This is a genomic window from Oleispirillum naphthae, assembly GCA_027864655.1.
Classification (GTDB): Bacteria; Pseudomonadota; Alphaproteobacteria; order Rhodospirillales; family Rhodospirillaceae; genus Oleispirillum; species Oleispirillum naphthae.
In genome coordinates this window covers 110313-167526 of the sequence record JAQAZG010000002.1, presented here as the reverse complement: position 1 = coordinate 167526, position 57214 = coordinate 110313, and the positions used below count along the sequence as shown (strand labels likewise).

48 protein-coding genes (1 of these 48 running past the window's edge) are annotated in these 57214 nt (G+C 69.7%); 23 read left to right on the top strand and 25 right to left on the bottom strand.

The genetic code is table 11. The annotated features are described in order from the left end of the window. Position 1: 1 nt before the first annotated feature. Entirely contained in the window at positions 2-349 is a 348-nt protein-coding gene (locus O7R11_RS02965; protein ID WP_337995996.1) for a flagellar biosynthesis regulator FlaF, read from the top strand. A gap of 78 nt (positions 350-427) precedes the next feature. Here the strand turns inward: O7R11_RS02965 and dksA are convergent, their stop codons facing one another. Both dksA and O7R11_RS02955 read right to left on the bottom strand, forming a co-directional pair. Further along, a complete protein-coding gene (gene dksA, locus O7R11_RS02960) occupies positions 428-844 on the bottom strand; it encodes an RNA polymerase-binding protein DksA (protein WP_337995995.1) in 417 nt (138 codons plus the stop codon). 175 nt (positions 845-1019) lie between these two features. After that, positions 1020-1466: a flagellar assembly protein FliX gene (locus O7R11_RS02955; protein ID WP_337995994.1), complete on the bottom strand. Its 447-nt coding sequence runs from the start codon at positions 1464-1466 to the stop codon at positions 1020-1022. Between the two features lie 301 nt (positions 1467-1767). Here O7R11_RS02955 and O7R11_RS02950 point away from each other — a divergent pair, with 301 nt between their 5' ends. From O7R11_RS02950 to O7R11_RS02930, 5 genes are read left to right on the top strand one after another with little or no spacing between them, the layout of a single operon-like run. Beyond that, on the top strand, positions 1768-2916 hold the full coding sequence (locus O7R11_RS02950; RefSeq protein WP_337995993.1) for a flagellar basal body P-ring protein FlgI: 1149 nt from the start codon (positions 1768-1770) through the stop codon (positions 2914-2916). Continuing rightward, positions 2916-3251, top strand: a complete 336-nt coding sequence (locus tag O7R11_RS02945; RefSeq protein ID WP_337995992.1) for a rod-binding protein — start codon at positions 2916-2918, stop codon at positions 3249-3251. Before O7R11_RS02950 ends, O7R11_RS02945 begins: the two co-directional genes overlap by 1 nt. Next, the gene (locus tag O7R11_RS02940) at positions 3248-3724 is read left to right on the top strand and encodes a hypothetical protein (protein WP_337995991.1); all 477 of its coding nucleotides are present in this window, start codon (positions 3248-3250) and stop codon (positions 3722-3724) included. Before O7R11_RS02945 ends, O7R11_RS02940 begins: the two co-directional genes overlap by 4 nt. A 52-nt stretch (positions 3725-3776) precedes the next feature. Beyond that, positions 3777-5954, top strand: a complete 2178-nt coding sequence (gene flgK / locus O7R11_RS02935; protein WP_337995990.1) for a flagellar hook-associated protein FlgK — start codon at positions 3777-3779, stop codon at positions 5952-5954. A gap of 12 nt (positions 5955-5966) precedes the next feature. Next, the gene (locus tag O7R11_RS02930) at positions 5967-7499 is read left to right on the top strand and encodes a flagellin (protein ID WP_337995989.1); all 1533 of its coding nucleotides are present in this window, start codon (positions 5967-5969) and stop codon (positions 7497-7499) included. On the opposite strand, the gene O7R11_RS02925 is transcribed toward O7R11_RS02930, so the two are convergent. From O7R11_RS02925 to O7R11_RS02905, 5 genes are all read right to left on the bottom strand, one after another. Continuing rightward, on the bottom strand, positions 7487-8896 hold the full coding sequence (locus tag O7R11_RS02925) for a tetratricopeptide repeat protein (RefSeq protein WP_337995988.1): 1410 nt from the start codon (positions 8894-8896) through the stop codon (positions 7487-7489). The genes O7R11_RS02930 and O7R11_RS02925 overlap by 13 nt on opposite strands. Beyond that, the gene (locus tag O7R11_RS02920; protein WP_337995987.1) at positions 8881-11376 is read right to left on the bottom strand and encodes an O-linked N-acetylglucosamine transferase, SPINDLY family protein; all 2496 of its coding nucleotides are present in this window, start codon (positions 11374-11376) and stop codon (positions 8881-8883) included. Before O7R11_RS02920 ends, O7R11_RS02925 begins: the two co-directional genes overlap by 16 nt. Positions 11377-11391: 15 nt before the next feature. Beyond that, positions 11392-11775: a flagellar biosynthesis regulator FlaF gene (gene flaF / locus O7R11_RS02915; RefSeq protein ID WP_337995986.1), complete on the bottom strand. Its 384-nt coding sequence runs from the start codon at positions 11773-11775 to the stop codon at positions 11392-11394. After that, entirely contained in the window at positions 11765-12160 is a 396-nt protein-coding gene (locus O7R11_RS02910; RefSeq protein ID WP_337995985.1) for a flagellar biosynthesis repressor FlbT, read from the bottom strand. The genes flaF and O7R11_RS02910 overlap by 11 nt, the downstream gene beginning before the upstream one ends. A 126-nt stretch (positions 12161-12286) precedes the next feature. Next, positions 12287-13168, bottom strand: a complete 882-nt coding sequence (locus O7R11_RS02905; RefSeq protein WP_337995984.1) for a flagellin — start codon at positions 13166-13168, stop codon at positions 12287-12289. 286 nt (positions 13169-13454) lie between these two features. On the opposite strand from O7R11_RS02905, the gene O7R11_RS02900 reads away from it, so the two are divergent. Together O7R11_RS02900 and O7R11_RS02895 are read left to right on the top strand one after the other, a co-directional pair. Beyond that, complete coding sequence (locus O7R11_RS02900; RefSeq protein WP_337995983.1) at positions 13455-15347, top strand: O-linked N-acetylglucosamine transferase, SPINDLY family protein; 1893 nt, start codon at positions 13455-13457, stop codon at positions 15345-15347. Continuing rightward, entirely contained in the window at positions 15344-16792 is a 1449-nt protein-coding gene (locus O7R11_RS02895; RefSeq protein WP_337995982.1) for a tetratricopeptide repeat protein, read from the top strand. The genes O7R11_RS02900 and O7R11_RS02895 overlap by 4 nt, the downstream gene beginning before the upstream one ends. 21 nt (positions 16793-16813) lie before the next feature. Here the strand turns inward: O7R11_RS02895 and O7R11_RS02890 are convergent, their stop codons facing one another. Beyond that, positions 16814-17998, bottom strand: a complete 1185-nt coding sequence (locus O7R11_RS02890) for a glycosyltransferase family 4 protein (protein WP_337995981.1) — start codon at positions 17996-17998, stop codon at positions 16814-16816. Positions 17999-18102: 104 nt separating this feature from the next. Here O7R11_RS02890 and O7R11_RS02885 point away from each other — a divergent pair, with 104 nt between their 5' ends. The 14 genes from O7R11_RS02885 (at position 18103) to O7R11_RS02820 (ending at position 36208) form a co-directional block, all read left to right on the top strand. Next, a complete protein-coding gene (locus O7R11_RS02885; protein WP_337995980.1) occupies positions 18103-18393 on the top strand; it encodes a hypothetical protein in 291 nt (96 codons plus the stop codon). Positions 18394-18531: 138 nt separating this feature from the next. Continuing rightward, positions 18532-19821 carry a radical SAM protein gene (locus O7R11_RS02880; RefSeq protein ID WP_337995979.1) on the top strand — a complete coding sequence of 430 codons (1290 nt, stop codon included), beginning with the start codon at positions 18532-18534 and terminating at the stop codon, positions 19819-19821. Positions 19822-19866: 45 nt separating this feature from the next. Beyond that, positions 19867-21798 carry a glycosyltransferase 61 family protein gene (locus O7R11_RS02875; RefSeq protein ID WP_337995978.1) on the top strand — a complete coding sequence of 644 codons (1932 nt, stop codon included), beginning with the start codon at positions 19867-19869 and terminating at the stop codon, positions 21796-21798. Positions 21799-21824: 26 nt separating this feature from the next. Then, complete coding sequence (gene rfbF / locus O7R11_RS02870; RefSeq protein ID WP_337995977.1) at positions 21825-22604, top strand: glucose-1-phosphate cytidylyltransferase; 780 nt, start codon at positions 21825-21827, stop codon at positions 22602-22604. A 3-nt stretch (positions 22605-22607) separates the two neighbouring features. After that, positions 22608-23690: a CDP-glucose 4,6-dehydratase gene (gene rfbG / locus O7R11_RS02865; protein WP_337995976.1), complete on the top strand. Its 1083-nt coding sequence runs from the start codon at positions 22608-22610 to the stop codon at positions 23688-23690. Beyond that, a complete protein-coding gene (locus O7R11_RS02860; protein ID WP_337995975.1) occupies positions 23687-24121 on the top strand; it encodes a dTDP-4-dehydrorhamnose 3,5-epimerase in 435 nt (144 codons plus the stop codon). Before rfbG ends, O7R11_RS02860 begins: the two co-directional genes overlap by 4 nt. Positions 24122-24126: 5 nt before the next feature. Then, positions 24127-25080, top strand: a complete 954-nt coding sequence (locus tag O7R11_RS02855; protein WP_337995974.1) for an NAD-dependent epimerase/dehydratase family protein — start codon at positions 24127-24129, stop codon at positions 25078-25080. 32 nt (positions 25081-25112) lie between these two features. Then, positions 25113-26342, top strand: a complete 1230-nt coding sequence (locus tag O7R11_RS02850) for a class I SAM-dependent methyltransferase (RefSeq protein ID WP_337995973.1) — start codon at positions 25113-25115, stop codon at positions 26340-26342. 80 nt (positions 26343-26422) lie between these two features. Further along, positions 26423-27919: a glycosyltransferase 61 family protein gene (locus tag O7R11_RS02845; protein ID WP_337995972.1), complete on the top strand. Its 1497-nt coding sequence runs from the start codon at positions 26423-26425 to the stop codon at positions 27917-27919. Continuing rightward, a complete protein-coding gene (locus tag O7R11_RS02840; RefSeq protein WP_337995971.1) occupies positions 27916-29796 on the top strand; it encodes a glycosyltransferase family 2 protein in 1881 nt (626 codons plus the stop codon). The genes O7R11_RS02845 and O7R11_RS02840 overlap by 4 nt, the downstream gene beginning before the upstream one ends. A gap of 99 nt (positions 29797-29895) precedes the next feature. Next, positions 29896-30999 (top strand): hypothetical protein, encoded by a 1104-nt coding sequence (locus O7R11_RS02835; RefSeq protein ID WP_337995970.1) that lies wholly within the window; start codon positions 29896-29898, stop codon positions 30997-30999. Positions 31000-31275: 276 nt separating this feature from the next. After that, entirely contained in the window at positions 31276-33111 is a 1836-nt protein-coding gene (locus tag O7R11_RS02830) for a flagellar hook-length control protein FliK (protein ID WP_337995969.1), read from the top strand. Positions 33112-33129: 18 nt separating this feature from the next. After that, complete coding sequence (locus O7R11_RS02825) at positions 33130-33903, top strand: flagellar hook assembly protein FlgD (protein WP_337995968.1); 774 nt, start codon at positions 33130-33132, stop codon at positions 33901-33903. A 76-nt stretch (positions 33904-33979) separates the two neighbouring features. Further along, positions 33980-36208: a flagellar hook-basal body complex protein gene (locus O7R11_RS02820; protein WP_337995967.1), complete on the top strand. Its 2229-nt coding sequence runs from the start codon at positions 33980-33982 to the stop codon at positions 36206-36208. Between the two features lie 62 nt (positions 36209-36270). Here the strand turns inward: O7R11_RS02820 and O7R11_RS02815 are convergent, their stop codons facing one another. From O7R11_RS02815 to fliI, 13 genes are all read right to left on the bottom strand, one after another. Further along, a complete protein-coding gene (locus O7R11_RS02815; protein ID WP_337995966.1) occupies positions 36271-37380 on the bottom strand; it encodes a DnaJ domain-containing protein in 1110 nt (369 codons plus the stop codon). A gap of 1 nt (position 37381) precedes the next feature. Next, the gene (locus tag O7R11_RS02810; protein WP_337995965.1) at positions 37382-39253 is read right to left on the bottom strand and encodes a hypothetical protein; all 1872 of its coding nucleotides are present in this window, start codon (positions 39251-39253) and stop codon (positions 37382-37384) included. Positions 39254-39268: 15 nt separating this feature from the next. Beyond that, positions 39269-40072, bottom strand: a complete 804-nt coding sequence (locus tag O7R11_RS02805; RefSeq protein ID WP_337995964.1) for a MinD/ParA family protein — start codon at positions 40070-40072, stop codon at positions 39269-39271. Continuing rightward, the gene (locus tag O7R11_RS02800; RefSeq protein ID WP_337995963.1) at positions 40069-41076 is read right to left on the bottom strand and encodes a flagellar biosynthesis protein FlhF; all 1008 of its coding nucleotides are present in this window, start codon (positions 41074-41076) and stop codon (positions 40069-40071) included. Before O7R11_RS02800 ends, O7R11_RS02805 begins: the two co-directional genes overlap by 4 nt. A gap of 18 nt (positions 41077-41094) precedes the next feature. Further along, positions 41095-43257 (bottom strand): flagellar biosynthesis protein FlhA, encoded by a 2163-nt coding sequence (flhA, locus tag O7R11_RS02795; RefSeq protein WP_337995962.1) that lies wholly within the window; start codon positions 43255-43257, stop codon positions 41095-41097. A 5-nt stretch (positions 43258-43262) separates the two neighbouring features. Further along, on the bottom strand, positions 43263-44591 hold the full coding sequence (locus tag O7R11_RS02790) for a sigma-54-dependent transcriptional regulator (RefSeq protein WP_337995961.1): 1329 nt from the start codon (positions 44589-44591) through the stop codon (positions 43263-43265). Between the two features lie 16 nt (positions 44592-44607). Then, positions 44608-45420: a motility protein A gene (locus O7R11_RS02785; protein ID WP_337995960.1), complete on the bottom strand. Its 813-nt coding sequence runs from the start codon at positions 45418-45420 to the stop codon at positions 44608-44610. Positions 45421-45444: 24 nt separating this feature from the next. Beyond that, positions 45445-45807, bottom strand: coding sequence for a flagellar motor switch protein FliN (gene fliN / locus O7R11_RS02780; RefSeq protein WP_337995959.1), 363 nt, complete (start codon positions 45805-45807; stop codon positions 45445-45447). A 10-nt stretch (positions 45808-45817) separates the two neighbouring features. Further along, a complete protein-coding gene (locus O7R11_RS02775; RefSeq protein ID WP_337995958.1) occupies positions 45818-46609 on the bottom strand; it encodes a FliH/SctL family protein in 792 nt (263 codons plus the stop codon). Between the two features lie 40 nt (positions 46610-46649). Continuing rightward, positions 46650-47669: a flagellar motor switch protein FliG gene (gene fliG, locus O7R11_RS02770; RefSeq protein ID WP_337995957.1), complete on the bottom strand. Its 1020-nt coding sequence runs from the start codon at positions 47667-47669 to the stop codon at positions 46650-46652. A gap of 27 nt (positions 47670-47696) precedes the next feature. Continuing rightward, complete coding sequence (fliF, locus tag O7R11_RS02765) at positions 47697-49331, bottom strand: flagellar basal-body MS-ring/collar protein FliF (protein WP_337995956.1); 1635 nt, start codon at positions 49329-49331, stop codon at positions 47697-47699. Between the two features lie 164 nt (positions 49332-49495). Continuing rightward, positions 49496-49927 carry a hypothetical protein gene (locus O7R11_RS02760; RefSeq protein ID WP_337995955.1) on the bottom strand — a complete coding sequence of 144 codons (432 nt, stop codon included), beginning with the start codon at positions 49925-49927 and terminating at the stop codon, positions 49496-49498. Further along, the gene (gene fliI, locus O7R11_RS02755; protein ID WP_337995954.1) at positions 49927-51252 is read right to left on the bottom strand and encodes a flagellar protein export ATPase FliI; all 1326 of its coding nucleotides are present in this window, start codon (positions 51250-51252) and stop codon (positions 49927-49929) included. The genes O7R11_RS02760 and fliI overlap by 1 nt, the downstream gene beginning before the upstream one ends. A gap of 130 nt (positions 51253-51382) precedes the next feature. On the opposite strand from fliI, the gene ctrA reads away from it, so the two are divergent. Continuing rightward, positions 51383-52060 (top strand): response regulator transcription factor CtrA, encoded by a 678-nt coding sequence (gene ctrA, locus O7R11_RS02750; RefSeq protein ID WP_337995953.1) that lies wholly within the window; start codon positions 51383-51385, stop codon positions 52058-52060. Between the two features lie 204 nt (positions 52061-52264). On the opposite strand, the gene O7R11_RS02745 is transcribed toward ctrA, so the two are convergent. From O7R11_RS02745 to O7R11_RS02730, 4 genes are all read right to left on the bottom strand, one after another. After that, positions 52265-53098, bottom strand: coding sequence for a CheR family methyltransferase (locus tag O7R11_RS02745; RefSeq protein WP_337995952.1), 834 nt, complete (start codon positions 53096-53098; stop codon positions 52265-52267). 3 nt (positions 53099-53101) lie between these two features. Then, positions 53102-54226 (bottom strand): protein-glutamate methylesterase/protein-glutamine glutaminase, encoded by a 1125-nt coding sequence (locus tag O7R11_RS02740; RefSeq protein WP_337995951.1) that lies wholly within the window; start codon positions 54224-54226, stop codon positions 53102-53104. 121 nt (positions 54227-54347) lie between these two features. Then, the gene (locus O7R11_RS02735; protein WP_337995950.1) at positions 54348-54722 is read right to left on the bottom strand and encodes a response regulator; all 375 of its coding nucleotides are present in this window, start codon (positions 54720-54722) and stop codon (positions 54348-54350) included. A 171-nt stretch (positions 54723-54893) separates the two neighbouring features. Continuing rightward, positions 54894-57214, bottom strand: the 3' portion of a protein-coding gene (locus O7R11_RS02730) for a hybrid sensor histidine kinase/response regulator (protein WP_337995949.1). Its footprint extends 433 nt past the window's final position; 2321 of the gene's 2754 nt are visible here — the last part of the coding sequence; its start codon lies beyond the right edge, outside the window; it ends in the stop codon at positions 54894-54896.

Here is a 57214-nt window from a genome sequence, read left to right as displayed (position 1 = left end):
CATGACGACCGAAAAAGCACCGATGTCCACGTTCGAGGAAGACGCCTTCGCCTTGACGCAGGCTGCGGTGGCCCTGTCGCAGGCCCTGGAGAAGAACGACCAGACGGCGCTCGCCGCGGCTCTGGACGAGAACCTCAACCTGTGGACTGCGATCAAGACCCTGGTGGCGCGCGACGACTGCAAGCTGCCGGCGGACATCCGCACCAGCCTGACCCGGCTTTCCGACTACACCGCGAAGGTCACCTTCGATCTCTCCAAGGATCGCCTGTCGGAAAAGGTGGAGGCCCTGGTCAACACCAACCTGCAGATCGCCGAAGGCCTGCTCGAAGGCGGCGCCAAGAAGCAGTAACACCCCCTTGCGGGACCATGCAAACGCCCCCGCCCAAAAGATGGGCGGGGGCGTTTATGCTTGCGCCTGCGGAGAGGCTCACTCGTCGCGGTGGGTGCGCTCCAGGCGCTCGTGGCGCTCCTGCGCCTCCAGCGAAAGGGTGGCGATCGGCCGCGCCTCCAGCCGGCGGATGCCGATCGGCTCGTTGGTCTCCTGGCAGTAGCCGTAGGTGCCTTCCTCGACTCGCGCCAGGGCCTCGTCGATCTTGGCGATCAGCTTGCGGGCGCGGTCGCGGGTGCGGAGTTCGAGCGCGCGGTCGGTTTCCGACGAGGCGCGGTCGGCGATATCCGCCTCGTTGACCGGTCCTTCCCGCAGGTGGTCGAGGGTTTCCTCGGACTCCCGGAGAAGATCGGCCCGCCAGTCGAGCAACTTCCGGCGGAAGTACTCCGCCATCCGCTCGTTCATGAATTCCTCGTCCTCGGACGGCCGATAATCCGGCGGCAACATCACGGTCATACCTGCCTCATCCTCATCAGTCCGGCGTTCCCCAACATGCGGGGACCGGGCTCGCGTCAGGAGCCACGCGCGACGCAATATAGGGACGGTCGCCCGTCTGAGCAACACTTCTGTGCACGGCGATGCAACCACGGAAGGAAGGCGGGGGAAATCGTCGCGGCGGGCGTGCGCGCCGTCACACCGCACCGAGGCCGCGGCTGAGCTTGGCGAGCTCCACCTCGGCGCGCAGTTCGATTTCGTCGAGAATCGCGCCGAGGCGGGGGTCGATCCCCGCCTCGCGCTTGCCGCGCACCAGGCGGGCGAGATCGGCCAGGTCCTCCTTCGGCACCGCGCCGGAGAGCAGGCCGAGCCGCACCGCATCGAGGCGGCCGAGGATGTCTTCGCCGCGGCGGGCCATGCGGGCGCGGGCGCGGGCGCCGCCGTCCGGGTCCACCTCCTGGGTGGCGAGGATGGCCTCGACGCCGGAGAGAGAAACCGGCCCCTCCACCGCGCCGCCGTCCTCCACGCCGCCGACCGCCTGATCCAGAAGGTCGGCGAAGCCGGCGCCCTCGACCTTGCGGCGGGACTCGCTCTTGCGCGTTCCCGAGACGGAGGTGGTTGATCCGGCAGAACCGACCTTCATGACGCTTTCCCGCGGCAGCCCATCCACGCCGGACGGAATCCGACCGTGGTAGTTTACCGGGATCGGCGGGGCGCAAAAATGGGCAATATTTGCCCACCCCGCGGCGGCCGCGTCCGGGGCGGCAGTTCTTGCCCGGCGGGTGGCGGGAATTGCCGGAAACGCCCGCCCCCGCCCGCGCCTTTCCTAAAAAATATCGTTGTTTATCAAAGCCATTTACCGTGGCATGGGTTTCGCATGAAAGAGCCTGGATTCTTCCCTTCGCAGGGACCGTCCGGCGCGTGTGCAACAACGGGTTCGAGTCATGGGTGTGTGGACCAAGAGCATCAGCCTTCTTTCCGCAAGCCGGCGCTGCGCCGCCGCTTTGGCGTTCGCCGCCTGCCTCGCGGCGCCCGCGGACGGGCTCGCCTCCTCGCGCATCAAGGACATCGCGAGCGTCGAGGGCGTGCGCGACAACGTGCTGATCGGCTATGGCCTGGTGGTCGGGCTGAACGGCACCGGCGACGACCTCACCGACATCACCTTCACCAAGGAAAGCCTGATCGCGATGTTGGAACGCCTGGGCGTCAACACCCGCGACAACAAGGTGGACCCGGACAACATCGCCGCGGTGATGGTCACCGCCACCCTGCCGCCGTTCGCGCGCCAGGGCAGCCGCATCGACGTCACGGTTTCCGCCATGGGCACGGCGAAGAGCCTGCAGGGCGGCACCCTCCTGGTGACGCCCCTGATCGGCGCCGACGGCGAGGTCTACGCGGTGAGCCAGGGCCAGGTGGCGATCGGCGGGTTTGCCGCCTCGGGCGCGGGCCAGAGCGTGGTGAAGAACGTGCCGACCGCCGGGCGCATCGCCAACGGCGCCATCGTCGAACGCGAGATTCCCTTCTCCCTGAACGCGATGCAGGACGTCAAGCTCGCCCTGCGCAGCCCCGATTTCACCACCGCGCGGCGCGTCGCGCAGGCGATCAACGCCTTCACCGGCACGCACGCGGCGCGGGCGCTCGACCCCACCACGGTGCAGATGTCGGTGCCGCCCAACTATTCCGGCAACGTCGTCGAACTGATCACCGATGTCGAGCAGTTGCGCGTCGAGCCGGACCAGGTGGCGCGCGTGGTGATCGACGAGCGCTCGGGGATCATCGTCATCGGCGCCAACGTGCGCATCAACGAGGTGGCGATCGCCCAGGGCAACCTCACCATCCGCGTCACCGAGACGCCGCAGGTGTCGCAGCCCGCGCCGTTCTCCGCCACCGGCACCACCACCACGGTGCCGCGCACCGACATCCAGGTGCAGGAGGACAAGGACAAGCGCCTCGCCATCGTCAACGAGGGCGTCTCCCTGCAGGAACTGGTGGACGGGCTCAATGCGCTGGGGGTCGGCCCGCGCGACATGATCGGCATCCTGCAGGCGATCAAGGCCGCGGGCGCGCTCAACGCCGACATCGAGGTGATGTGATGATCGACGCCTTCGCCTCCGCCGCCCTGCCGCAAAGCGACGCCGCCGCCACCGCCGCCGCATCGGCGCGGGCGAAGGGCGCCAAGGGCGCGAGCCGCGAGCAGATCGCCCAGGCGTCTCAGGACTTCGAGGCGATGTTCCTCAGCCAGATGTTCCAGTTCATGTTCGAGGGCCTGTCCGCCGATCCGGAGTTCGGCGGCGGCAAGGCGGAGACGATGTACCGGTCGCTGATGATCGACGAATACGGCAAGCAGGTGGCCAAGACCGGCGGACTCGGCATCGCCGACGCGGTCTCCCGCACCCTGCTTGCGGCACAGGAGGGCCGCGCCGCATGAGCAAGGAAACCGCACCCCAGACCCGCGCCGTGCCGGACCGGCACCGCCGCAGCATCGAGGATCTGCGCATCGTGATGAGCAGCCTCACCGAGCTGATCGACGCAGAGAACGCGGCGCTTTCCGGCCACGACATCGAGACGGTGAAGGCGCTGTCGGTCAACAAGTGGACTCTCGCGCGCAACTACCGCAACCAGATGCAGGCGATCGTCGATGCGCCGGACATCCTGCAGATTCTCGAAGAGGACGAGCGCGCTTCCCTGCGCTCCCTCGGCGAGCGCCTGCAGACCGCGACGGAACGCAACGAGCGCCTGCTCACCGCCAACATCGAAGCGGCCAACCGCGTGATGCACGCGGTGGTCGAGGGCGTGAAGCAGGCGCAGGAACGCAACGCGATCTACGGCAGGAGCGGCGCGCTCAAGGGCAGCACCGCGGATGGCCGTCCGCTGGCGGTGAGCTTCAACAAGGAATTGTGAGCCGCCATCCCGCAGCCGTCAGAACGACGACACCGTAACGGGAGAGTACGCAATGTCGATTACACTGGCCTTGGGCGCCGCGATGTCCGGGTTGAGCACCGCCCAGCAAGGGCTGGACTCGATCTCGCGCAACATCGCGAACGTCAACACCGTCGGCTACACCCGCAAGGTTTTCGTGCAGGAAAGCCAGGTGCTGGCCGGAAGGGGTGTGGGCGTGCGGGCGCGGGGCCTGGAGCGCACGGTGGACGAGGCGCTGCTGCGCGACATCCGCCGCGAGGCCGCGGTGGCGGGCTCCTACTCGGTGCAGAACACCTACTACTCCCGCATCCAGGACCTGTTCGGCTCGCCCTCGGACAACAGCTCGATCGCGCATGCCATCCAAAGCCTGGCCAACCAGTTCGAGACCCTGGGCGTCGATGTGTCGAGCGTCACCCAGGCGCTCAACACCGTGCAGTCGGCGGCAGACGTCGCCGAGCAGCTCAACACCATGACCACGGCGCTGCAGAACCTGCGCCTCGAGGCCGACCGCGGCCTCGAAAGCGACGTGGACTCGGTCAACGGCCTGCTCTCGCACATCAGCACCCTGAACGCCGAGATCGTGCGCAACCAGAACACCTTCCAGGATACCGGCGACCTCGAGGATCAGCGCGACCAGGCGCTCACCGACCTCTCCGCGCTGATGAACTTCAGCTACTTCAAGCGGGATTCGGGCGAGGTGATCCTGCTCACCGCCCAGGGGCGCAGCCTGCTGGACAAGAACCCGGTCCCCCTCACCCACCAGGCGGTGACCCAGACCGCGGCGGGGCTGACCTACGAGGCGGGCAACTTCAACGGCATCTCCGCGGGCGGCGCCGACATCACCGCCGACATCTCCGGCGGCGAGATGGCGGGCTACATCCAGATGCGCGACACCACCCTGCCCGCCCTGCAATCGGAACTGGACGAACTCGCGACCCAGCTCAAGGATACGCTCAACGCGGTGCACAACCGCGGCACGCCGTACCCCGGCCTGGCGCAGAACTCCACCGGCACGCGCACCTTCATCGATTCCGCCGGCCAGTCGGTCGGCTTCGGCCCCGGCGACGTCAAGCTGGTGCTCTACAACGCCGACGGCACCCAGGCGGCGCAGTCCTCGATCAAGGACGAACTCACCGCGCTCAACGGCGGCACCCCCACCAGCAGCGGCAGCATCGACGACATCGTCGATGCGCTCAACGCCTTCTTCACCGACTACAAGGGCGGCACGCCGACCGCCTGGGCCTCGGTGGATACCGACGGACACCTGGCGATCGAAATTCCCGGGACCGAGAGCGTCGGCTTCGCGATGCGCGACGAGGACACCACCGGCGCGGCCGCCGACATCACCGTGAGCTTCGACGCCGCGGGCGGCGACGGCATCTACGAATCGGTGAGCAAGGGCTTCTCGGCGTTCTTCGGGCTCAACGACTTCTACGTCGATCCCACCGCCAACTGCCTCTACGACAGCAAGATCGTCTCCACGTCGTGGAAGGCGTCCACGGCCTCGGCGATGAGCTTCGGCATCGCGGGCGACACCGCGATCTCCACCGTCAACATCAGCCAGAACGACACGGTCTCCGACATCGCGGCGAAGATCAACGCGGACTCCGCGCTCGCCGCCGCCAACATCACCGCGAGCGTGGTCAAGGAAGGCTCGGGCGTACGCCTGCGCATCCTGCAGAACGACGGCGAGGAGATGGTGGTCAGCGAGACCACCGCCCAGGGCGTGCTCACCCGCCTCGGCATGGCGCCGTCGAAGTCCGGCGCGGCGGCGAGCCTCGAAGTGCGCGAAGACCTGACCTCCGACTCCTCGCTGCTGTCCTCCGGCATCCTGCAATACAACACGGACACCGGGCAGTACGGGCTGGCCTCCGCCGACAACTCCATCGCCAACGCCATGGCCGAGGCCTTCACCTCCGCGGCCTCCTTCGCCGAGGCGGGCAAGATCGCCGCCGGAACGCAGAGCTTCTCCGCCTATGCCACGTCGATCCTGTCGCAGACCTCGTCGGAGGCGAGCCGCGCCGCCAGCCGCAGCGAAACCCAGCAGACCCTGACCGAAAGCCTGGCGCTCAAGCAGGGCCAGATCAGCGGCGTCAACCTGGACGAAGAACTCACCCAGCTGATGATCTATCAGCAGGCCTACACCGCGGCCGCACGGGTGATCAGCACGACGCAGAGCCTGTTCGACGTCCTCAACAACATCGTAAAATAAGGGGGCATTCCGATGACCCGGGTTCCCACTCTCGCCGCCCACAGCCTGATGTCGGCCCGTCTGATGAGCACGCAGTCGCGGATCTACGACCTGCAGACCCAGCTCTCGACGGAAAAGAAGTCCCAGACCTACTCCGGCATCGCCTCCGACGCGTTGCGCCTGGTCAGCTTCGAGAACATCTCCGCGCTCAACCAGACCTACATCACCAACAACACCGTGGCCAACACCCGGCTCTCGGCGATGAGTTCGTCGGTGGACGGCGCGCGGGCCTCGCTGATCAACTTCCGCGACGACCTCAGTTCCTACCTCAACCACGACCTCACCAACATGGACGACGAGGAACTGACGAACCTCAAGGGGCTACAGGACCGCGCCTTCAACATCCTGAAGGACATCGAGTCCTACTTCGACATCAAGCTGGGCGATCAGTACCTGTTCTCCGGCGGGCGCAACGACGTGCTGCCGATCTCCATCCCCTTCGATTCGGTGGAGGACTTCCAGGCGGTCTACGACGGCAACGACATCACCGCGCCGGAAAGCCGCTTCGCCCACATGAACGACACGCTGATCACCTCGGGGGATACCGGCACCCTCACCTTCAACAACGGCGCGGGCACCATCACCGCGGGCACCGCCGGGGCGTTCAACCTGCAAACCTACACCAACGCCGCCACCGGCCCGCTGACCCTGGACGCGACCAACGGCACCCTTACCGCGGGCACCGCCGGGGCGTTCGCGAACGTCGAGGCGGGAATGACGATCCAGCTTTCCGGCAGCACCGCCGACGACCGCTTCTACACCGTCTCCGGCGTTTCCGCCGACGGCAGCACGCTGACGCTCGCGCCCGGACTGACCACCGACGAAACCCTGGCGGCGGGCGCCACGGTGAGCGTTCCGGCGATCCAGCCGGGGCAGATCACCGTCTCCGGCACCAACACCAACAACCGCACCTTCACCGTCACCGGCATCTCCGCCGACGGCAGAACCCTCACCGTGGAGCCGCCGCCGGTGACCGAGGCGGTGGCCGCCACCGGCAACGCGGCGCTCAGCAACGACATCTACTACAAGGGCGGCGAAACGGTGGTGGAGCACCGGGTGAGCGACTCCCGCAGCATCGAGCTCGGCGTCAACGCCAAGAACGGCGCGATCGAAAAGGCGATCCGCGCCATCGGCATGGTGATCCAGGGCCTGCCGACGGATTCCGTCACCGGCGAGATCGACGGCGAGGAACTCACCCGCCGCCTCAACGAGGCGCTTTCCATCGCCTCCGACGCGGTGCAGCACGAGGTCGGCAACACCGCGGAAAACGGCCAGGACTTCTCGCGCCTCGAAAACCTGCTGGCGAGCAACCAGGTGGTGCTGAAGAACGCGCTGACCAGCCAGCAGACCTACTCCACCTTCCTGGCGACGCGGATGAGCGACATGGAAGACGCCGACACCACCGAGGTGGCGACGATGATCAACGACCAGAGCACCGCGCTGCAGATCTCCTACGCCGCGATGAGCATGATCAACCAGCTGTCGCTGCTCAACTACATGGACTGAAGCGCAGCGCGCAGCGCCGCCAGGGGGACGCCCCAGTCCCCCTGGGTTTCCTGGCGCAACAGGCGGGCGGAGGGATACCACGGGCTGTCCGTCCGCCGCTGTAGCCAGCGCCAATCCCCCATCGCCTGCAACAGCACGAACACCGGCACGCCCAGGCCGCCCGCGACGTGCAGGGCGGCGGTATCGGCGGAAACCAGGGCGTCCACCTGCGCCACCAGGGCGGCGGTATCGGCAAAATCCCCAATCAGGAACGAAAGGTCGGTCCAGCCCGCCGCCGCCGCCCGGGCGGCGTGGCCCTCTCCCAGTTGCAGGCTGAAGATCTCCGCCTCCAGGCCGGAGAGGGCGGCGGCCAGGGCGTCGAAATCGACGGCGCGGCTGCGCGGTTTCGGCTTGTCGGACCAGACCACGCCGATGCGCGCCCGCCCGCCCCGGCGGGGCGGCAGGCGCGGCGCTTCCGGCGCGCGGAGGAACGGCACGCCGCCGGGCAGGCCGTCCGGGCGCGCGCCCAACAGCCCGGGCAGGCTCGCCATGGGAATTTCCGCGGCGCATCCGTCCGGCGCGCCGCGGTCGAGGCACGCCGCAACCCCCGGAACCGTGGACAGCAGCCGCCGCAGCGGCGCGGGCGCGGTCAGAACCACCGGGCATCCCGCACGCTCCGCCGCCGGGGGCACGAACCGCGCGAACTGGACATGGTCGCCCAGCCCCTGTTCGCCGCGCACCCACAGCCGCGCATCGGGCGGCAGCCGCTCGCCGCGCCAACGCGGGCAGGCGGCGGGAGGATAGGCCTCCCGGAAGACCCGGCGGCGCCAGCGCCATTCGTACTCCGGCCACGCCTCGGCCCAGCGCCCGGCGCGCAGCAGGGCGAAGGCGCGGGCCATGTGCGCCTCCACGTGGTCCGCATCCAGGGCGATCGCCCGTTCCGCCGCCGCCGCCGCCTCGCCGCAGCGCCCGAGATCGGTGAGAACGGAGCCGAGATTGGCCCATGACGACGGAGAGCCGGAGCGCGCCTCGGCGACGGCGCGCAAGTGCGGTTCCGCCTCGGCGGGGAGCCCCAACGCGGCCAGGCAGGCCCCCAGGCTTTCCCGGAAGCCGAGGTCGCCCTGGCGCGCCGCGGCGAACGCCAGGTGTTCGCGCGCCGCCGCCGGGTCGCCGCCTTGCAGCAGCGCCAGCCCCAGGGCATGGCGGATCGCCGCATCGCCGGGGGCCAGCCCGGCGGCGCGGGCAAGGTGCGCCAGCGCCGCCTCCGGCTCGTCCATTTCCCGCAGCGCGCTGCCGAGAACGTAGTGCGCGTCGGGGGACTCCGGAGCCTCGGCCAGGGCCTCGCGCGCGGCGGCGGCGGCGGCGGCGGGGCGCCCCGCCTCCAGATACCCCATGGCGAAGATCAGGTCTTTGCGCATGCCGCCCGCAGCTCCTCGTCGAATTCGGACGGGCCGAGGCCGCAGCGCGGCCCTGCGGCGCACCAGCGGCGCCACATCGCGCGGTAGGCGTCCTCCATGGCGGCGGCCTGCCCCGCTTCGTCGCAGAGGAGGGAATGCTCCAGCCGCCACCGGATATCCCGGCGCATCGCGTCCAGCTCCGTCCGCCGTGCGGCCCAGCCGACGGCCCGGAACACGTAATCGTCCACATCGTCGGCGAGGAAAACCGGATCGACGCCCACAGCGGACAGCAGGGTCTCGCCGACGCGGGCGGCATGGCGGTCGCCGCGCAGGGAGAGAACCGGCACCCCCATGGACATCGCCTCGCACGTCGTGGTGGTGCCGTTGTAGGGAAAGGTGTCGAGCGCCAGGTCGATCTCGCCGTACATCCCCAGGTGTTCGCCCAGGGTCGCCGTAAAGGCACGCAGGACCAGGCGCTCCGCCGCAATGCCGCGGGCGGCGAAGGCGTCCAGAACCCAATCCCGGGTCGGCGCATTGGCGTATTGCTTCGCCTTGAGGAGAAGGCGCGCATCCGGCGCTTCCGCGAGAATGCGCGCCCAGGCGTCGAAAACCCGGTCGTTCAGCTTCAGCGCCGCGTTGAACGAGCCGAAGGTGAACGGCCCGCCCGCCGCCATCGGCCCCGCCGCATCCTCCGGCCGGTCGTTCACCGGACGGTAGCAGACGAACGGGCGCGGCAGCCGCACCAGTTCCTCGGTGGCCAGGGCATCGTCCTCTCCCGGCGGGTCGGTCACCGCATCGACGATGCGGTAGTCCATGGCCGGCAGCCCGGTGGTGTTGGGATAGCCCAGCCAGCTCACCTGCACCGGCGCGGCGCGGCGGGCGAGCACCGGCAGCAGGTTGTTGCCGGTATGCCCGGCGAGGTCCACCAGAATGTCGATGCCGTCGGCGCGGATCCGCTCGCGGATCTCGTCCCAGGTCATGGCGGCCACGTCGCGCCATGCGTCCGCCGTCTCGGAAAGCCAGCCGGTCATCCTGTCGCGCTGCTGGGTGAAGCTGTAGGCATAGACGCGCACCTTGGCGCGGTCGTGGCCGCGCACCACCGCCGCCATGAAATAGGAGACGGAATGCGCCCGGAAGTCCGGCGACACATAGCCGACCCGCAGGGGACGCTCCGGGTCCGGATCGTTGGCGAAGGCGAACGCCGGGTCCGCGCCGCGCCCGCCGAACCGCGCGCCGTAGGCGCGGTGCGCGGCGGCGACTTCCGCCGGGCTCCGCGCGATGCTGTAGTTCAAGAGGTAGAGCCAGTTGGAGACGAAGGCCACGGTCTTGGGCTGCACCGTCGCCATCGCCTGGCCGAAGCTTGCGGTCGCCGCGTCGATGTCGCCGCGCGCGATCTGCAACAGGCCCAGAAGGTCGTAAAGCTCGCGCGCCGCGGGGTCCAGGGCGAGGGCCGCCAGGGCATGGGTCTCCGCCTCGAGGTGGCGGTTCTCCACATACAGCAGCACCGCCAGCTGATAGTGCGCGGCGAAGTCGTCGGGGTTCTCGGCGAGAAGCGCGGCGAACACCGCCTCCGCCTCGGAAATGCGGCGGGTGCGGGCATAGAGGGTGGCGATCTTGAGGCGCATGTCCCGGTCGCCCGGGCGCAGCCGCGCCGCCGCGTCGAAGGCGGCCTGCGCCGCGGCGTCCTCCCCCCGGTCGAAGGCGACGGTGGCGATGCCGAGCTGCGCCTCGAAGAAATCCGGCGCATCGGCCAGAACCGCCGCGAAACACGCCTCCGCCTCGTCGAAACGGCGCATCTGCAGCAGGGCGTTGCCCCGGTTGACCCGGGCGACGGGGTGGTTCCGCCAGGCCCCGGGCAGACGGTCGAGAACGCCCAGAGCCTCCTCCGGGCGTTTCTCTCCCAGAAACCAGGCCGCAAGGACGGCGAGAAGGTCGGGATCGTCCGGATGCCGCGCGAGGCCGTCATCGAGGACGGCGCGCGCGGCGGCGGTTTCCCCCGCGCCGCGCTCGCGCCGCGCCCAGGCGGTCCACAGCCCCGGTCCGCAGTCCGCCGCGCATGCGGCGCGGAAGGCGGCGCGCCCGGCGGCGGGGCCGCCCGCGTCCCAGGCCGCCTCGGCCTGCGCCAGGCGGGTGTCGGGCCGCCGCGGCGCGGCATGCGCGGCGCGGGACAAGGCGGCATGCGCCGCGGCGGCGTCGCCTGCGGCGGCATGGCAAATGCCGCTCTGGAAGGAAAGCGCCGCGATCTCCCCGGCGTCGGACAGGCACGGCAGCACGGCGTCGATCTCCGCCGCCGCCGCCGCGGCATCGCCGCGCGACACCGAAACCGCGGCGCGCAGTTGCGCGAGGCACGCCGCCCCGGCGTCCGCCGCGCCGATTCCGTCGAGCAGAAAGGCGGCCCCTTCCGGATCTCCCATCTGCAAGCGCCGCCATGCGGCGCTCACCGCCGGTTTGGCGGGCAGGCGGAAAAGGTCCGTGGCGAAAAAACGCTCCTCGAGGGCCACCCCTCCCTCCCGAGGTCAGTCGGCGTCCGGCTTCTCGGGGGCAGTCCGCAGACCGGCGGCGAGGTTGCGGTTGATGTTGACGAGGACTTCGAGGTCGGCGGCATTGCGGGTGCGCAGGGCCTTCGCCGTCTGCTTATCGACGAAGATGCTGAGGCTCATGATGTTGGCCTTGATTTCCGGCGGCAGCATGTTGCTCGGCTCCACGATGTCCGCCTGGATGATCGTCCACAGCAGGTGGTTGAAGCGCAGGGCCTTGCCGAATTCCGTGGGGTTCTCGGTCAGCTTCTTCGCGTCTTCGAGTTTCAGCGCCGCCTTGGTGAAAGCCATCGCCTCCAGCTCGCGCCCGGACAGGTTCGCGGTCTGAGCCTGCTGGTAAGCGCGTATCCGTTCATTCGCCATGTGACATGACCTCCGCCTCGTAATCGATCAACTTCCGGCACGATTTCAGTGCCTTATAATGGTCTCCAGCGATGATGTACTCGGATGTTTCCATCATCAGGTCCAGGCCCTCGTCCCCCAGAGGCAATACCAGCAACTGTTTTAGCAGTAAAAAGTAAAATTTGTGGAAACTCCGCTCCTGCTCGGGCGTGACGTACATGTTGAGGATGGTGTAGTAGATTTTTTTCGCGACGGTATCCGCCGCGTCCTCCGTCATGATGTCCTTCTCGCGCAGCACCGGCACGTGGTTGAGAACGACGAACTCCGACTTGCCGTCGCCGTTCTGGAGAACGGCGTTGCCGATCAGGATCTTTTCGTTTTTCCGCAGGGTGAGTTTCAGGGGCATGAGCCGTCCTTGAGCATGCGGGCCCCCCCGCCAGCGCATTATGCGCAAAGATGCCGGGCCTGCCTAGGCCGGAAAACGAAGCGGCGGACCGAAGTCCGCCGCCCGTTACCGATATCCTGCGGCGCCTTAGAACAGACGCAGGATCGACTGTTCGGACTGCTGCGCGATCGACAGGGCGATGGTGCCCAGCGACTGGCGGGTTTGCAGCGCCAGCATGTTCGCGGACTCTTCGTTGAGGTCGGCGTTCACCAGGTTGGCGGCGCCGCTCTCCAGGGTGTTGATCAGGTTGTCGGTGAATTCCTGCCGGATTTGCAGCAGGGAGGCGTTGATGCCGAAGGTCTGGGAGGTGGTGCGCACGGTGGTCAGCGCGGAATCGATTTCGTTGATCGCGGAATCGATGACCGACGCATGGGTGCCGTCGGTGATCGCCCAGGCGGAGGAGCCGGTGGAAGCCGCGTTGAGGTTCAACGAGCTGGCGTCCGAGCTTTCGCCATTGATGGTGATCTCACGCTTCGGCGACGCCGTGGTGTCTTCCGAGAACTTCACGGTCAGGTTGTCGGCCTTGGTGGTGGTCTCGTTGGAGCTGCCGCGGATCAGGTTGATGCCGTTGTAGGAGGCGTCGTTCACCAGATTGTCGATCTGGCTGCGCAGCTCGTTGAACTGGGAGACCAACTTGTTGCGGGTGGTGGTATCGGTGGCCGCGGTGGACTTCGCCGAGGAGGCGATAGCCTTCATCTGCTTCAACACGTCTTCGACGCTGGTCAGGGCGTCGGTCGTGGTGGTCAGCACCTCGATGCCTTCGTCGATGCCGGACTTGATGGTGGCAAGGTCGGAGGCGCGGGCGTTCAGGTTGCGCGAGGTGAAGAACGACAGCGCGTCGTCGATGGCGCTGTTGACCCGCTTGCCGGTGGAGAGGCGTTCCTGCGTCTGCCCGATGAGATCGGTGGTGCGTTGCAGCGACAGCAGGTTCGTCCGCGTGGCGGACGACAAGGTGATGCTATTGGCCATGGCTCATGCTCCTATTCTAGGTTGGGCCGGACATATCGGCATTGGGCGCACGACGCTTCTCGCCGCTCGTCCCAACGTTGGGGTCATCATGCCAGCCCGATAGTCCGCGATCAAGCTTCATTGCCGGAATGCCCTTCCCGGCATGCTCGCATGCATACACCATGAAGGTTACCAAAGACCTAACGAGTCGCGCACGGGCGAAACGCATGGATTTGACGCGGCGGAGCGGTTGCCGCATGCTGCGACTCGGAAAGTCGTTCCTTCCCCCTGCCCAGGACGCGTTTTCATGCCGCAGCCCGCCCTGACCGCGCGCCTCGCCAAGCTCAGCCTGACCGCGCTCACCGGCAACCGTCCGGAGGAGGCGGAATCCTTCTGCCGCCTCGGTCTGATGACCGACCCGGAGGCCGGAGTGTTCCACCATCACCTCGGGGTGGCGGCGCTCCTGCGCGACGACGCCGCGGCGGCGCTGCCGCACCTCCTGCACGCGGTGGAGGCCTACGGCGAGGACTCCTCCGATGCGGCGCGCGACGCATGGCGCGACCTCATCGTCGCGGACCTGATGGCCGGGCACGGCGCGGACGCCTTCGCCCACGCCTTTGCGGCGGAGCGCCGCTGGCCCGCCGATCCGGCGGTGGCGCGGCTGATGGCGCAGGCGGCGGAAGCCGTGGGCGACATCGACACCGCCGCCGCGCGCTACGCCCGCGCCCTGGAAAACCTGCCGCCGCACCACCCGAGCCGCGCCGAGGTGGCCTTCTCGCTCGGCACCGTGCTCTACGGCCGTCAACGCCTGAGCGATGCGATCGCGGCCTTCCGCCACGCCATCGACGCCGACCCCCGCCACGCGCGGGCCTGGTGCAACCTCGGCAACGCGCTTTCCGACGCCGCCCATCCGGCGGAGGCGCTGCGCGCCTTCGAGACCGCGCTCGCCATCGACCCCGCCTACCGCCACGCCCACGGCAACGCCCTGCATGCCCTGCACTACCTGCCGGGACAGAGCGCCGCCTCGCTGTTGGCGCAGCACCGCGCCTGGGCGCGCCAGCACTTCCCCGCCACGCCGCCGCGCCCGGCGGCGCCGAAACGGGGCAAGCGCCTGCGCGTCGGCCTGGTCTCCGAGGACATGCGCCGCCACCCGGTGGGCTTCTTCTGCGCCGGATGGATGCCGCACGCCCGCGCCGCGGGGATGGATGTCACCGTCTATTCCAGCAACCGCGACGACGACCCCCTCACCGACGCGCTGCGCGACGCGGCGGCGGCGTGGCACGCCGTCGCCCCCCTCTCCGACGAAGCCCTCGCCGCGCTGATCCGCGAGGACCCGCCGGACGTGCTGATCGACCTCGCCGGGCACACCGGGCGCAACCGCCTGGGCGTGTTCGCGGCGCGCCCCGCGGCGTTGCAGGCCACCTGGATGGGGTATGTGGGCACCACCGGGCTGCCGCAGATCGACGGCCTGATCGCCGACCGCGTGCACGTGCCGCAGTTGGAGGAAGCCGCCTACGTCGAGGAAATCTGGCGCATGCCCGCGGGCTACGTCTGCTACGCGCCGCCGGACTACGCCCCCGCGCCGCAGGGCGGCGCGGCGCGGCGCAACGGCTACGTCAGCTTCGCCGCCTTCCACAACCCGTCGAAGCTCAACCCCGACCTCATCGCCGCCTGGGCGAAGATTCTCGCCGCGGTGCCGGACAGCCGCCTGCTGATGACCTTCCGCGGCCTCGACGACCCGCTGGTGCGCGACTACCTGGAGCGCACCTTCCAGGCCCACGGCATCGCCGGGGAACGCCTGCACATCCGCGGCCGGATACCGCACGAAACCCTGCTCGGCCTCTACAACGACTGCGACTTCGCGCTCGATTCCTTTCCCTACGCGGGCGGGCTGACCACGGTCGAGGCGCTGTGGATGGGCATTCCGGTGATCACCGCGCCGGGGGCCACCTTCGCCAGCCGCCATGCCACCAGCCACCTCACCTTCGGCGGCTTCGCGGGCGAGGTGACGGGCGGCCCCGGCGACTACGTGCGCACCGCCATCGCCTGGGCGAATTCCCCGGCGATGCTGGACGCCGACCGCGCGGCGCGGCGCGCCCGCTTCGCCGCCTCGCCGCTGCTCGACGGCGCGCGCTTCGCCGCCGACCTGGCGTCCCTGCTCGAAGCCGCCCTCGCCCGCCCGGCGGAGACCCGCCGATGAGCGGCCCGGGCGGCCGTATCGACGACGCGGACTGGACCCCGCCGCCGGATGCCTCCCCCGCGCTGCGCGCCGGACTGGCGGATCTGGCCGCGGCCCGCTTCGCCGCGGCGGCGGAGAGCCTCGCCGCGGCGGCGGAAAGCGCGTCCGACCCGCACGCCGCCTATCGCCTCGGCGTCGCCCAGGCCCTGGCCGGAAACCGCGCCGCGGCGATCGCCACGTGGAAGCGCACCCTGCGCCTCGACGCCGCGTTCGCCGCCGCCCTCTACGACCTCGCCGTGGCCCACGCCGAAGGCGGCGACGCCGCCGCCGCGGCGATCGCCCTTTCCCGCCTCGTCGCCCTCCACCCGGACCACGCGGCGGGGCGCTTCAACCTCGGCAACCTCCTCTTCCGCCTCGGGCGCGCCGCCGAGGCGGTGGACGCCTACGCCCCCCTCATCGCCGCCGCGAACCCGCCCCGCGACGTCCTGCTCAACACCGGGCGCGCCCTGCGCCGCCTCGACCGGCTGGACGAGGCGGACGCCTGCTACTGCCGCGCCCTGCTGGACGACCCCGACGACCATGCCGCGCACTGGAACCGCGCGCACGTGCTGTTCCTCGCCGGACGCTGGGCCGAGGGCTTCGCCGCCTGGGAGCACCGCCTCGCCCTCGGCCTCGGACCGCCGCTCCGCCCCCGCCTGCCGGACTGGCGCGGCGGGCCGCCGCCGCCGCGCCTGCTCGTCGTCGCGGAACAGGGCCTGGGCGACACCATCCAATGCCTGCGTTACGTTCCCCTTCTCGCGGCGCGCGGCTGCGCGGTCACCCTGGCCCTGCACCCGCCTCTCGCGGCGCTCGCCCGCACCCTGCTGCCGGAGGCGGCGGCGATTCCCCTCGACATGGCGGAAACCGCCGAAGCCGACGCCTGGGCGCCGCTGTTCAGCCTGCCGCACCGCATGGGCCTGCCCGACCCCGGCGCCGCGCCGGAGCTCGCCGCCCGCGCGCCGTTTCCCGCCGCCGCGCCCGCCGCCGGGCGGCGGCCGCGCATCGGCCTGGCGCGGGCGGGCAACCCGGCGCACGACAACGACCGCTGGCGCTCCCTGCCCGTGGAGGAGACCGCCCGCATCGTCGCGGCGCGGCCCGGCGCGGAGTGGATTTCCCTCAATCCCGGCGCGGACATGCCGCCGGGGGTGGCGCAGCCGGAGCTTGCCGACTTCCTCGCCTCGGCCCGCCTCGCCGCCGGGCTCGACCTGGTGATTTCCGTGGATACCGCCGCCGCGCACCTCGCCGCCACCCTCGGCGTGGCCACGTGGATTCTCCTGCCTGCGGAACCCGACTGGCGGTGGGGGCGGCGCGGCGCGGCGACGCCGTGGTACGCCTCCGCCCGCCTGTTCCGCCAGGCGGACCTCGGCGACTGGCCGCCGGTCGCCGCCGCCGTGGGCGACGCCCTCGGCGCATTGCCGCCGTCATAGAAAAAGCCGGAAGCCGCGCCCCTACAGCCAGCCGAGGGTGGAGAGCAGGGCGTCGATCTTGTCCGGCCAGGCCCATTCGCGCAGGAATGCCGCGCCGCGCGCGCCGGTTTCCGCCGCCTCGGCACGGTTGGCGAACACCCATTCCAGACGTTCGACGGCCTCGTCCGGGTCGCTTTCCCCCCAATCGAGAAAGAGGTCCGGGGCGTCGTCGGCGGTGCCCGCGACCGTGCCCTGCACGGTCAGCGCGAGAGACGCGCCGGGCCGGGCGAGCAGGTCGCGGTGGCCGGTGTTGGCGGAGAGAATGGCGGGCACGCCGCAGGCCATGCATTCCATGGCGACGAGGTTGGTGCCGCCCTCGCAGCGGTTGGGGAACAGGCCGACGTCGCATTCCCGCAGCAGGCGCGGCATCTCGGCATGCGCCACCTCGCCCAGGTCGATCACCGCATCCGGCGGCACCCCCTGGGAGGCCAGCCACTCGGCGATCCGCCAGGCGCCGGTTTCCGCATCGCGCCCGGGACGGCCGACGCCATGGGGGGATCTCTCCAGGCTCGCCACCGAGGCATCCCAATGATTGTGCCAGGCGACCATCAGAAGGGCCTCCGGATGCCGCGCGTGGAAGCGGCGGAACGCCTCCACCACGATGTCCTGCCCCTTGCGGAACTCCAGCTTGCCGCCGGAAAACACCACGAAGCGTCCGGCAAGCGCCCCGTCCTTCGGCGCGGGGTGGAAGCGCGTGAGATCGACCCCCTGCGGGCAGAAGACGACGTTCCCGAAGCCGTGATCGCGCAGCACCTCGGCGTTCCATGAGGATCCGGCGACCATTCCGGCGAAACGGTCCTTCGCCCGCGCCAGGTCGGCGGCGGGAATGGCGCGGTGTTCGAAAAACACCACGCCGATGTCCGGCATGCCGGAGATGTAGTCGATGGCGTCGGGCGGGGCGAGGTCGTTGCCGAGGCCGAGCAGGAAGGGATAGTCCGCCTGCACCGCCCCCTCGCCGAGGGAAAAGAATTCCTGTTCGATGAACCAGCGGGAGCGCAGAGGCGCGATCAGCCGCGCCTGCAACGGATCGGGGGTGAAGGTGGGGGAAATGTAGACCGGCACCGGCGCCAGCCCGCGCGCCGCGCCGCGCAGCATCAGGGCAAGCCCGTAAACCCCCCATCCGGTGGTGCCGCCGACCTGCCAGCCGATGCCGAACCTGCGCGCCATGCCCATTCCCCCAACCTGCCGCCGCCGCCGGATTTGTCCCATGACAGCCCTGGGAGCTTCCGCTATGGTGGCGAAGCCATTCGTTTTTACCAGGGGTTGGAGCCATGAGTGAAGGATTGATTGAACGCGTCCAGGGGCTGCTGCAGGAGGTTTCCGCCGACGTCAACCGCATGTACGAACAGTCTCTCGGCAACAACGAGACATTCCTGTCCGCGCTGGACGACGTGGCCGCCAACGTTCTGGCCATGCAGTCCATCATCGCCGCCCTGGTCAAGACCTACCCGGTGGACATGGACGAGGCCAAGACCTGGCTGAAGGCCAACATGGACCCCGAAGGCGAGGGAACGGACAAGGCCGAGGCGGTGGTCGAGTTCCTGCTCGCGCCGAAGGCCTGACGCCCCGGCGGACGGCTTCGCGGCGATGCCCGGCGTCACACGCCGGGCGGCGCGCGATCGAATCTTAATTTTATTGAATCTTAACGGGTCGATCCATAGGCTTTCGGCACCCCTTGACGAATCGGAGGACCTACCGCCATGGAAGCTGTCGCCGACACCAAAGACACGACTACCGGACCCGCGGCCCTCGCACCGATCTCGTGGAAATACGAGTTCGTGAAGACGACGCATCGGGCCCTCACCCGGCGGAACTTTTTCTGGCTCGGGCAGACCTGCAATATCCGCTGCACGTTCTGCTACTTCCTCGACCGGATCAACAGCAAGGAACACCCCGAGCACGCCTTCATGAGCTTCGAGAAGGCGCGCGACATGTGCGCGACGATGCGCTTCCACTACGGCTGCGAATCCATCGACATCCAGGGCGGCGAGCCGACGATCTTCAAGCCGATCAACGACCTGGTGCGCTACTGCGCGTCGATCGGCCTGCGCCCGACGCTGATCACCAACGGCATGGTCCTCGCCCACAAGCACCGGGTCGAGGAACTGCGCGACAGCGGCCTCTACGACGTCATCCTTTCGGTCAACGGCCTGCGCGAAGTCTACGACGCGATCGCCGGCGTGCCGGGCGGGCACAAGAAACAGACGTCGGCGCTGCAGAACCTCGCCGAGGCCGGCGTGCCGATCCGCTTCAACTGCGTGCTCAGCAAGACCGCCCTGCCGCAGTTGATGGAGATCGCCGAACTCGCGGTCGCCCACCGCGTCCGAGTCGTCAACTTCATCGCCTTCAACCCGTTCGAGGACCAGGCGAAGCAGGGCAAGCGCACCGCCGAGAACGTGCCGTCGTATTCCGAGGTCGCCGGGTACCTCAACGGCGCCATCGCCCATCTCGAGGCGCACGACATCGAGGCGAACGTCCGCTACATGCCGATCTGCTTCGTCCGCCCGGAACTGCGCAAGAACATGTTCAACTTCCAGCAGCTCTCCTACGACCTGCACGAGGGCCACTACGCCTCGTGGTGCTGGAGCTTCGGCATCAACCAGCGCATCTCCACCCAGCCTCTCGACGAGCCCTACGACCTGCGCACGCAGACCTTCTCGCCGGGCATCGGCCACGTTCCGGCGACGCACGTCCTGGCGCCGGGATGGGAGGAAAAGCCGTTCGAGAACACCCCCGAACTGGTGCGCGCCCACGGCCGCCTGCGCGCGTCCGAGCACGTCCGCTACGCCTACTCGGCGAAGTGCGCGCGCTGCGCCGCGAAGGCCATCTGCGACGGCTTCCACAGCGACTACTCGGACATCTTCGGCACCGACGAGGCCCGCCCGATCACCGACCACGCGCCCACATCCGATCCCACCTACTACGTCCGCCACCAGCGCAAGGTGGTCGAGTGCCAGGATTACGATTGGGCCCTGGAGTCCAAGGACTGACCGCCAGAAGGCGGAAAAACCGAAGCGCTTGAGGGAACTTACAGAATGTATTGGGAAGCCCTGAATCTGGCTCTTGAGGCCCATGCCGCCGGGCGCTTCAACTCGGCACGCTCGTTCTACGTCAACTTCTCGACGGATCTGCTGTCGGTCCGGATGACGCCGGAGGCTCTGCTCGACCTCGACCGCGCCGCCGTCGGCGCGGCCATCGAGGCCGAGACCCAGGATCCGCGGAGCCTGGAATACCTGCTCGCCGTCCTGTGCATCCTCGAAGACAAGACCCTCTCGCTGCGGGCCGCCGAGCGGCTCTACGCCATCGCGCCGAACCGCAAGAGCGGCGTGCTCCTCGCCGACCTCCTGTGGGAACGGGGCGACCGCGAGGCGGCGTTCGCGCTCTATGAGCGATACCTCGACGGCGACTACCTCGACCCGGTGCGCGACGGCAAGGAGCCGCCCCAGGACTTCCGCCAGGTTCCCGCCCACCACCGCTACGGGCTGATGCTGGCCGAAAGGGGCCGCCAGGAAGCGGCGCTGCCGCACTTCCGCCGCGCCCTCGGCGTCGCCGCGTCGCTGTCGCGCATGGCGGGGGCCATCGCCTGCGACGGCGGGCACGGCCGCGCCCACATGGCGCTGTCGCAGGTCGCGGCGCAACGCGGCATGGACGAGGATCTCGCGGTCCTGCTGACGATCCTGGCGATCCGCATCGGCGACGTCGAGGGCGCGTTGCGCCTCTACGCCACCCTGCCGGAAGAGGCGCGGACCTCGTACCTGATCTCCGAAGCCCTCGGCAACCTCCTGATCAGCGTCAAGCGCTTTGCCGAAGGCGTCGATATCCGTTCCCTCCCCATGGGGTTTTCGCCGGAAACCATGGCGAACATCGACGGCTACGTGGTCAAGACCTCGAGCTTCCATTATCTCGCGCCGCCCGGAAAGGACACGGAGGAGATCCCGGACGAGGACGCCAAGCCGCCGGAGGTCCATACCGGCCGCCACGCGCCGAAGATCATCCCGTGGGCGGGGATGAGCGACTTCGACGAAAAGGCCTGCATCGCGGTGTTCGAGAACGCGACGGTGCTGGGCGGCGAATGGCTGATCCTCACCCCCGACGACGCGGTCTATCAGGACGTCTTCAAGGACATTCCGCACGGCCCCGACGGCCCGCACTTCTCGTTCTACGCCCCCTACTACCACCACCGTCATCGCGCCCGCCTGATCCAGCCGCTGCCGCGCAGCCGCTTCGAGGCGGACGCGATCCTGCTCGGCGGCTCCTTCAACTACTACCACTGGACCACCGATTTCCTGCCGCGCCTGGTGGCGATCGCGCAGAACCCGGCGTTCGACGGCTTTCCGCTGATCGTCAACCAGGACCTCGCGCCGTTCCAGAAGGAGGCTCTGGCGATGCTGGGGGTGCCCGAGGAACGGCTGCTGCCGATGCCCTACCCCTCGTCCTATACCTTCCGCAAGCTGATCGTGCCGGTGCTCGGCCCGACGCGGCTGTTCGCCAAGACCAACTTCCTCAAGGTCAACAGCGCCCTCATCGACGTTTTCGCGCAGGCCGACCAGCCGCGGGAGCGGACCCGGCGGATCTACATCAAGCGTGGGGAAACCCGCCACCGCCGCCTGATCAACGAGGACAAGCTGATCGCCGCCCTCGCCGCGCGCGGCTTCGAGATCGTCGATACCGCCACCCTCGCCCTGCCGGACGAAATCCGCCTGTTCCAGGAGGCGGCCTGCATCGTCGGCCTGAGCGGCGCGGGACTCGCCAACATCGTCTACTGCGCCAAGGGCACGAAGGTCGTCGAACTCGGCATTCCGTTCTTCGAATGCGATTACTTCGAACCGATCTCGAAGATGCGCGGCCTGGATTATTCGGTGGTCTGGACCCACGGCATCGAACGCCTGCTCGACCACTTCACGGTATGGAACTGCGAAATCGGCGACGAAGAAATCGCCCGCGTGCTGGAAAAACTTCCGGCCTGACCGCCCCCGAGAAGGAGGGGAAAACGATGAAAGCGGTGATCCTCTGCGGCGGCTACGGCACGCGCATCCGCGACGTGTCCGAGGCGCTGCCGAAACCGATGCTGCCGATCGGCGACAGGCCGATCCTCTGGCACATCATGAAGGGCTACGCCGCCCACGGCATCACCGAATTCGTCCTCTGCCTCGGCCACCTCGGCCACAAGATCCGCGAGTACTTCCTCAACTACGAGACCAACACCTGCGACTGCACCGTCACCCTCGGCGACGGCGGCGGAATCACGGTGCACGGCGGCCATGCCGAAAGCGGCTGGAAGATTTCGCTGGTCGATACCGGGCTCGGCACGATGACCGGCGGACGGGTGCGGCGGGTCCGCCCCTATGTCGGGGACGAGCCCTTCTGCCTCACCTACGGCGACGGCGTGACCGACCTCGACATCGGCGCGCTCATCGCCTTCCACAACCGCCACGGCAGGCTCGCCACCGTCACCGGCGTGCGCCCGCCCGGCCGCTTCGGCGAACTGACCCTCTCCGCCGAAGGCCGCGCCACCGGCTTCAACGAAAAGCCGCAGGTCTCCGAGGGCCGCATCTCGGGCGGCTTCTTCGTCTTCGGCCCCGGCGTCTTCGACTACCTCGACGACCGCGACTCCCTGGTGCTCGAGGAAGAACCGATGAAGCGCCTGGTGCAGGACGGCGAACTGATGGTGCACGCCCACGACGGCTTCTGGCAGTGCATGGACACCCCCCGCGACAACACCCTGCTCACCGAGCTTTGGGCGTCGGGGCGCGCCCCCTGGAAAATCTGGTAGACGATGACCGACCTTCTCTCCTCCTATCGCGGCAAGCGGGTTCTCGTCACCGGGCACACCGGTTTCAAGGGGTCGTGGCTGGCGCACTGGCTGACCCTGCTCGGGGCAGAGGTCACCGGCTTCGCCCTGCCGCCGGAGGATCCGGAGGCCCATTTCACCGCGCTCGGCCTCGCCGGGCGCATCGCCCACGTCGAAGGCGACATCCGCGATGCCGAGGCGGTGCGCGCGGTCTTCGCCCGCGCCCGGCCGGAGGCGGTGTTCCACCTCGCCGCCCAGGCGATCGTGCGGCGCTCCTACCAGGCCCCGAAGGAAACCTTCGACACCAATGCCGGCGGCGCCGTCAACCTGCTGGAGGCGGCGCGCGGCGCGCCCGGCCTGCGCGCGCTGGTCTTCATCACCTCCGACAAATGCTACCGCAACAAGGAGTGGGTGTGGGGCTACCGCGAGACCGACGAACTCGGCGGCGAAGACCCCTACAGCGCCTCGAAGGCGGCGGCGGAGATGATCTTCCACGCCTACGCCGCCTCGTTTCTCGACGCCCGCGCCGACCTCGGCGCGGCGACGGTGCGCGCGGGCAACGTCATCGGCGGCGGCGACTGGGCCAAGGACCGCATCGTCCCCGACTGCATTCGCGCGCTGCGCGCCGGGCGGCCGATCGTCCTGCGCAACCCCGAGGCGACGCGCCCCTGGCAGCACGTCCTCGACCCGCTGCGCGGCTACCTGACCCTCGGCGCGCGCCTCCTCGCCGACCCCGCCCGCTACCGCGGCAGCTGGAACTTCGGCCCCGAGATCGGCGGCCTCTTCCGCGTGCGCGACATCGCCGACCTCGCGGTCGAGGTGTGGGGCGGCAATGCCTCGGTGCGCATCGAGGGCGACCCGGACGCGCCGATGGAGCACCGCCTGCTGCAACTCGCGATCGACAAGGCGAAGCTCGATCTCGGCTGGTTCCCCGCCTGGGGCACCGCCCGCGCGGTGCGCGAGACCGTCGCCTGGTACCGCGCCGCCGCCGACGGCGCCGACGTGGCCGAAACCACCACCGGCCAGATCGCGCGGCACATGCGCGACGTGGAGGCGAGGCCCCGATGATCGACGGCGTGATCGTGTCGCCGCTCGGGCGGTATCAGGACGAACGCGGCGCGGTGCTCAAGATGCTGCGCGCCGACGACCCCCACTTCGCCGGTTTCGGCGAAATCTATTTCTCCCTCGCGCTTCCCGGCGCGGTGAAGGGGTGGACCCGCCACACCCGCGCCACCGGCCAATACGCAGTGCCCGAGGGCGACATGAAGATCGTGCTGCACGACGGCCGCAGCGGCGGCCCGACGTACGGCGAGACCGCAACCTTCGCGATCGGCGGCGGCAACCACGCGCTGCTCACCGTGCCGCCGGGCATCTGGATGTCGTTCGCCGCGATCGGCGGCGAACCGGCGCTGCTCGCCAACTGCGCGAGCCTGCCCCACGACCCGGCGGAGAGCGAAAAAAAGCCGATCGGAACCCCCGACATCCCGTTCCGGTGGTGACTCCGATGACCGGCGATGCCTCCCGGGCGATCCTGCTGATGGGCGGCTGCGGCTATCTCGGCGGACGCCTCGCCGAAGCGCTGGAGACGGCGGGCTGGACGGTGTTCCTCGGCGTGCGGCGTCCGCCCGAGCGGCTGCCCGCCTGGGCGGAGCCGTCGCGGGTGCGGTTCGCCGACCTCGCCGACGCCGCATCCCTCGACCGCGCCTGCACCGGCATCCGGGCGGTCGTCCACCTCGCCGCCCTCGGCGCCGCGGACTGCGCGCGCGATCCCGCCCGCGCGCATGCGGTCAACGTCGAGGGCACCCGGCGGCTGGCGGACGCCTGCGACCGCCGGGGCGTCGCGCGCCTGCTCTACTTCTCGACGATCCACGTCTACGGCGCGCCGCTTGCGGGGGTGATCGACCGCGACACCCCGCCCGCTCCGGTCCACCCCTATGCCGTCACCCACCACGCGGCGGCGGCGGTCGTGCGCGCCCGCGGCCATGGCCTTTGGGGCGAAATCCGCCTGTCCAACGCCTTCGGCCCGCCGCGCGACGACCTCGCCGACGCCGCCCACCTCGTCGTCAACGACCTCTGCGCCCAGGCCGCATCCGGCGTTCTCGCCATCCGCGGCCATGGCCGCGAACCCCGCAACATGATCCCGATGCCGATGGTGGGCCGCGCCGTCGCCGCCGCGCTGGCCGCCCCCGACGACGCCTGGTCGCACGAGGCGTGGAACCTCGGCGGCGACTGGAACCCGCGCATGGCCGAGATCGCCGAACTGGTCGCCGAGCGCGCCGCGGCGCGCTGGGGGCGGCGGCCGCGCATCACCTTCGGCCTGCCGCGCCCGGATGCCGATCCGCCCGCCCTCGACTTCCGCTCCAACGGCCCGTGGAGCCGCGATGCGGCGCGCGACGCCGCAACCCGGATCGGCGAGATCGACGCCACCCTCGCCCGCCACGACGCCGCGGCGCGCTGACGCGGCGGGCCGGCCAACGGCAGGAGGAAACCATGGACGACCGGTTTTTCGGACCCCCGCTTTGCCCCGGCGACGCGCCGGAATGGGCGACGTTCCAAGACCGCCTGTCCGAACTCGACCAGTGCGTCGGCTATCTCAGCCCGCGGGAATCGGCCACGCTGTTCGATCTGGCGCGCACCGCGCCCGGCGACGGCGCGGTGGTCGAGGTCGGGGCCTTCCTCGGACGTTCGAGCGCCTACCTCGCCGAGGGGCTGAAACGCCGCGGCGGCGATGAAAAAGTCCACAGCGTCGATCGCTTCGACCTCGACACCTCCGCCTGGGGCAGCCTCACCCCGCGCGGCGGTTTCGAGCCGGAGTGGCTGACCTCCGGGCTCTCCCACTTCGAGATATTCGAAAAGGGGCTGCAACGGGCCGGGTTGCGCGACCGCGTGGAGGCGATTCCCCGCGCCTCCGAGGCCGCCGCGGCGGCCTGGAACGGCGGGCCGGTCCGCCTGCTGTTCATCGACGCCATGCACACCTTTGCGGCGCTCTCCGCCGACCTGCGCGCCTGGGTTCCGCACCTCGGCGAAACCGCCATCGTCTGTTTCCACGACGTCGCCGCCATCGACCACTGGGATGGCGTCACCCGCGTCATCGAAAGCCTGGTCCTGACGGATGCGCGCTTCCGCTTCCTCGGCCTGTTCGACAGCCTTGCGGTGTTCGCCTGGGATGCCTCCGCCATCTGGCAGGAAGGCGAGCCGGTCCCCGCCTACGACCCGGAAACCTTCTTCCTGCCGCCGTTCCCGCCCCATTACTGGCGCCGCGCCGCGCGCGCCGAAGCCCCGCAGAACGCCCTCAATCTGTTGAACGGCTGGACCGCGTTCGACGGCGCGTGGATGGAACCTCTGGCCGACGGCGTGGTGGTCAACGGCCCACCCGGCCTGCGCGCCCGCATCGACCGGCCGATCGACACCCTGATCGGCGAGACCTACACCCTCTCCGTCTCGGTGACCGCAGGCGATCCGTTCCACGCGGCCCTGGTCCAGGTCTTTCCCGGCGGCTACCGCGGCCCCGGCTTTACCGAAACCGACGGCAACGACCCCCTCTACACCCGCGCCCGGACGCCCGACGCCCTCGCCTCCGGCGGCCGCGTCGGCTCCGGGCCGCTGGAGGTCCGCTTCACCGCGGTGACGCGGCGCTCCTGGATCGTGGTCCGTCTCGAAACCGGCGACGCCGACCAGTTCTCGATCCTCTCCGGGATGACGCTGACGCGGCAAAGGTGACGTTGCCGCCGATGCGGCGGTCCCTGTATCATGGCCGGCCACGGGGTTGCCGGCGGCACTCGAACGCGGAAGGAAACGCCATGTCCACCGCCCTGCGCCTGGGCGAGCTCTACCTCAGCCAGGGGCTGCACGACGCGGCGGCGGAGGCCTACCGCCGCGCCCTCGGCGAGCTGCCGCCGCAGGCGCGGGGCAACGCCTGGTGGGGGCTCGGCTCGGCGCTGGCCCGCATGGGCGCGCGCGGCGAGGCGGCCGAAGCCTTCGGCCGGGGTCTCGCGGAAACGCCGCGCAGCATCGCTCTCGCCGTGGAATACCTCGACGTCCTGCGCGCCGAAAAGCCGGACGCCGCCGCCCTCGCCGCGGCGCTGGAGGCCCACTCCGCGCTGCCGGAAAGCCCCACCCTCGCCTACGCCCTCAGCAACGCGCTGCTCCGCACCGGCGATGCCGGGCGCGCCGTCGCCCTGCGCGGCGCGGCGCTCGGCATGGGCGGCGCCCTCGCCGGGCGGCGCTTCCGCATCGTCCCTTTCCGCCGTTCCGCCCTCTACCTGGCCGCAGCGGACGACGCCGCCGTCCGCGCCGCCCTCTGGGACATCGCCGCCCGGTGCGGCGCGCCGGTGCGGGCGGAAGGCTTCGTCCCTCCCCTCGGGCGGCGGGAATCGCCGCGCGCCCTCCTCGCGGAGATTGCGGACGGACTGTTCCTCGGCGGCGAGACCTGGGTGGCGGATGCCGCCGGGCGCATCCACATCGACCTGCACTTCGACATCCCGCAACAGCACATGCCGTTCTATTTCCACGTCGATGGCGCGGACGACGACGTGCGGGTCCTCGTGCCCGAGCCGTGCGCAACCCTGGACGGACCGGCCATCGCCCTCGGCGGATCGGCGAACTACTACCACTGGATGGCCGACTTCCTGCCGCGCCTCATCGCGGTCCTGAAGGAACCGCAGCTCGCGGGCATGCCGATCCTGATCAACGCGGCGCGCGCGCCGTTCCAGGACTGGTGGCTGCACGCCCTCGGCGTCGATGCCGCGCGCCTCGTCGCCGTGCCCTATCCCGGCGCGGTGCGCTGCCGCCGCCTGATCGTGCCGGTGCTGCCGTTCTGGGAAAGAATCGCCATGACCGCGCCCTGGCGCGCCGCGCCGGGAAGCGGACGGCGGCGGCTGTTCATCACCCGCACGGGCGGCCACCGCCGCCTGCACGGCGAGGCGGAACTCACCGCCCTGCTCGCGGCGCGCGGGTTTTCCGCCGTCGATCCGGCGGCCCTGCCGCCGCAGGAGCAGGCCGCCCTCTTCGCCGAGGCCGCCTGCATCGCCGGGCCCCACGGCGCGGGCCTGGTCAACGCGCTGTTCGCCCCGCCCGACGCGCCGCTGGTGGAGATTCTCAATCCCGGCTGGCGGCAGCCCTTCTTCCACAATCTCGCCGCGGCGACGGGCCGCCCCTATGCGTCGGTGGACGGCGAACCCTGCATCGAGGAGGACCGCCTCCCCCTGTTCTGGGACATCGCCGCGCCGCCCGCCGCGCGGGAGGCGCTGTGCCGCCTTCTCGACGGCGCTTGCCGACCCGCCGGAGGCGGCGCATGAAGATCGCCCTGCACGTCTTCGGCGAGGGGGACCACCCCGGCACCGGCCGCCCGCAGGCGGCCCTGCTGCAAGCGGGCTGCGAGGCCCTCGGCTGGCCCTGCCGCATCTGCACGGCGAGCGCGGAGATTCTGGATTTCGCGCCCGACCTGGTGCTGTCGCTGACCATGGCCGCGCCGAAACTCACCGCCCTGCCGACCGTCGCGGTGCTGTGGGACCACGCGCCCCGCCTGGAGGCGAAGGCGGCCTACATCCGCTACCTGCTCTCCTGCGACGGCCTCGTCGTGCCCGACGCCGCCGCGGCGCGCTATGTCCGCGACATCCTGCACGCGGCGCGCAAATCCTGCCCGGTGGCCGAGGCGCCGTTCTCGTCCGTGCGGCAGCCGCGCCCGGCCGCGCCCGGCGACGCCGCCCTGATGGTGGAGGCGGCGGACCTCTCCGACGCGTGGCTGATGCCGTTGATGCACCTGGCCGACCGCCTGCCGCTGGCGGTCTACGGCCCCGCCGACCCGTGGGCCGCCCTCGGCAGCGCCTGGCGGGGGGAGGCGGACACGCCGTTCGCCGAGCGCCTGGCGCGGCACGGGCGCTACCTGCACCCCGGCACGCCGGAGGAGCGGGAGCGCGGCGTTCCCGCGCCGCATTTCTTCCAGGCCGTGGCGATGGGCGCGCCGACGATCGCCGGGGCGCATCCGTGGATCGCCGCGCACTTCGGCGACGCGGTGGCGCTGCTGCCCGAAGCGGCGGCGGCGATGCGCCTGATCGACGCCGTCGCGGACGCGGCGGCACGCCCGACCCCCGGGGCCGCGGCCCGCGCCGCCGACCGCTTCGCCCGCGAGATGTCGGTGGAGAGCCTGCTCACGCGCCTCGCCCCTCCCGCGCCGCTGCCCAGCCCCTGCCCGGAAACCCGCGTCGATTACATCGTCCGCGCCGGGGGACGCCCGGCCGCGGTTCTCGCCCGCGCGCTCGCCGCCCTCGCGGCGCAGACGCACCGCGCGATCCGCCCCATCGTCGTCGTCCACCACGCGGTGGAGGGTCTGGCCGAGATGCTCTCCGGCATGCGGCAGCGCTTCCCCGATCTCACCGTCATCGACATCGCCCCCGCCCCGGTCCGCAGCCGCGCCCTGTGGGCCGGGCTGCGGGCCGTCGAAGCGGACTATTTCGGCATTCTCGACGACGACGATTCCCTCCATCCGGAGCATGTCGCCTCCCTCCTCGCCGTGCTGCGGCGCGGCGGCGCGCGGCTGGCCTATTCCGGCGCGGTGCGGGTGATCGAGGCGCAGGCCACGCCCGGGCGCTCCGCCCGGCACGCGGAAAACCGCGACCTCGCCTTCCTCGAACCGTTCTCCCCCGGGCGCATCGCGCGCGCCAACTACATCGTCTCCAACGCCTGGCTGGCGCGCCGCGAGCTGCTCGACGCCGACGTCCTGGACGCGCCGGACCTCGACACCGGCGAGGACTTCCTGTTGCTCCTGGAACTGCTGGAGCGCACCGGCTTCGCGCCCAGCTGGCGCCCGACGGCGGAGTTCTTCTGGCGGGAGGACGCCGCCGACCATTCCCGCCGCGATCCGGGGACCTGGCGCGAAAGCATGGCGCGCACCCGCCGCCGCCTGATGTTCTCCCGCATCATGGCAAACGCCCTGGAGGCCGAATGGCCGGACCACGGCTCCCCCTGGGAGGCGGATTTCCAGCGCTTCGTGCCGCTCGTGGCGCGGCGGGGCGACACCCTGGCGGCGGTGCGGGCGCGCCACCCCGGCCACGCCATCGCCGCCGCGCCCGAGCTCATCGCCCGCGTCTCGGCGGACGACCCGCTGGACGCGGGAACGGACCTGCGCGTCTCCGTGGACCCGGCGGCGCCCGCGCGCAGACCGCCGCCCGAATGAATTTTCATCCTTCGGTAAGGATTTCCGTGGTACCGTAGCACCGGACCGGAGAGAATTTCCGGCGTTCGTCCGTGCGCAATGACCTGAGGAAACATCGTCATGAGCACACTGATCTTGCAGAATGATGGGCTGTCCAGCATCAGTTGGCAGCAGACGGTCTACAGCCAGATCGTCGCTCGCAAGCAGCAGGAAATCGCGGCCACCTCCGAGAAGCTGCAGGAATCCTACGACGCGAAGTCGGTCTACTTCGATTCCCAGTCCAACCAGCTGGCGCGCATCAAGGCGAGCATCAGCAACGCCGGACTGGCGGTGGAGAACGGCCAGGAAGGCCTGACCCAGATCAAGGATTATCTGCTGCAGATGCGGATCATCCTCGGCAACTACCCGTCCTCCGATTCTCCGGACCTGATGAAGGACGAATTCGACGCCTACGTCGATAAGATCAACAACGCCGCCGACCTCTACGCCAAGGACTACAACCCCATCGGCAACGTGGTGTCCACCGACTGGACGCCCAACACCATCTCCTTCACCACCTCGACCAGCGGCCACGAAACCGCGATGCAGGGGGTCTACGCCGGAACCGACTACTACATCGAGGACAGCGAGGGCCACCTCTGGGTGCCCGATCCGGGAACCTCCACGATCGCCGAATACACCGACTACAAGACCACCAACCCGGCGGACAGCGAAAAGGGCGACGGCTTCGCCTCCACCCGCACCGGCATGCGGCTGGACAGCTACGACGCGGAAACCGGGGCGATCACCTTCACCGTCAATCCGGACAACGAAGCCTTGTCGGAAACCGTTTCCGGCACCATCACGTTCGGCGGCACCGGCGTAATGCAGAGCTGGTTCTACGAAGGCCTCGACACCGAGGAGGGCCGCACCGCGGCGCTGGAAGCGATCGATCGGGCGGAAAACCTGATCTCCGCCTCCGAGGCGCAGCTCGCCAACATGTCCACCAACGTCACTCGGGCCGACGCCAACATCGACTCCCAGTTGGACGATCTGAAAGGCCAGCGGTCCGAGGCCCTGCGGGAGCAGATGGTCGCCAACTACCAGCAGCAGGTGAAGCAGCAGCAGGAACTGCAAATCCTGCAGACCACCTTCGCGAACATGGAAACCCAGACCGCCTACTATAAGAGCCTGTTCACCAACGCCGGGGTCAGCGTCAGCCCGCTGTTCGACTTCACCGCCTAGCAGGGCGCGGAAAAAGGCCGTCCGCACGGCCCTCTTCCCCTCCGGGAAGAGGGCCGCGGCGTTTGGCCGGGCGGCGCGGCCGAACGCGGAAAGAATCCCCCCATGGGGCGGCAGAAGTTGCCGGGCGCACCGCCTCCGGGCTTTCCTCCCCGTCCCCTCCCCCGCCGCAGAATCCTTGATCGGCAATACATTACGGAACACTTTGCGGCTTGGCCCACGGCTTGCTGTTAGGTTCCCGAATTCGTGTGTGTTCCGCAAAGGCGAAGAGGACGGGTCATGGACCTTTACGCGCTGTTGGCGAAGAGATCGACCGAAACCACCGCCGCCACCGGCGCCGCGCAAGGGCGCGGCAAGGCGGCGCAAGGATTTGCCGATGCGCTGTCGGCTGCATACGGGCGCATCGGGGCCTCGGCCGACCCCTCCGCAGCGCTTGCCGGGCTGGTCGGCGAGAGCCGCGCCGAGACCGCGGACGCCGCCGCCAAGGACGCCGACGAGCCGGTCTCCCGCGATGACGACGTGCGGGCGCGCCGCGCCGAGCGCCGCGCCGCGCGGCGCGAAGCCCGGACCGAGCGCGCCGAGCACCCGGAACGCCGCACGGCGGCGAAGGGCCGCGACGAAACCGGCGCGGCGGACGACGAAGCCCCGGCGCAGACCGCCGACGCGGCGGAAAAGCCCGCCGAAAAAACCGCGGACAAGGCCGACGAAACGCCGCAGCAGACCGCCGCGGCCGGCGAGAAGCCGGCCGAGGCGGGCCAGGCGCAGGCCGCTGCGGAGACCCAGCCGGATGCCGCCGCCGCGGCGCTCGCCGCGGCGGGCATGCCGCCTGCGCCGCAGCAGGCCGCCCCCGGCGCGGAAGCCGCCCCGGCGCAGACCGAGGCGGCTGCGCCGCAGGCCGCGCAGCCGCAGCCGCAGGCCGCCGAGGCCGGAAAATCGCAGCAGGCCGCCGCGCCGACCGGCGCGGCGCAGCCGCAGCAGACCCAGGCGGCGCAGCCGCAGGCCGCACCGCCACAGCAGCAGCAGGCCCAGGCGGCGCAGCCGCAGACCGCGCAGACCGGCGAAACCCGGCAGACGGAAGCGCCGCAGGCGCAGGCCGCCGACCCGCTCGCCCGCGCCCAGGCGGCGGGCATAGCGGAAAAACTGGACTCCGGCGACAAGGTGGCGGTGAGCGTCTCCGTCGCCGCGCGCAACGCCGCCGCCAAGTCTTCGGATGCGCAGCAAACCTCCCAGACCGCCGCGCCCAAGACGGCGCAGCCGGTGCAGACCGCGCAGGCGGCGACCGCCGCGGCGGACACCGGCGCGGGCAACGGCGCGCAGACGCGGGCGCAGGGCAACGCCGCCGCCGAAACCCCGGCGCAGGCCACCGCCCAGCCGCAGGCCGCGCAGCCGCAAGCGCAGGCCGCCGCCGCGCCCGGCACCGCCGCGCAGACGATGATGGCGCAGCAGCAGGCCGCCGCCGCACAGGGCGGCATGGCCGCCCAGGCCGCCCCGGCGGCGCAAACCGCCGCAGCGCCGCAGCCCGCGTCCGTCGAGACCGCCGCGCCGACGGCGGCCACCGCGACCGCCGCCGCCGATGCCGCCCTGCCGGGCCAGCCGCAGGCGGTGGCCACCCCCGCCGCGCAGGCCGCACAGGAGGCCGCCGAAACCCAGCAGGCGGCGCGCGCCGCCCTGCCGCGCACCCCGGTGCCGCCGAAGCAGATCGTCGATCAGGTGAAGGTGAGCATCACCCAGGGCGCCGACGAGGGCCTGGACAAGATCAACATCCGCCTGCGCCCCGCCGAGCTCGGCCGCATCGAGGTGAAGATGACGGTCTCCGACGACGGCACGGTGCGCGCCATGGTCACCGCCGACCGTCCGGAAACCCTGGACGTGCTGAAGCGCGATGCCGCCGGGCTGGAAAAGGCCCTGCAGGATGCCGGGCTGAAGACCGGGCAGGACTCGCTCAGCTTCAGCCTGCGCGACCAGGGCAACCAGGGCACCGCCAACAACGACAACCGCAACCGCACGCCTTATGGGCGGCTCGCCGCAGCCGGCGACGCCCTCGACGCGGCGGAAGCGCCGATCGCCGCCTACGCCGGGTCGCTTCGCGCCGACGGCATCGACATTCGGGTCTAGGCAGAAGGAAAACGCGCCATGACGGACATCACGACGCTTGCCGCGCTCAACTCCGACCATTCGACGTCGGACAGCTCGCGCGCCTCGCTCGCCGACAACATGGACAGCTTCCTGACGCTCTTGACCGCGCAGCTCAAGAACCAGGACCCGCTGTCGCCGATGGACAGTTCCGAGTTCACCAATCAGCTGGTGCAGTTCGCGGGGGTGGAGCAGCAGATCAACGCCAACTCCAACCTGGAAAGCCTGATCGGGCTGTCCCAGGCGAGCATCGGCGCCACCGCGGTCGGCTATCTCGGCAAGGAAGTCCAGGCGGAATCCACCACCATGCCGTTGCAGGACGGCGCCGCGAAGTTCACCTACACCCTGACGCAGGACGCCAGCGACTGCCTGATCGTGATCAAGGACAGCAGCGGCGCGGTGGTCAAGACGATGACCGGCGAGACCGAAGCGGGCACCTACCACATGTCCTGGGACGGCAAGAACGCCTACGGCGAGCAGTTGGACGACGGCGCCTACACCCTGGAAGTCCAGGCGAAGGACACCTCCGGCGAAACCATGGACGACATCTACACCACGACCTTCGGCAAGGTCACGGCGGTCGCCAACGACGGCGACGACGTGCTGGTCGCCGCGGGCCCGGTGCTCTTCGGGATGAGCTACATCGTCTCGGTGCGCGACGTCGCCGCGCCCGCCTCCACGGACACGGGCGCCGGAACCACGGATACGGACACCGGAACCACGGACACCTCGACCACCACCGACACGACGACGGAAACCGATACCAACGGCTGACGCCGCAACCCATCGCCCGGTGCCGCGGGGCCGGCCGCCCCGCCCGGCGCAAAGACAGAGTTAAGGAGACGGAACCATGAGCCTCTACGGTGCACTTTTCTCGGGCGTTTCCGGCTTGGCAGCGCAGTCGAGCGCAATGAGCGCGATCGCCGACAACATCACCAACGTCAACACCATCGGCTACAAGGGCACCTCGGTGAACTTCCAGACCCTGGTGACCAAGCAGACCTCGCTCACCACCTATTCGGCGGGCGGCGCGCAGCCGAAGCCCAGGGCCAACATCGACATCCAGGGCCTGTTGTCGGCGACCAGTTCGTCCACCGATCTCGGCATCTCCGGCTCCGGCTTCTTCGTCGTCAACGAGGCGGCGAACCCGGGCTCGGGCAACGTCTGGGGCTACACCCGCGCGGGCTCGTTCAAGCTCGACAACCAGGGCTTCCTGACCAACGTCTCGGGCTACTACCTGCAGGCCTGGCCGCTCTCCACCTACGACGGCAGCGCTTCGGCCTCGCTGGTGCGGGTGGGCGACAACGTCTACATGAAGGCCTACCAGGACAGCAACGGCATCACCACCTACGTCAACGACAACATCATCGACAGCCGCAACTTGAAGCCGATCAACCTCAACGAGATCGGCGGCACCGCGACGGCCACCCAGAACATCCGCGTCGGCGCCAACCTGCCCGCCGACGACCCGGTGTTCGACGCGAGCAACGCGAGCGCCGGCGGCCGCCACAGCCTGGCGGTGCTGATCTACGACAGCCTCGGCAACGACCACAACCTCAATGTGCAGTACACCAAGCAGTCGTCCAATTCCTGGGGCGTGGATGTGGAAATCCCCTCGGGGGCGGCCACCATCACCACCTACGGCAACCGCGAGGTCGCCACCGATTCCGGCCAGGAAGACGTCTACGCGGCGCGCGGCCAGATCGAATTCTCGAAGATCCCGAGCTACGGCGAACTCCTCTCCATCGACGACGGTCACGGCGCGGCGAAGGTCTTCGAGTTCACCAACTCCGGCGCCACCGGCACCGTCAACGGCGCGGGCAACATCATCGTCAACATCAGCACCGTGACCAGCATCGCCGACGTGATCGGCGACATGAAGACCGCGATCGACGCCACCCTGCGCGATTCCGACCGCTTCGTCGCCAACGGCGCGAAGATGGACATCATCCAGTCGGCGACGGGCGACGCGATCACCATCGACGCCTCGGGCTGCCTGTCCTGCCTGCAGTCGCAGTGCAACGCCAACGAGACCACCGGCATCCCCACCGGCATCTACAAAGTCGAGGCGATCGACGAAGCGCTGAAGAACGTCGCCCGCTTCGACTTCGACACCGCGCCCGCGGTCGGCGCGACGATGGACATCAACGGCACCACCTTCGAGTTCACCAACGCGGGCACCACCGGCCAGATCAACGGCGGCGGCAACGTCATCGTCAACATCAACGGCGTCACCGATCCCTCCGTGGTGGTGTCGTCCCTGAAGACCGCGATCGACGCCAACCTGTCGGAATCCGGGCGCTTCGTCGCCTCCGGCCGCACCCTGAACATCCTCCAGAGCAACTCCGGCGCGGACATCACCTACGACATCGCCCTCTCCCCGACGGTGACCGCCACCTACACCTCGGAAGGCGCCTCCAATACCCTCGATACCGGCACGATCACCAACTCCTTCACCTTCAACACCTCCTCGCAGGAGAACGGCTACATCGTCCCGGCGGTGCGCTTCAACTCCGACGGCACGCCGAAGTACTTCAACGTCGATAGCGTCGAGATCCAGTGGGCCAACGGCGCGGAAGACATGGAAGAGACGGTGAAGAACGGGCAGAACGTCGATCTGCGCATCGACCTCTTCCTCGGCAACACCTCCACCGCCGACGGCCTGACCCATCTTTCGGGCGATTTCGCGGCCAACTACATCACCCAGGACGGTGCGAAGTTCGGCAACTTCGCGGGCGTTTCCATCGGCTCCGACGGCATCGTCACCGCGCTCTTCGACAACGGCGAAACCCGGCCCGTGGCGCAGATTCCGCTGGCCACCTTCGTCAACCCCAACGGCATGGAAGCGCGGACCGGCAACACCTGGATCGAAACCGACTCCTCCGGCCAGCCGACGGTGCGCACCGCCGGTTCGGGCGGCGCGGGCACGATCAACTCGGCCTCGCTGGAAGCCTCGACGGTGGATCTCGGCACCGAGTTCACCTACCTGATCACCACGCAGCGCGCCTACTCCGCCTCGGCCAAGGTGATCACCACCTCCGACGAAATGCTCGACGAACTGGTCCGCATCAAGCGCTGACCGGCGCGCCGCGCACGCAAAAAAGCCCCGCTCCGGCGGGGCTTTTTTCATGCCCTGGCGGCTTATTGCAGGTCGTCGAGGGGGAGAAAGCCTTCCTTGCCGTCGGGCAGGCGCACCCGCACCCAGTTCTCGCCGGGTACGATCGCGACCATGGTCACCTTGGCGCCCTTGGCGATGCGCGCCAGAACCGGCGTGCCCGCCCCCGGCCCGCCGCGCAGGGCGATGCCGTCGCGCAGGGTGACGAAGCCGGGCAGCGGCGTGTTGGGGCCGCTCGGCAACGCGACCAGGGATTTCGACGCGGGCTCCGGCGGCGGCGCAGCCTCGCGGCGCAGCGACAGCCCCATGGCCAGCGCCACGATGAGAACCACCGCGGCGAACGGCGCGGCCTGCACCCAGAAGGCGCGGCCGAAGCGCCGCCAGCGCCCCTTCAGCGTTTTTTTCGGCATGCCGCCCAGGGAGGCGAGCAGGGTCTCCGCCTCGTGGCGGAAGGCGGTGCGCGCGGCGAAGGGCAACGCCTGCACGATGCTGGCGCGCGCCAGCTCCACGTCGCCGTTGCCGAGGAAGGCGCGCGCCTGGGAGAGCAGCATGCGCGCGTTCGGCTCCACCGGCATCTCGCCGCCCAGGAGGTTGCGGACCAGCGCGGGAAACGCCCACAGCGGCCCCTGCGGCAGGGCGGTCATCCCCCGCACCCAGGTGTGCAGCGAGGCGCGGATCGCCGCGTCCTGCGCGCAGCGCGGGCAGAACACGCCGGAAACGCTGCGCCGCGTCGGGTGCAGCGGGCGTCCGCCCACCTCCTGGAAGATCACCACGCGCGGCTGCGCAGACCGCGTGCCGCAAGCGCGGCAGGAGAAGAACCTCGCCTTCGGCGGCGGCTCGCGCGGCGCTTCCTCCGGCCGCGGCGGCGGAGGCGGCGGGGGCGGCGGGGACTTCGGCAGCGGCTTCTTGCGGGCGGAGGCCTCGTGGTAGCGCTGCCGCGTCGAAGGGTCGCCGAGCACGTGGTAGGCCTCGTTGAGCAGGCGGAACTGCGCCTCGGCGTTGGGATGGCCGTTGTGGTCGGGGTGCAGGCGTTTGGCGCGGGCGCGGAAGGCCGCCTTGATCGCCTCGGCGTCGGCCTCCGGCGGCACCCCGAGGATGCCGTAGTAGTTCTTGGGATCGATATCGCCCTTCGCCATCTCACACCACCAATCCGGGGCCGCCCGGCGTATCGCCCGCGTCCTCCGGCGTCACGAAGCGCGGCGTCACCGCAAAGCCGAGGCTGCCGGTATAGCCCACCGCGCCGAGGGTCTCGACGAACAGGCCGCGCAGCTCCGCGGGCATCTGCGCGGGCAGCGCCGCATGGGTGCGGATCACCACGTCCAGGCTCTTGACCGCGGCGTTGACCAGGCCGTCGATCTGCATCGGCCCGAGACGCGACAGCGAAATATCGAGGAGGAAGCGGGTGTCGTCGCGGCGCGGGGAACGGCGGCGCTCCGCCTCTTCCTCCGCATCCTCCCGATCGGGGGCGCGGCGCACCAGCATGTGGATGCGCTCCACCGCGCCGCCGACGACGAAGGGCAGCGCATAGGCGCGCCATTCCCCGGCCGGACGGCGCGCCGCCTGCGCGCCGTCGCGCACCTCGTCGGCCAGCCGCGCGGCGAGCTTGCCGGCGCGGCCCGCCTCGCGGTCGTCGGCGCGGCGCGCGATCTCCGGCAGGCCGAGCCAGGCATCGGCGTTGCCCGCGCGTACCGCCGCCACCGCGGCGGCGAGGTTGGCGAGCATCTGCGGCCCCGGCTGCGGCAGGCGCGCCGCCAGATCCGCCGCCGCCGCGGGCGCGGCGCGGGAGAGCGTCTGCATCAGCGCGTCAAGGGTGGCCCACGGGCTCGCCGCGCCGGGCAGCGCGGGCGGCGGCGCGGCATCGGCAGGCACGGCGGAGAGCACGTCGAAGCGCACCTGGGTGCCATTGGGCAGGGGCGCGCGCACGTCGAGCGCGATGAACCCCGCCTCGGTGCGCAGGGTCGGCTGGCCGAGGGAGGAGCGGCTGATCACCACGCCGGAAAGCGTCACGGGCAGCGCCGCCCCCGAGGCGGCGGCGGGCGCAGGGGCGGGTGCGGCGGCGGGGTCCGGCGGCGCGGCGGCGGGCGTTTGCAGCGGACGCGCGGCGGCGGGACCCGCGCCCGCGGGCGGCGCGCCGGGGTGCGCCGCCGCGCCGGAGGCGGCGCCAAGCCCCGGCAGCGCGGATTGCGGCGGCGCGGCGGGATTCGGTGCGGCAGGGTTCCGCGCCGCGGACGCGCCGGGCGCGGCCGGGACCGCGCCGGACGACGGCGGCGCAGCGGCGGCGGCGAGCCCCGGCGTCGCGGGCGGCGGCGCGCCGGGAACGGCGGACGGCGCACCGCGGCCGATGCGCCCCATCGCCGCATAGCGCGCCGCCGCGTCGGAGGCGGCGGGCGCGCCGCCGGGCGCGGCGGCGGCTCCCGCGGGCGCGGCGGGCGGCGCGGTCTCCGGCAGGGAAATCCGGGTGAGGCGCACCGACAGCCGGGTGCCGGGCACCAGCGTCAGCGGCGCGCCCTGCGCGGCGGCATCCTGCATCACGTCGCCGCGCAGCACCAGGGCGGGCACCGGGCGGCCGACGCCGATGGTGCTCGCCGCCGGGGCGGCGGAGGCCTCCTGCGCCGCCGCCGCGCCCTGCGCCGGGGCGGCGGAGGCGGCGGACTTGAGCGCGAAGGCGGGGTCGGCGAGCACGCGGGCAAGCGGCAGGCCGTTCACCGCGGCGAGGCGCAGGGTGGCGGCGTCGCCCGCCGCCTGCGCGGTGCGCAGCAGCAGTTCCGCCCCCTCGGGCAGGGGCAGCGGCAGCCGCGCCTCCACGGTCACCGTGGAGCCGTCGGGCAACGTGGCGGAAACCTGCGCCGCGCCGTCGGCGGCGACCGCGAGGATGCGCGCCTCCAAGGGCGTGCCGCGCGGCAGGGCGGCGATCTGCGGCGAAGACAGCGTCACCACCGCCGCCGCCGCGCCCGCGCGGGCGGCGGGCGGCGGCATCGGCGGCGGCGGCGTGACGCTGTTGTTGTTCACATCGGCCTCCCCACCCTAACCGGCGAGCAGGCGGTCCGCGATGGCCTCGACGTCGATGGCGGCCTCGGCATTGGGATGACGGGTCAGAATCGGCGTCTGGTTGCGGATCGCCTCGCGCACCCGGGTGTCGCGGCGGATCACCCCCGCGAGCGGCGGCGAAATTTTGAGGAAGCCCTGGCAGGCCTTGAGCAGGGTGTTGTAGGTGCGCTCGCCCTCGCGGGTGGAGTTGGCGGCGTTGACGACGATGCGGATATCCACCCCCGCCGTCTCCACCGCCGAGATCTTGATGAAGGCGTAGGCATCGGTGAGCGCGGTGGGCTCGTCGGTGGTGACCACCAGAATGGTCCCGGCGCACTTGGCGAGGCTGCGGATGGATTTCTCCACCCCCGCGCCGAGGTCGAGCACCGTCTGGTCGTAGCCGTCGGCGGTGAGCCGCAGGTCCTCGGTGAGAATCTGTAGCCGCGACAGCGGAATGTTGGCGAGCGAGCCGGAGCCCGAGCGCCCGGCGACCACGTCGAAGCCGCCCGCCTCGTAGCGCATCGTCGCCTGGTTGAGGGTCAGCTTGCCCGCGACCACCGAGCCGAGGTCGTACTTCGGCATCAGGCCGAGCTGGATGTCCACGTTGGCCAGCCCGAGGTCGCCGTCGAACAGCAGCGCCCGCCGCCCGCGCCGCGCCAGCGCGTGGGTCAGGGTGATGGCGAACCAGGTCTTGCCGACGCCGCCCTTGCCGGAGGCGACGGCGAAAATGTTCTTGCCGCGCGACGCGCCGGCGCGGGCGAGGATCGGGGCGGACGCGGGGGATGGTGACGGCGTGGTCATGCGGGTACCTCGTTTTCGTCGGCCCAGGGCGGGGGCGGCAGTTCGGCCGCGTCGTCGGGCGGCAGGATCAGGCGCGCGAGCGAGATCGGGGTGATCGGGCACAGCCCGTCGGCGACGTGGGGGTTGATCGTGACGTCGCAGAACTTCAGCTTGCCCGCCTCGGCGGCGGCGAAGATGCCGCCGAGCCGCCGCGTCATGTCGAGCCTCGTCGCAAGCAGGCGGGTCGCGCCGACCTCGGCGAAGGCGCGCGCCACGTCCCAGCTTTCCACCGGGTCGCCGCCCGCGTTCATCACCAGGATCGGCTCCATGTCGGCGCACTCGCAGAGGGATTTCAGATAGTCCATGTCGGGCACGCTGAAGGGGTTGAGGCCGGGGCTGTCGATCAGCACCAGATCGGCCTCGACGGCCTGCTCGCGCAAGAGTTTTTCCAATGACAATGCGCCGCGCGCCTTCAAAAGCTCGATTTCGAGAATCGACGTGAAGGCGCGCAACTGATCCATCGCGCCGGCGCGCACCGCATCGGCGGAGATCACCTTGACCCGCCGCCCGGCGAGGTGCGCCCGCGCCGCCAGCTTGGCGACGGTGAGGCTCTTGCCGGTGCCCGGCGGCCCGATCAGGATGAACGGCAGCTTGGCGGTGCGCTCCGGCAGCGGCGCGAAGGCGAAGGCGGAATCGAGCGCCGCGGCGCAGGCCATCACCGGCCCCTCGTCGCCCAGCCCGCGGGCGATGGTCATCAGCCGCTCGATCAGGCGGTCGGGCACGCCGTGATAGACGAGCGCCTCGCGCACCCGCGCGAGCGAGCGCGGCAGCCCGCGCGGCCCGTCGAGGGCGGCCCGGATCGCGTCCTCCTCATGCCGCGAATCCTCCACCGCGGCGGTGATGCGCACGCCCTGCCCGCCGACGCCGCGCTGGGTGGAAACGATGATCGCCTCCTCCCCCAGTTCGGCGCGCACCATCTCCATGGCCTCGGCCATGCTCGGCGCGGTGTAGGTCTTCAGGCGCATGGCGGCGCAGTGCTCCCGTTAAATCTGCCCCAGGGTGCGGATCTTCGCCTTGGGGTGAATCTCGTTCTGGCTCATGATAACCGTAACCGGGCGGAATCTCTCGATAATCGAACGCACGAAGGGACGAATTGTCGGGCTGGTGAGCAGCACCGGAGTTTCCCCCTGCTTGGCGAAATTCTCGAAAGCCTGGCGCACCCGCGCGATGAACTCCTGCAACTGCGAGGGCGGCATGGCGAGCTGGCGCTCGTCGCCCTGGCCGACGATGGTGTCGGCGAAGGCCTGCTCCCAGGCGGGCGACAGCGTCACCAGCGGCACCACGCCGCTGCCGTCGGCATTGGCGTCGCAGAGCTGGCGGGCGAGCCGGGTGCGCACGTGCTCGGTGATCAGGGTGATGTTGCGGGTGTGGGCGCAGGCCTCGGAAATGCCTTCCAGAATGGTCGGCAGGTCGCGGATGGAGACGCGCTCCTGCAACAGGTTCTGCAGCACCCGCTGCACGCCGGAGACGGTGACCTGGGCGGGGATGACCTCGGCGACCAGCTTCTGGTGTTCCTTGTCCAGTTCGTCGAGAAGCTTCTGCGTCTCGGTGTAGGAGAGGAGGTCGGCCATGCTCTCGCGCACCACCTCGGTCAGGTGGGTGGTGATCACCGTCGGCGGATCGACCACGGTGTAGCCGCGGAACATCGCCTCCTCGCGGTGGCCCATGTCCACCCACATCGCGGGCAGGCCGAAGGTCGGCTCGTTGGTCTTCTCGCCGGGCAGGGTGATCTCGTCGCCGCGCGGGTCCATCACCAGCAGCATGTTGGGGCGCAGGTCGCCGTGCCCGGCCTCCACGTCCTTGACGTAGATGACGTACTGGTTGGCGGCGAGCTGCATGTTGTCCTGGATGCGCACCGAGGGCATGACGAAGCCCATCTCGGTGGCGAGCGCGCGGCGCAGCGCGCGGATCTGGTCGGTGAGGCGGTAGTTGCCGCTTTCGTTGATCAGCGAAAGCAGGCCGTAGCCGAGTTCCAGGCGCACGTTGTCGATCTTCAGCGCGGTCGAGATCGGCTCCTCGGCGGGCGGCGGCGCCTGCCGCGTCTTGGCCTGGACCTCGGCGGCCTCGGCGGCCTCGAGGCGGCTCTGCGTGCGCCCGACGAAATAGGCGCCCGCGCCCGCCGCCACGGAAAGCAGCAGGAACGGCAGCAGCGGCGTGCCGGGCAGGAGCGCCAGCGCGCCCGCCAGCGCCGAGGACAGGCCCAGCGCCTTCGGGGTGCTCCCCATCTGGGCGAAGAGAGCCTTGTCGGTGCTCTCGGTGAGGCCGCCCTTGGAGACCATCACGCCCGCGGCGACGGAGACGATGAGCGCCGGAATCTGCGACACCAGGCCGTCGCCGACGGTGAGCCGGGTGTAGGTGTCGGCGGCCTTGGAGAAGGGCAGCCCGCCCTGCGCCATGCCGATGATCATGCCGCCGACGACGTTGATGCCGGTGATCAGCAACCCGGCGATGGCGTCGCCGCGCACGAACTTCGAAGCGCCGTCCATCGCGCCGAAGAAGGCGCTTTCCTCGGCCAGGGTCTCGCGGCGCTTGCGCGCCTCCATCTCGTCGATCAACCCGGCGGACAGGTCGGCGTCGATCGCCATCTGCTTGCCGGGCAGGGCATCGAGGGTGAAGCGGGCGGACACCTCGGCGATGCGGCCCGAACCCTTGGTGATGACCACGAAGTTGACGATCACCAGGATGATGAAGACGATCACCCCGATGACGAAGTTGCCGCCCATGATGAAGCCGCCGAAGGCCTGGATCACCTTGCCCGCGGCGCCGGTGCCCATGTGCCCGTCGGCGAGAATGAGGCGGGTGGAGGCGAGATTGAGCGACAGGCGCATCAGGGTGCCGATGAGGAGCACCAGGGGAAACGACGAGAACTCCACCGGCTTCTCGATGAAGATCGCGATCATCAGCACCAGCACCGAGAAGGTGATCGACATGGCGAGCGCGATGTCGAGCAGCCAGGGCGGCAGCGGCATGATGAGGACGACGAGGATCATCACCACGCCGAGGGCGAAGCCGAGATCGCCGCGTTTCAGCATGCTGCCGAGGCGGCCGAGCACCTTGGCCCCGAAGTCCCCGGCAAAGCGGGAGACTCCTTCGGCGGATTGCGCCGCGGTTTCGGCCGGCAGCCTGGTTTCGCCTTTTCCCGCCATTGCGCTTATGGACCCACGGCCTCGCCCTCACCGGGCGCCGGCACCGCGTGACCTTCCTCGATGTACTGGCGCAGCTTGTTGCGCAGGGTGCGGATGGAGATGCCGAGAATGTGGGCCGCGTGGGTGCGGTTGCCGACGGTGTGCTTCAGCGTGTCGATGATCAGGTCGCGTTCGACGTCGGCGACGGTGCGCCCGACCAGGGAACCTGTGCCGCCCCCCTCCGCGGCGTCGTCCGCGTCCTCCAGCAGGAGAATCTGCTCCGGCCCGACCTCGTCGCCGGTGGCGAGGAGGACGGCGCGGTGCAGGGTGTTTTCCAGTTCGCGCACGTTGCCCGGCCAGGCATGGCGCAGCAGTTCCTCCCGCGCCGCGGCGGAAAGCGGGCGGAACGGCAGGCCGTTGGCCTCCGCGTACTTCCGCACGAAGTGCTCGGCGAGCAGCGGGATGTCCGCCTTGCGCTCGCGCAGCGGCGGCAGCAGCAGGTTGAGCACGTTCAAGCGGAAGTAGAGGTCCTCGCGGAAGCGCCCGGCCTTGACCTCCGCCTTCAGGTCGCGGTTGGAGGTGGCGATGATGCGGGTGTCCACCTTCACCGGCTTGCCGCCGCCCAAGCGGTCGATCTCCTTCTCCTGGATGGCGCGCAGGAGTTTCGCCTGCAACCGGGTGTCCATCTCGGAGATTTCGTCGAGCAGCAGGGTGCCGCCCGAGGCCTCCTCGAAGCGCCCGACGCGGCGCGACACCGCGCCGGTGAACGCCCCCTTCTCATAGCCGAAGAGCTCGGATTCCAGCAGGTTCTCGGGAATCGCGGCGCAGTTGACGGCGACGAAGCGGGCGCTCGCGCGGCGGCTCTTCGCGTGGATGAAATGGGCGATCACCTCCTTGCCGGTGCCGGACTCGCCGGTGACCAGGATGCTCGCCTCGCTTGGCGCGACCTGGGCGGCGAGCTTGACGATGCGGTCCATGCGCGGATCGGCGTAGAGCAGCGCGTGGCTCTCCTCGGCGATCGCCTCCAGCACCGCGGCGATCATTTCCGCATCCGGCGGCAGGGGGATGTATTCCTTCGCGCCCGCCTGGATGGCGCGCACCGCGGCCTTGGCGTCGGTCTCGGTGCCGCAGGCGACCACCGGCACGCCGATGCGCTCCGCCTCCAGGCTGCGCATGAAGGAAACGATGTCGAGGCTCACGTCGAACATCACCACGTCGGCGCCCTTGCCGGCGCGCAGCACCTCGAGCCCCGCCGCGGGGGTGTCGGCCTGCAGCACCGCGGCGCCGCGCGCCACCGCGATGCGGCTGGCGGCCCCGATCTGATTGCTGAGCGATCCGACGATCAACAGGCGCATGGTGGTGCCTTCTCCCTCAATCGTAGAAGCGGATGCGCTTGGCGGGCGGCATCAGGCTGTTGAGCAGCATTTCCAGGCGGCGGGGGTTTTCCTGCCGTCCGATCGAACCGGTGGTGACCAGGGTGAGCTGGCCGATCAGCGCCTCCTCGGCGGAGTTGCGCTCGAGCTTGGAGGCAAGCGGGTTCAAGACCATGTGGGCCAGCACCGCGCCGTAGAAGGTGGTGAGCAGCGCCACCGCCATCGCCGGGCCGATCGCCGCGGGGTCGGACAGGCGGCCGAGCATCTGCACCAGACCGATCAGGGTGCCGATCAGCCCCATCGCCGGGGCGATCTCGGCGGCGCGGCGCAGCACCGAGGCGGACTTGCGGTGGCGGCCGAGCATCGCGCCGAGTTCGCGGCGGATGACGTCTTCCACATCCTCGACCTTGAGGCCGTCCACCACCATGGTCAGGCCCTTCTGCAGCATCGGGTCGGCGATCTCGCCGCGGGAGAGCGGCGCCTGTAGGGAAAGCAGGCCGCCGCGGCGCGCGCCGTCGGCGATGCGCAGGAGTTCGAGCGCGGTGGCCGAGGGGTCGCGCCGCTGGTAGGAGACGGTGCGCAGAATCGCGGCCACGGTGACGCCCATGTCGGTGACGGTGAAGCTCGCCATGGTCAGCATCGAGGTGCCGCCGAAGACGATGAGCATGGAGGGCACGTCGAGGAAGGCCTGCGGCGCGCCGCCGAGGTAGAGCGCGGCGGCGACGAGGCCGAGCGCGCCCACCAGCCCCAACAGGGTCGCCGGGTCGAACGCGTTGCCCACGCCCCCTCTGTCGTCGCGGTCCTCGCTCATCGATGGCCCCTCGCCCGCCATGCCTCAGGTACGCTCGCTCTTGATGATTTCGGTCATCGTCACGCCGAGGCGGTTTTCCACCACCACCACCTCGCCGCGCGCCACCAGCCGGTCGTTGACGTAGATGTCGATCGCCTCGCCGACCTTGCGGTCGAGCTCCACCACCGCGCCGCGGCCGAGCTTGAGAAGCTGGCTCACCTGCATCGAGGACTTGCCGAGCACGGCGGACACCCGCACCGGAATGTCGTAGACCGCCTCCAGATCCGCGGCGGAGCGCGGCTTGTCCATATCGGCGAACTCGTTGGGTTCGTCGTCGGCGGCGGCATCCGCGGCGGACGGCGGCGCGCCGCCGTTCAGTTCGTTGAGTTCCAGGTCGTCGTCGGCCATCGTCGTCTCCTCACTCCGCCTCGGTGGAGGCCGCGCCGGCGGCCCCTTCCGGCGGGGACCCCGGCTCCGGCGCGCGTTCCGAGTTTCGCGCTACGATATCCTGAATCCGTTGAAAAAGCGTGTCTACGTCGCGTTCCGCGCCGCCGTTGTCCCATTCCAGGCGGCAATCCGCCGGTCCCACGGCGGGATCGGCCATCACCACCACCATGCCGTCGAAACCGCGGTCGCGGGCCAGCGGCTCGATGCGGCGGCGCAGTTCGTCCGCGTTGTCCGAAGCGACGCGCAAAATCAGGCGCGGCTCGTTGAGGAGATGCGGCAGGCAGGCGGCGACCAGCCGCTCCACCTCGGCGATGCCGTGCTCCTGCGCCATCCTCGGCAGCAGCTTCTTCACCACCGCCACGGCCAGCGCCGCGGCCATGCGGTGGGTCTCGGCGTTGGCCGCGTCCTGGCGGCCGCGCAGGGTTTCCATCTGGTCGGCGATGGATTCCAGCGCCAGCACCTGGAAGTGCAGGGCGGACTCCTCGGCGTCCTTCAGGCCCTGGGCGTGGCCGAGCACGCGGGCCTCCTCGCGCGCGGTCTCCAGGTCCTCCTCGGAGAACAGCGGCGGCGGCGGCGGCGGTTCGGCCTCGGCCTCCTCCACCTGGCCGTCCACCGCGCGATCGGGCGCGGCGCGCGACTGCGGCGGCGCGCCGAAGTCGTAGGAAAAGAGGAAACGGCGCACCGCATCCTCCGCCTCGGCCTCGCCGTCGAGGCTGCCGAATGCGTGGAAGGCGTTGTCGCGTTTGGAGAGCTTGGTCGCCATGCCTGCCTTTCCGTGGTGCCGCGGCGTCGCCGCCGGCGGCTCAATACACCAGTTCGTCTTCCTCTCGGCCTTCCGAGATGACGATCTGGCCGGAGTTCGCGAGTTCCTTCGCCAGGGTGACGATGAGGGCCTGCGCCTCGTCCACCTCGCGCAGCCGCACCGGCCCCATCGCCTCCATGTCCTCGCGCAGCATCTTGCCCGCACGCTCGGACATGTTCTTGAAGAACATTTCCTTGATCGGGTCGGAAGCGCCCTTGAGGGCGAGCGCCAGCTTGTCCTTCTCGACGTGGCGCAGCAGCGTCTGCACGCCCTGCGCGTCGAGGCGCACCAGATCCTCGAAGGTGAACATCAGGGCCTTGATGCGCTCGGCGGATTCGCGGTTGCGCTCCTCCAGGGCCGACATGAAGCGGTTTTCCGAGTTGCGGTCGAGGTTGTTGAAGATGTCGGCGATGAGTTCGTGGGAATCGCGGCGGTTGGTCCGCGCGAGGTTGCTCATGAACTCGGTCCGCAGGGTCTTTTCCACGCCGTCCAGCACCTCCTTCTGCACCGATTCCATGCGCAGCATGCGCATGATCACTTCCATCGAGAAATTTTCCGGCAGCAGCGCCAGCACCCGCGCCGCATGGTCCACCTTGATCTTCGAGAGCACCACCGCCACCGTCTGCGGGTATTCGTTCTTGAAGTAGTTGGCCAGCACCTGCTCGTTGACGTTGCCGAGCTTGTCCCACATCGTGCGCCCGGCGGGACCGCGGATCTCCTCCATGATGTTGGCGACGCGGTCCTTCGGCAGCGCCTTCATCAACAGGCGCTCGGTGCTCTCGTAGGTGCCGACCAGCGAACCGGTGGCGGAGATCGCATCGGCGAACTCGATGAACAGGCGCTCCACCAGGGCGGCGTTGACGGTGCCGAGCGCCGCCATCACCTGGGAGATCTCCTTGATCTCCTCGTCGTCCATCAGCGAGAACAGACGCGCCGAGTGCTCCTCCCCCAGGGAGAGGAGGAACAAGGCCGCCTTCTGCGGTCCGGTCAGGCTGCGGTAGTCTTCCTTTGCTCGCGCCACGGCGTTGCGGTCTCCGTTTCAGATGGCTCAGGTTTCCTGATACATCCAGTTGCGCACGATGCTCAAGGCTTCCTCCGGATGCTTCTGGACGATCTCGCCGATCTTGCGCAGCGAGGACGCCTTGACCCTGCCTTCCACCTTGTCGATATCGATCAGTTCCTCGACCTCCAGGTCCTCCTCGTCGTCGGAGGGCACCATGGAGCCCATGGGCGCGGCGAGCTGCGGCGCCGTCTGTTCGGTGATGAGCTGGCGGCTCGCCTGCTCCGAAGGCGTGGGCAGGCTCTCGAAGGCGCGGGTGACCAGCGGCCGGACGATCAGCAGGATGACCAGGATCGCCACCACGGCGACGCCCAGGCCCTCGGCCATGCGCATGATCTCGGCCTTGGTGAAGCCCATGAACAGCGGCTGCTCGGCGGGGCCGAAGGCGTCGGTCGCGGCCTGGAAGCGCATGTTGATCACATCCACCTGGTCGCCGCGCGCCGCGTCGAAGCCGACGGCGGAACGCACCAGGGAGGCGATCTTGTCCATCTCCTCCGGCGTGCGGTCCGCATAGGTGGCGGTGCCGTCCGGATTGGTGGCGGTGATGCCGTCCACCAGCACCGCGACGGACAGGCGCTTCACCACGCCGTTCTCGCGCACCGAGTTGGAGATTTTCTTGGTGATCTCGTAGTTGGTGGTCTCCACCGAGCGCTGGTTCGAGCTGGTGGCGCGGCCGTTCTCGGAGCCGAGGTTGCTGTCCGGCAGGTTCTGCTGCACCGAAACCGCGTCGCTCTGCTTCTCGTCGGTCTGGGCGCGCTCGCTCTCGGTGACGGTGGAGCGCACCACCTGGCCGTCGGGGTCATAGCTCTCCTGGTTGGTGACGACGCGGGCGAAGTCCATCTCGATGCTCACCTCGGCGCGCACCTTGCCGGGGCCGAGGCTGCGGGCGAGCAACTCCTCCACCGCCTGGGAGAGACGGTGCTCCTGCGTCTGGCGCATCTCCTCGTGGGTGGCGGCCATCACCTGCTTGTCGTCCTCGAAGCCGCGGGCGAGCAGCGTGCCGTGGTCATCGACGATGGAAATCCGCGAGGGCTTGAGCTTCGGCACCGCCGAGGCGACGAGGTACTGGATGGCGGAAACCTGCCCCTTGGAGAGCGAACCGGCGCGCAGCCGCAGAATCACCGAGGCGGAGGGCTCCTGCGCCTCGCGCGAGAACATTTCGCGCTTCGGCAGCACCAGGTGCACCCGCGCGGCGGCAACCGTGCCGATCGCCATGATGGTGCGCGACAGTTCGCCTTCCAGCGCGCGCACCAGGTTGACGTTCTGCATGAAGTTGGTGGCGCCCAGCGCATCCATGTTGTCGAACAGCTCGTAGCCGTTGATCACGCCGGAATTGTGCGCCACCTCGGCGGTCTCCAGGCGCATCTTCAGCATCTGGTCGCCGGGCACGTAGATGTCGCGGCCCTCGGCGCGCAGCTGGTAGGGAATGGTCTTCGCCTCGAGCTGGCGGGTGATGGCGCGCGCCGCGGAGGTGTCGAGATCGCTGTAGAGAAGCTCCATCTTCGGCGCGCCCATGCGCATCGAAAAATAGATGATGAAGCCGAGAAGCCCGACGCTGACGGCGGCCATCGCCATCAGGCGGCCGGGACCCAGGCTGCGCAAGGATTGGATGAACGCGTTCACGGCAGGGCGACCTCGCACTGGCGGAAGAGGCGCGCACGCGCCTCTCCTCACGGATTCCGGTTGTTCCTGAAGAAAGCCTATAGCCGGGGGGTTAAAGAGATGGTTAACGGGCGGCAATTTTTGCCGGGCGGGGACTCGCCGGAATCCGCGGAGTCGCCGCTATTCTACCCAGCGTTGCGGCGGCGGTGGTTGATCGCCGCAATCTCGTCCAGCGCCGCCTGCTCCTTGCGGGCGCGCTCCGCCGCGGCGCGCAGGTCGCGGTTCTTCTGGATCTGCTCCAGGGTCTTGAAATCGCGGTAGACCTCCGCAACCTTGTCGCGCTGCCCGGAAATCGCCGCTTCCAGCAGAATGCGTTCCTGGTCCAGGCGGGTGCGGCGCGCCACCGCGGCGGCGGCGAAATCGCCATAGGCGCGCCCGGCCAGTCCCGCCGGGTCGGCCGCGGCGACCGTCTGCTCGCGGCGCACCTCGTCCTCCAGCGCGGCGCGGCGGCGCGCCACCACCGCTTCCTGCGCCAGCATCTGGCCGAGGATGCGGCGCTCCTCGTCCACCATCCATTTCTTCAGCCGGATCAGGGCGTGGATATCCTTGCCCGCCATCAGTGCGACAGTATCTGTTCAAGCGCCGCATAGCCCGCGGCGAGATCGGTCGCCTCGGTCTTCGCCTGGGCGAGAAACTGCTCCAGCGGCGCGCTGTAGTGGACCGCCTCGTCCACCTCCGGATTGCTGCCCGTGCGGTAGGCGCCGAGGCGGATCAGCTCCGCCATGTCCTCGTAAGTGGCCATCAGCCGCCGCGCGCGGCCGACCAGGGCGTTCTCTTCCACGCTGTTGCAGGCGGGCATGGTGCGCGACACGCTGCGCAGCACGTTGATCGCGGGATAGCGGCCGCGCTCCGCGATGGCGCGGTCGAGCACCACGTGGCCGTCGAGGATGCCGCGCACCGCATCCGAGATCGGCTCGTTCATGTCGTCGCCCTCCACCAGCACGGTGAACAGGCCGGTGATGCTGCCCACGCCGCCCGCGCCGGGCCCGGCGCGCTCCAGAAGCTTCGGCAGCTCGGCGAACACCGAGGGGGTGTAGCCCTTGGAGGCGGGCGGCTCCCCGGCGGAGAGGCTGATCTCGCGCTGCGCCATGGCGAAGCGGGTGATGCTGTCCATCAGCACCAGGATGTCGCGCCCGGTATCGCGGAAGAACTCCGCCACCGCCATTGCGGTGTGCGCCGCCTGGCGGCGCATCAGCGGGCTCTCGTCGGAGGTGGCGCACACCACCACGCTGCGCGCCAGGCCGTCCGGCCCCAGGTCGTCCTCCAGGAACTCGCGGGCCTCGCGGCCGCGTTCGCCGATCAGCCCGACCACGGTGGCGTCGAGGCGGGTGTGGCGCGCCATCATCGCCAAAAGCGACGACTTGCCGACGCCGGACCCGGAAAAGATGCCCATGCGCTGGCCGCGGCAGCAGGTGAGGAAGGTGTTGAGGGCGCGCACCCCGAGATCCACCTTGCCCTTCACCCGGCCGCGCAGGTGCGCCGAGGGCGGCGTGGCGCGCACCGCATAGGGGACATCGCCCTTGGGCAGCGGCCCCTTGCCGTCCACCGGCTCGCCGAAGGCGTCGATCACCCGGCCGAGCCAGGCCGGATGCGGATAGATCGCGGGCTGGCTTTCCGTCACTTCGGCGCGGCAGCCGAGCCCGATGCCCTCCAGCGCGGTGAACGCCATCAACAGCGCACAGCCGGCGCGGAAGCCCACCACCTCGCACGGCACGCGGCGGCCGGTGCGCGCGATCAGGGCACAGCGGTCGCCGACGGAGAGCGCGCCGTGCGCGCCGCCCACCTCCACCAGCATGCCGGAAACCCCGGTGACGCGGCCGAACACCTCGTAGTCCGGCAGCTGCTCGATTTCGTGCAGCATGTTCTGGATGAGAACCGTCATCGCCTCGCGCCTCCGGACATATCGGCGGCAGGATACCGCGCCTCCCTTAAGAGGCGGTAAAGACACATTGCGCGGACGCAACGAAGCGGCTAATCTGGCCTCGTTAACCAAGGTTAATGCGAGGCGCGCCATGCGGGTTCTGCTGGTCGAAGACGATCCGATCCAGGCGCAAACCATCGAAATGATGCTGCGCTCCGAGACCATGGTGGTGGACGCCACCGGCCTCGGGGAAGACGGCCTGGAGATCGGACGCCTCTACGAATACGACATCATCATCCTCGATCTCGGCCTGCCCGACATGGACGGCCTCGACGTGCTGCGCCAGTTGCGCGCCGCGCGCATCGCCACGCCGGTCTTGATCCTCTCCGGCATGGACGATACCGACCGCAAGATCAAAAGCCTCGGCCTGGGGGCCGACGACTACCTGACCAAGCCCTTCGAAAAGGGCGAACTAGTGGCCCGCCTCCACGCCATCATCCGCCGCTCCAAGGGCCACGCCGCCTCGGTGATCCGCACCGGACGCCTCAGCGTCAACCTCGACACCCGCTCGGTCACCGTGGACGACACGCCGGTCCACCTCACCGGCAAGGAATACGGCATCCTCGAACTCCTCGCCCTGCGCAAGGGCACGACGCTGACCAAGGAACAGTTCCTCAACCACCTCTACGGCGGCATGGACGAACCGGAACTCAAGATCATCGACGTGTTCATCTGCAAGCTGCGCAAGAAACTCGCGACGGTCAGCGGCGGCGATTCCTACATCGAAACCGTCTGGGGCCGCGGCTACGTGCTGCGCGATCCGAGCTGAAAACCAAAACCTCGCGGAGGGACTCGGTCCCTCCGCACAACACAGTTGCTCCCGTAACTTTATGTTTTTGCGCGTAGCGCCATAAGTCCCTGCCGGATGCGGCGGGGGTCGATTGCCGCTACGCGGCGAAAACAACGTCAGGGGGTCTGGGGCCCGCGGCCCCGGCGGGGTCCGGGGCGGCGCCCCGGCCCGGTTTTTCCGGCGTCACACCGGCGCTGCGCCGGCGCCGCCGGAAAGCTCGTACATGCCGCGCTGACCGGCGATCGGGCGGAACTTGTCGGAGATGCCGAGCACGGTTTCCGCGCCGCCGAGATAGAGGAAGCCGTCGGGGCTCATCACCTTGGAGACGTCGGCGAGGACCTTGCCCTTGGTTTCCTGGTCGAAATAGATCAGCACGTTACGGCAGAAGATGACGTCGAAAGCGCCGAGGGTGGAGCGCACGTCGGTGAGCAGGTTGAGCGGCCGGTACTGCACCATGGCGCGCAGGCGGGCGTCGATCTGCCACATCTCGTCCTTCTTCTGGAAGTATTTGACCAGAAGGGTGATCGGCATGCCTCTTTGCACCTCGAATTGGGAATAGAGCCCGGCCTTGGCCTTTTCGAGGATTTCGGTGGAGAGGTCGGTGGCGACGATATCGATGCGCCAGCCGGAGAGCTTCGCCTCCATCTCCTTGAGGATGATGGCGAGGGAATAGGGTTCCTGTCCGCTGGAGCAGGCGGCGCACCAGACGCGGATCTGGCGTTTGTCCTTGCGCGCGGTCAAGAGCGCGGGCAGCACGCGCTCGCGGAACTGGTCGAAGGGTTTGGTATCGCGGAAGAAGAAGGATTCGTTGGTGGTCATCGCCTCGGTCACGTCCTTGACCAGGGCGGGATCCATGCGGCGGATCGCGGCGACGAGCTCGTCGAGGCCTTTCATGCCGCGGCGGCGGGCCACCGGCATCAGGCGGCTCTCGAGGAGGTAGGACTTGTCCTTGGAGAGGACGAGGCCCGAACGTTCCTTCAAGAGCTTGGCTACGAAATCGAAGTCTTCCGGTTTCATCGTTTATTGCCTCGCCGCCACTTTTTTGATGTAGGCGCCGATTTCCGGCAGGGGGAGCACGGCCGAGCAGATGCCCGCTTGCGCCGCGGTGCCGGGCATGCCCCAGACCACCGCGGTTTCCTCGTCCTGGGCGATCACCGTGCCGCCGGCCTCGACGAGCACGGCGCCGCCCTTCGCGCCGTCCGAACCCATGCCGGTGAGAATCACCGCAAGGGCGCGGCGGCCATAGACCTTGGCGACGGAACGGAACATCGGGTCCACCGCCGGCTTGCAGAAGTTTTCCGGCGGCCCGTCGATGACGCGCAGAACCTGCTCGACGCCCTTGCTCTCCACCAGCATGTGGAATCCGCCGGGCGCGATATAGACGTTGCCGCCCCGCAGAACCTCGCCGTCCTGGGCTTCCTTGGCGGGCCAGCCGGTGACGCGGGTGATGTGCTCGGCGAGGATGGTGGTGAAGGTGGCGGGCATATGCTGGGTGATGATGATCGGCTGCTTCGGCGGCATGCCGCTGCGCAGATCGCCGAGCACCTTGAACAGCGCCTGCGGCCCGCCGGTGGAACTGCCGATGGCGATGATGTCGGGAAACTCGATCTTGTGCTGGCGCAGCTGGATCGGCGCGGTGGGGCTGAGCAGCGAGGCCCGCCCGCCGCCGAGCGCGGGACGCTGGAACGGCGTGCGCGCGGGCGCTGCGCCGGGGCGCGCCGGCTGGGGCGCCGGGCGGCGTGCGCCGCTCCTGCGCAGCACCGCGCCGAGGGTGACCACCTTTTCCAGCAGTTCGCGTTTGAAATCCTGGCCGCCCGAGAGCTCGCGCGTCGCGGTGGGCTTGGGAATGTAGTCCACGGCTCCGAGTTCGAGCGCGCGGAGCGAGATGTCGGCGTTGTGCAGGGTAAGGGTGGAGGCCATGATGACCTTGAGGTCCGGCCGCTTATTGAGCATCAGGGGCAGCGCGGTCATGCCGTCCATCACCGGCATTTCGATGTCGAGCAGCACCACCTCGATATCGTAGCGGTCGAGCGCCCTGACCGCGGCATCGCCGTTGGGAACCGAGGTCACCACCTGCACGTCCGCCGCGTCCTCCAGCATGCGCGTAATCAGGCCGCGCACCACGGCGGAGTCATCGACGACCATGACCCGGATCGGATCGGATCCTCGTGCACCGGTTAACGACGAGCCACCCTCGGACAACCGTTCTCTCCCCTCTTGCCGCTCCCAGCGGAATCAGCCCGCCTTCTCCTCGGCTGCGGCTGCCTTACTTCGGCTCGAGCAGGCCGACCTGCTCGAACTTGGCCTGGATGATCTCGCCGTCGAACGGCTTCATGATGTATTCGCTGGCGCCTGCTGCGATCGCCTGCTGAATGTGCTGGATATCGTTCTCGGTGGTGCAGAACACCACGATGGGCTTGCCGCCGCCCGGCAGCTTGCGCATCTCGACGAGGAATTCGATGCCGTTCATCACCGGCATGTTCCAGTCGAGAAGCACCGCCTCCGGCAAGGAGCCCTTGCAGTAATCAAGCGCCTTCGCACCATCCTCCGCCTCGGCGGTCGCGAACCCGAGTTCCTGCAGGATCTTCCGGGCCACCATGCGGATCACCTTGGAATCATCGACAATCAGGCAGGTCTTCATTGCAAATCATCCCAACGGGTAAGACTACGATCTGAAAAAACCGGCGACGGCAGGAACCACTCGTACGATGTTAACATACGATCCACAGAAGTCTTGGCAAAAAACCGTTGCATCGCCGAAGCCTGCGGCGCCGCGGGGAAACCGCGCCGCCGCCCGCCCGGGGGCGATGGATCACGCCTCGCTCACCGCCGAGGTCTTGCCGACCAGGCCCTTCAACACCTGCATCACCGCCTCGCGGTCGAACTTCACCACGTAGTCGTCGAAGCCGACTTCGCGCCCGAGTTCGAAGTCCTTGGTCGAGGCGTGGGAGGACAGCGCGATCATCGGCGTGGCGCGCCAACGCGCGTCGCCGCGCACCGCGCGGGCGAAGGCGAAGCCGTCCATGCCCGGCATCTCGATGTCGGAGATGATGGCGTCGAACATCTCGCCCCTGTCGCGCAGCGCCAGCGCCTTTTCCGCGTCCTCCACCGGGGTGACGGTGTAGCCGTTGACCGAGAGCAGCGGCGTCAGGAGATTGCGGAAGAAGGCGCTGTCATCGACGAACAGCACCCGCCAGCCGCCGCGCGGCCCCTCGTCGGTGAAGGCCTTGGAGTCCTCGCGGCCGAACCAGTCGCCGAACGCCTTGGTGAGGTAATAGCCGGTGTCGATCACCTCGGTGGCCTTGCCGTTGATCACCGCGGTGCCGATGATCCCCGGCTGCTCCACCTGCAACTCCATCTTCAGGCGGTCCTCGACGATATCGACGATCTCCTCGACGAGGAGGCCCATGGAGCGGTCGCGGTCGGTGAACACCAGCACCGGCTGGCGGCCCTCCTCGGTGATGCGGAAGTCGTCGGTCGCGCCGATCAGCGGCATCAGCTGGCCGCGGTACTGCACCACCGGCACGCCGTGGGTGTATTCGATGGTGCCGATCTCGATCTCCTCGAGGCGGGCGACGAGCGCCAGCGGCACCGCCTTCAGATCCTCCGCTCCGGAGCGGAAGATCAAGAGCGAGATGCGGTCTTCCGAGGTGGCGGCGGCGGCGGCGCGGGCGGCCTCCTCCTTGGCGTGATCGGCGCCCATGGCGACCTCGCCGGTGGCGGAGGCGATGCCGTTGGGATCGAGGATCATGATCACGCTGCCGTCGCCGAGGATGGTGTTGCCCGAGAACATCGAGATGTGGCGCAGGATCGGGGCCACCGGCTTGACGACGATTTCCTCGGTGTCGAACACCCGATCGACGATGATGCCGAAGGTGTAGGTGCCGACCTGGGAAACGACGATGAAGGTCTCCTCGTCGGCCTCCGCCTCGCCTTCGGAGTTGCTGCCGAGGCGCAGGAGATCGGAGAGGTTGACCAGCGGCAGCAGGCGGTCGCGCAGGCGCAGCACCGGCGCGGCGTTGATGTTTTCGATCTGGTGCTCGGAATTGGGGGTGACGCGCACCAGCTCGACCACCGAAATCTGCGGAATGGCGAAGCGCTCGGTGGCGCACTCGACGATCAGCGCGGAGACGATGGCCAGGGTGAGCGGGATCTTGATGACGAAGGTGGTGCCGCGGCCCTGCGCGGTCTTGAGCTCGATGGTGCCGCCGATCTTCTCGATGTTGGTGCGCACCACGTCCATGCCGACGCCGCGGCCGGACACCGAGGTCACCTTCTCCGCGGTGGAGAACCCGGCGCGGAAGATGAACTGGCTGACCTGCTGGTCGTTCATGCCGTCGAGTTCGGCCTCGGAGGCGAGCCCGCTCTCCACCACCTTCTGGCGGATGCGCGAAACGTTGAGGCCGCGGCCGTCGTCGGCGATCTCGATGATGATGTGGCCGCCCTCGTGGTAGGCGTTGAGCGAGATCACGCCGGTTTCCGGCTTGCCCGCGGCCATGCGGTCGGCGGGCATTTCGAGGCCGTGGTCGGCGGAGTTGCGCACCATGTGGGTGAGCGGGTCCTTGATCAGCTCCAGCACCTGGCGGTCGAGTTCGGTCTCCGCGCCGTACATCTGGAGGTCGATCTTCTTCCTGGTTTCGAGCGCGAGGTCGCGGACGATGCGCGGCAGCTTGGCCCAGGCGTTGCCGATCGGCTGCATGCGGGTCTTCATCACCCCTTCCTGAAGGTCGGTGGTGATGTGGGAGAGGCGCTGCAACGGCGCGGCGAATTCGGAATCGTCGCGGCCGCGCACCATCTGCAAAAGCTGGTTGCGGGTGAGCACCAGTTCGGAAACCAGGGTCATCAGGTTTTCCAAGAGATCCACATTGACGCGGATCGACTGCGCGGCGACGGCGCTTTCCTTCGGCTCGGCGGCGGCGCCCTGGACGATCGGGGCGGGCGGCGCGGTCACCGGGGCGGGCGGCGGCGGCGGCGGTTCCGGCGCGGCGGCCGGGCTCTCGGCGGCGCGCTCGGCGGCCATCTCGGCGGCGATCTGGGCCTCCGACGCGGCCTTCGCGCCGGCGGCCTGGGCGGCCTCCACCTCGGCGAGCAGGTCGGCGGCGACGGGGAAGCCCTCGGCGCTCAGCACCGGGC

Bases quoted from the DNA above. Each gene is read 5' to 3' on its own strand.
- ctrA (WP_337995953.1), top strand. From the start codon at position 51,383: ATGCGGGTTCTGCTGGTCGAAGACGATCCGATCCAGGCGCAAACCATC.
- O7R11_RS02815 (WP_337995966.1), bottom strand. From the start codon at position 37,380: ATGGCGAAGGGCGATATCGATCCCAAGAACTACTACGGCATCCTCGGG.
- flaF (WP_337995986.1), bottom strand. From the start codon at position 11,775: ATGGCGAATGAACGGATACGCGCTTACCAGCAGGCTCAGACCGCGAAC.
- O7R11_RS02825 (WP_337995968.1), top strand. From the start codon at position 33,130: ATGACGGACATCACGACGCTTGCCGCGCTCAACTCCGACCATTCGACG.
- O7R11_RS02775 (WP_337995958.1), bottom strand. From the start codon at position 46,609: ATGGCGACCAAGCTCTCCAAACGCGACAACGCCTTCCACGCATTCGGC.
- O7R11_RS02845 (WP_337995972.1), top strand. From the start codon at position 26,423: ATGTCCACCGCCCTGCGCCTGGGCGAGCTCTACCTCAGCCAGGGGCTG.
- O7R11_RS02905 (WP_337995984.1), bottom strand. From the start codon at position 13,168: ATGGCCAATAGCATCACCTTGTCGTCCGCCACGCGGACGAACCTGCTG.
- O7R11_RS02835 (WP_337995970.1), top strand. From the start codon at position 29,896: ATGAGCACACTGATCTTGCAGAATGATGGGCTGTCCAGCATCAGTTGG.
- O7R11_RS02895 (WP_337995982.1), top strand. From the start codon at position 15,344: ATGAGCGGCCCGGGCGGCCGTATCGACGACGCGGACTGGACCCCGCCG.
- O7R11_RS02830 (WP_337995969.1), top strand. From the start codon at position 31,276: ATGGACCTTTACGCGCTGTTGGCGAAGAGATCGACCGAAACCACCGCC.
- rfbG (WP_337995976.1), top strand. From the start codon at position 22,608: ATGACCGACCTTCTCTCCTCCTATCGCGGCAAGCGGGTTCTCGTCACC.
- O7R11_RS02855 (WP_337995974.1), top strand. From the start codon at position 24,127: ATGACCGGCGATGCCTCCCGGGCGATCCTGCTGATGGGCGGCTGCGGC.
- O7R11_RS02740 (WP_337995951.1), bottom strand. From the start codon at position 54,226: ATGGTCGTCGATGACTCCGCCGTGGTGCGCGGCCTGATTACGCGCATG.
- dksA (WP_337995995.1), bottom strand. From the start codon at position 844: ATGACCGTGATGTTGCCGCCGGATTATCGGCCGTCCGAGGACGAGGAA.
- O7R11_RS02940 (WP_337995991.1), top strand. From the start codon at position 3,248: ATGAGCAAGGAAACCGCACCCCAGACCCGCGCCGTGCCGGACCGGCAC.
- O7R11_RS02925 (WP_337995988.1), bottom strand. From the start codon at position 8,896: ATGCGCAAAGACCTGATCTTCGCCATGGGGTATCTGGAGGCGGGGCGC.
- O7R11_RS02910 (WP_337995985.1), bottom strand. From the start codon at position 12,160: ATGCCCCTGAAACTCACCCTGCGGAAAAACGAAAAGATCCTGATCGGC.
- O7R11_RS02880 (WP_337995979.1), top strand. From the start codon at position 18,532: ATGGAAGCTGTCGCCGACACCAAAGACACGACTACCGGACCCGCGGCC.
- O7R11_RS02965 (WP_337995996.1), top strand. From the start codon at position 2: ATGACGACCGAAAAAGCACCGATGTCCACGTTCGAGGAAGACGCCTTC.
- O7R11_RS02875 (WP_337995978.1), top strand. From the start codon at position 19,867: ATGTATTGGGAAGCCCTGAATCTGGCTCTTGAGGCCCATGCCGCCGGG.
- O7R11_RS02885 (WP_337995980.1), top strand. From the start codon at position 18,103: ATGAGTGAAGGATTGATTGAACGCGTCCAGGGGCTGCTGCAGGAGGTT.
- O7R11_RS02945 (WP_337995992.1), top strand. From the start codon at position 2,916: ATGATCGACGCCTTCGCCTCCGCCGCCCTGCCGCAAAGCGACGCCGCC.
- O7R11_RS02790 (WP_337995961.1), bottom strand. From the start codon at position 44,591: ATGCGCCTGTTGATCGTCGGATCGCTCAGCAATCAGATCGGGGCCGCC.
- O7R11_RS02930 (WP_337995989.1), top strand. From the start codon at position 5,967: ATGACCCGGGTTCCCACTCTCGCCGCCCACAGCCTGATGTCGGCCCGT.
- O7R11_RS02760 (WP_337995955.1), bottom strand. From the start codon at position 49,927: ATGGCGGGCAAGGATATCCACGCCCTGATCCGGCTGAAGAAATGGATG.
- flgK (WP_337995990.1), top strand. From the start codon at position 3,777: ATGTCGATTACACTGGCCTTGGGCGCCGCGATGTCCGGGTTGAGCACC.
- O7R11_RS02820 (WP_337995967.1), top strand. From the start codon at position 33,980: ATGAGCCTCTACGGTGCACTTTTCTCGGGCGTTTCCGGCTTGGCAGCG.
- rfbF (WP_337995977.1), top strand. From the start codon at position 21,825: ATGAAAGCGGTGATCCTCTGCGGCGGCTACGGCACGCGCATCCGCGAC.
- O7R11_RS02955 (WP_337995994.1), bottom strand. From the start codon at position 1,466: ATGAAGGTCGGTTCTGCCGGATCAACCACCTCCGTCTCGGGAACGCGC.
- O7R11_RS02860 (WP_337995975.1), top strand. From the start codon at position 23,687: ATGATCGACGGCGTGATCGTGTCGCCGCTCGGGCGGTATCAGGACGAA.
- O7R11_RS02950 (WP_337995993.1), top strand. From the start codon at position 1,768: ATGGGTGTGTGGACCAAGAGCATCAGCCTTCTTTCCGCAAGCCGGCGC.
- O7R11_RS02735 (WP_337995950.1), bottom strand. From the start codon at position 54,722: ATGAAGACCTGCCTGATTGTCGATGATTCCAAGGTGATCCGCATGGTG.
- O7R11_RS02840 (WP_337995971.1), top strand. From the start codon at position 27,916: ATGAAGATCGCCCTGCACGTCTTCGGCGAGGGGGACCACCCCGGCACC.
- fliN (WP_337995959.1), bottom strand. From the start codon at position 45,807: ATGGCCGACGACGACCTGGAACTCAACGAACTGAACGGCGGCGCGCCG.
- O7R11_RS02800 (WP_337995963.1), bottom strand. From the start codon at position 41,076: ATGCGCCTGAAGACCTACACCGCGCCGAGCATGGCCGAGGCCATGGAG.
- O7R11_RS02900 (WP_337995983.1), top strand. From the start codon at position 13,455: ATGCCGCAGCCCGCCCTGACCGCGCGCCTCGCCAAGCTCAGCCTGACC.
- O7R11_RS02805 (WP_337995964.1), bottom strand. From the start codon at position 40,072: ATGACCACGCCGTCACCATCCCCCGCGTCCGCCCCGATCCTCGCCCGC.
- flhA (WP_337995962.1), bottom strand. From the start codon at position 43,257: ATGGCGGGAAAAGGCGAAACCAGGCTGCCGGCCGAAACCGCGGCGCAA.
- fliI (WP_337995954.1), bottom strand. From the start codon at position 51,252: ATGACGGTTCTCATCCAGAACATGCTGCACGAAATCGAGCAGCTGCCG.
- O7R11_RS02745 (WP_337995952.1), bottom strand. From the start codon at position 53,098: ATGAAACCGGAAGACTTCGATTTCGTAGCCAAGCTCTTGAAGGAACGT.
- O7R11_RS02850 (WP_337995973.1), top strand. From the start codon at position 25,113: ATGGACGACCGGTTTTTCGGACCCCCGCTTTGCCCCGGCGACGCGCCG.
- O7R11_RS02785 (WP_337995960.1), bottom strand. From the start codon at position 45,420: ATGAGCGAGGACCGCGACGACAGAGGGGGCGTGGGCAACGCGTTCGAC.
- O7R11_RS02890 (WP_337995981.1), bottom strand. From the start codon at position 17,998: ATGGCGCGCAGGTTCGGCATCGGCTGGCAGGTCGGCGGCACCACCGGA.